This is a genomic window from Streptomyces sp. WZ.A104, from assembly GCF_002382885.1.
Lineage (GTDB): Bacteria > Actinomycetota > Actinomycetes > Streptomycetales > Streptomycetaceae > Streptomyces.
Window position 1 is genome coordinate 1 of sequence record NZ_NWVL01000060.1, and the last position, 50,537, is coordinate 50,537.

The window sequence follows — 50,537 nt, forward strand, 5'->3', positions numbered from 1 at the left end:
CCGCCCGCGCCGAGCCGGGCGGCGAGACGGTAACCGGCCACCGAGGGCGGATCGTCCGCCTGTAGCGGCTTGAACACCTCAGTCGCCTGATCCATCGCCCCGTACCCCCCCGGTGTTCCGGTCCCCTGGTCCCCAGGTCAACCGCTGGTTGACCTGGGGACCAGCCTAAGCGGCCGGTGGCGGCAGCGTCCGCGCGCGGGTGCTCAACCGGCGGTGCCGCAGCCCGTGCTCGCCTCGCCCGCCGTGCCCGCCTCAGCCTCCTTGATCTGCTTCACGACCGGCGCGAGCGACTGGAGAACGGCAGCGGTGCCGACGTCCTTACCGGCGAACCGGACCTGGACGGTCGTATCGCGGCCCCAGGTGGCGAACATCTCGGCCGTACCGTCGTCGGCGGGCTTCTGGCCGACCCAGTCGACCCCGCCCACGGTGCGGCAGTCACCGGCGGCAGCGGGCTCGGGCATCCCGCAGTACAGGATGATGTCGCCCTCTCCCCAGGCGGCTGCGCCGTCGACGCCCGGCTTCTCCAGACGGTGTCCGCCCAGTTCCTCGGGGAGCCTGTCGGTGAGCGCGGTGCAGGCCGGACCACCCGAGAAGGGCGGCTTGACGAGGCTGTAGCCCCGATCTCCGCCGCCCAGCCCGCACCCGGCGAGAAGGGCCGTGCAGGCGGTCAACGCTGCGGCGACGCACAGCGTCCCGCGAAGGAGCTTGGTCAACTCGGTCCCCCGTGTGGGTTGCTTATCGGTCAATACGAGAACGTATCGCGCAGACGCGCACCGACCGCGAACCGGTGGCCCCGACGGGCTGTGAGCTGCGCTGCACGGGTGTCCGCGGCGATCGTCGGTCGCCCACCTGATGCCGGGTGCGACGCGCCTCCCGTGCCTGCCTGGTGTCATCCTTGATGCCTCGGACTTCGGAGGGACTCGTCACCTGACGGCGGTGGCCCGACCCGATCCAACTCCGGAGTGGGACGTACCGTTCCGGACCGTTCCGGACCCACTCCGCCCCTCCCCCGGAACGACTGCTACCGCAGCGCGCTCTTCTCCTGCCACTTTGCCCACGAGAGGTTCCACGCGCCGAAGCCGTTCCCGGGCTCGACCGCGCCCTTGGTGTCCTTGCCGGTGATCTCGAACGGGTCGCCCGGCCGCACCTGTCCGTAGAACCAGGCCGCGTCCGCGTCGCTCATCCCGATGCACCCGGAGCTCTGGTTGGAGTTGCCGAACCAGCGGGCGTTCCACGGGGCGGCGTGCGCGTACATGCCCGACCAGGTCAGCCGCATCGAGTGGTCGACCATCTTGTCGTAGGCGTTGCCGAGGCCCACCGTCTCGGAGTTCATGTTGATCGTGCCCTCCTTGGCCATGAGCACGGCGGTTCCGCGCCAGGACCGCTTGTCGCCGCCGGGCGTACCACCGGAGACCGGTATGTTCCGAATCGTCCGGCCGTCGCGTATGAGTGTGAGCTGATGGCGGTCGAGGTCGACCTTGACGATCCGCTGGTCACCGACGGTGAAGGTGGTCGAGTAGTCGCGGACGAACCAGCCGCCGTCCGGGCCCGATTCGGTGCCGTTCAGGTCGGCGTCGAGTGTGACCTCGGTTCCGGGCTTCCAGTACTCCTTCGGCCGCCAGTCCACCCGGTCCCGGCCCGACCAGTCGCGTATCCAGCCCCAGGAGCCCTCGGTGTTGTTCGAGGTGGTGATCCTGAGCTGCTTCTCGACCTCGGCCCGGTTCCTGACCGGATGGTCGAAGACCAGGGAGACCGGCTGGGCGACGCCGACGGTGGTGCCGGTGCCCGGTCGCCAGTCGACCTTGTTGACCTTGTCCGCCGGGGCGGTGGTGAAGCGGGCCCTGGTGCTCCTGGCGATTCCGCCGGCGCTCCGGGTCGCCGTCGTCACCGTGTACGCCGCGCCGGGTACGGCCTTGCGGTCGGAGACCCACGACCGGCCGTCGGCGGCGACCGCGCCGGACAGCCGGTGGCCCTCGGCGTCGGTGACGGTCACCGAGGTGAGTCTGCCTCCCACGGCCGTGACCCGGACGGGCTCGCCGGCCGGAACCTTCTGTCCTGCGGGCGTGACGGTGACCGTGACAGGCCGGTCGTCGGCCTCCGGTGTCCCCTTGGAGTCCGCCGTGGTGCTGGGGGAGGCGCTCGCCGAGCAGGCGGCGAGCGGTACCAGCAGGGCGGCCACGACGGCGGCCCGGGCGCGGGCGTGGGTGAGTGCGCGTGTACGGAACAACAGGACCTCCGGGAGCACGGGAAACGAGAGGGCGGGAGCACGGGAGCACGGGAGCGCGAGAGCCGTGCGGGTCGGCGATGTCGTGACTGTAGAGCCGGAAACCCCGAGGTCAGCTGCCATGGAGCGATGTGACGGCGACTGGTGAGGAACGGTCATGGTCCGGTCACATTCGCCGCGCGGAGCGGTCATGGACGGCTGTGAGCATCCTCTGCATCCCCGCGACAGGCCAGGGGAGTTGCCCGGGATCAGTCCGGGGAGTTGCCCCGGAACAGCCCGGGAGAAGGAGAGGCTCACACCGTGTCAGCGCTGCTCGTGCCGTCGTCGTCCAGCCCCGTCCGCCGAGCACGGAACCGGGGCGAGGGCGTGGCCCTGCGAACCATCACCGCGGAGACCTACCGCACCTTCCTCGCGTCCCCACGCGGCGCGGCCCTCGGTGCCGGCTTCTTGCAGTGCCCCTCCTGGGCCGAGGTCAAGGAGGGCTGGCGCGCCCAGCTGCTCGGCTGGGGGCCGGACCCGGACGGGGGCGAGCTGACGGGCGTGGCCCTGGTGCTGCTGCGCCAGTTCCCCGGCACCCGCAAGCACTTCGCGTACCTTCCCGAAGGGCCCGTCGCCGACTGGGGCGACCCCGGCATCGACGGCTGGCTCGATCCGCTCCTGGAGCATCTGCGCCGCGCGGGCGCCTTCGCCGTACGCATCGGCCCGTCGCCCGCCTACCGGCGCTGGGACGCCGCCCTGCTCAAGCCGCTCACCGGCCCGGGCCGACGACTGGATGACGTCCTCGCCAGCGAGGTCGACCCGCTCGGCACCGCCGTCGCCGAGCGGCTGCGGGCCCGGGGCTGGCAGCGCTGCGGCGGTGGCGGGGCCGGGGAGGAGGGGGGCGGGGACGCCCAGCCCCGGCACGTCTTCCAGGTGCCGCTCGCCGGGCGGACGGCGGAGGACCTGTGGTCCGGGCTCAACCAGGAGTGGCGGCGCAATGTGCGCCGGGCCCGGAAGGAGGGCGTGGAGGTGGTGGTGGGCAGTGCGGCGGAACTCCCCGAGTTCTGCCGGCTGCTCGACATCACCGAGCGACGCGACGGCTTCCGCCTCGGCCGCTCGCTCGCCTACTACGAGCGTCAGTACGCGGCGCTCAACGCCGAGGAGCCGGGCCGGATGAAGCTGTACCTGGCCCGTCACCGAGGAGAGATCCTGGCCGCCCACACGATGATCACCGTAGGCCGCCGGGTCTGGTACCAGACCGGTGCGTCGGCCGACCACCGTCGGGAGGTCCGGCCCTCCAACGCTCTTCAGTGGCGGATGCTGCTGGACGCCCACGCCCTCGGGGCCGACGTCTACGACATGCGCGGGGTACCCTCCACTCTTGATCCGGCGGAGCGTGCGTTCGGATTGTCACGGTGGAAGCTCGGCACCGGGGGGCAGGTCGTCGAGACGTTGGGGGAATGGGAGAGACCATTGGGCGGCAGCGCCAACAACGCGCTTCACCACGCCTTCCAGGCGTACCTGAAGCGCCGATGAAGCAGACGATGCCAACCAGCACGAACAGCACGAACAGCACGAAAGTGGTAGGCACGGTAGCGGAAGCGACGACCGCGGCGACGAAGACGGAGTCCTCCGCCGCACGCGGCAGCGCCGTCATGGCCGCCGGATCCGTCGTCGCCCGGGCCACCGGTTTCGCCCGCTCCGCCGTGGTCGCGGCAGCGCTGGGGACCATCGGGCCGACCGCCGACGCCTACGCGGTCGGCAACGCCCTGCCCACCATCGTCTACATGCTGCTCCTGGGCGGCGCGCTGAACGCCGTCTTCGTGCCCGAGCTGGTCAAGGCCGCCAAGCAGCACGCCGACGGGGGCGCCGCGTACACCGACCGGCTCATCACCGTCTGCGTCCTCGCCCTGCTGGCCCTCACCGCGACCGCGGTATGGGCGGCCCCCGCGATCATCGACGCGTACACCGGCTACACCGGCCAGCAGGCCGCCATGACGACCGCGCTCGCCCGCTACTGCCTGCCCCAGATCTTCTTCCTCGGACTGTTCACGCTGCTCGGACAGGTCCTGAACGCACGCGGCCGCTTCGGCGCGATGATGTGGGCGCCGGTGCTGAACAACATCGTCGTCATGACCGTCTTCGGGCTGTACCTGGCCCTGGCCATGGGGGGCGGGGACACGCTCACCGCGACCGAGACCGCCGTGCTCGGCTGGGGTACGACGGCCGGTATCGCCGTCCAGGCGCTCGCCCTCGTCCCCGCTCTGCGCGCGGCCCGCTTCCGCTGGCGGCCCCGCTTCGACTGGCGTGGCAGCGGACTGACCCGTCCCCTGCGGTCGGCCGGCTGGCTGGTGCTGCTGGTCCTGGCCAACCAGGCCGCGTACTGGGTCACCACCCGGCTGGCCACGGCCGCGGGGAGCGAGGGCGCCCCCGGCTTCGGCGCGTACAACAACGCGTACGTCCTGTGGGTCGTCCCGCACGGCATCGTCACCGTCTCCGTGGTGACCGCCTTGATGCCCCGGATGAGCGCGGCCGCCGCCGACGGGGACACCGCCGCCCTACGGCGCGACGTCTCCCACGCCCTGCGGGTCTGCGCCTCCGCCGTCGTACCCGCCGCCTGCGCGCTGCTCGCCCTCGCCCACCCGGTGATGGCTCTCGTCTACGGGTACGGCAGGACCAGCGCCCACGACACGGCCGCGATGGCGGGAATCCTGATGGCCTTCGCGCCGGGGCTCGTCGCCCTGTCGGGCCAGTACGTGCTGTCCCGCGCCTTCTACGCGCTCTCCGACACCCGTACGCCGTTCCTGCTCAACCTCGTGATCGTGGTGCTCAACGCGGGACTGTCCCTGGCCGCCGCCCACCTGCTGCCCGCTCGCTGGGCGGTTACGGGGATGGCGGCGGCGTACTCCCTGGCGCTGTGCGCGGGCTGGGCGGTGACCGCCCGGGTCCTGAGCCGCAGGCTCACCGCCGCGGCCCCGCCGGGACCGTCGGGACCGTCGGCCGTTCCACGTCCGCCGGGGCCGCCCGCCGCCGCACGCCCGCGGCTTCTGCGTTCCGCCGCCGTCGGCACCCACGCTCGGTTGCTGCTCGCCGCCGTCCCCGCCACCGTGCTGGGCCACTTCGCGGCCCTGGGCGCGGCGCGGGCGGGAGCCCTGGCCGCCGCGGCCGCCGGTGCGGCCGCCGTCGCCCTCACCTTCGCCCTGCTCGCCCGTCCGCTGCGACTCGCCGAACTGGACGCGCTGCTCCGGCGCGTACGCCGACGACGCAGCCGGACCCGGGCCTGACCACCGCCGAGGGAGAACTGCCGATGCCCCGTGTGCTCCTCATCGAGGACGACCCTTCCGTGCGCGAGGGGGTCGAACTCGGTCTGCGTCGCCGCGGCCACGACGTGCGGGCGGTCGCGACCGGCGAGGCCGGTCTCGCCGCACTGGCCGAGTTCCGCCCCGATCTGCTGCTGCTGGACCTGATGCTGCCCGGTATGAACGGCGTACAGGTCTGTCGGCGGCTCCGCGAGTACAGCCAGCTGCCGATCATCATGCTCACCGCGCGCGGTGACGACTTCGACGTGGTCATCGGGCTGGAGGCCGGTGCCGACGACTACATCGTCAAGCCCGCCCGTACCGAGGTGATCGAGGCCCGCATCCGTGCCGTACTGCGCCGCATGGACGACGGCGGACCGGACCGCCAGGCCATCGAGGTGTACGGCGAACTCACCATCGACCGGGTCGGACTGACGGTCACCAAAGCAGGCCGCCCGCTCACCCTCGCCCCGTCGGAGCTCAGGCTCCTGATGCACCTGTCCGCCGCCCCGGAGCAGGTGTTCAGCAGGCAGCAACTGCTGGAGAACGTCTGGGAGCACAACTACCACGCCGACGCCCGCCTGGTCGACGCGTGCGTCGCACGCCTGCGCGGCAAGATCGAGGACGAGGTCGGCACCCCGCGCTACGTCCAGACGCTGCGGGGCTTCGGCTACCGCTTCGGCCCGCTGTGAACAACACCGCTGGGCCGGGCGACGGCAGGGAACGCGGCGAGCGGCGGCCCCGGGTGCGGGCGTTCGGCCTGCGTACCCGACTGCTGGCCGCCTTCCTCCTGGTCGCCGCGGTCAGCGCCGGGACGACGGCCACGCTGACCTACCGCGAGGCCCGCAACGCGCTGTTGCAGACCGCCCAGGACACGGCGGTCTCGACGTTCCGCGAGCACGTCCAGCAGACGGGATTCGGGCTGCCCGTACAGGGGGAGGGCGTCGAGGAGGTCCTGCAGGACCTCGCCCGCAGGGGCAAGCCGCGCCCGTGGGTGGTGTTCGCCGAGTACGGCTCGGTCCGCGTGTCCTCGGGCGAGAACCCCGTCTCCACCGTGATCACCCCCGAACTGCGCCGGGCCGCGCTGAACAACCCGTACGGCAGCTTCCAGCGGGTCGTGAAGGACGGCGTCCCCTACCTGACCATCGCCATGCCCACGGTCTTCAAGACCGGCCCGTACAGCGTGCTGCCCAGCGGACTCGTCCTGTACGCCGTCATGCGGCTGACCGACGAGCAGCTCAACGTCGACGCCCTCCTCGTAGCGGCCCGGGACGGAGCTCTGCCCGGCCTCGCCGTCGCGCTGATACCCGGCCTGATCGCCGCGCGCAGTGTGCTGCGCCCGGTACGGGAGCTGAGCCAGGCGGCCAGGAGCATGGGCAGCGGCAAGCTCGACACGCGGATTCCGGTGCGCGGGAGTGACGAACTGGCTGACATGGCACGCACCTTCAACAAGTCTGCGGGCCAACTGGAGGATTCTGTACACGAGTTGCGCGAGGCCGAAGCGCGAGCCCGCCGGTTCGCCTCCGACGTCTCGCACGAACTGCGCACGCCTCTCGCCGGAATGCTCGCCGTCACCGAGGTGCTCGACGAGGGCGCGGACCACCTCGACGCCGACACCGCCCGGGCGGTCCGGCTGGTCAGCGCGGAGACCGGAAAGCTCGCCGTGCTCGTCGAGGACCTGATGGAGATCTCCCGCTTCGACGCCCGCGCGGCCGAGCTGAACGCCGACGAGGTCGACGTCGCCGAGGCCATCCGCAAGACCCTCCAGACCCGGCACTGGGACGACGACGACCGGGTCCGCACCGATCTTCCCGTCGGCATCCGGGCCCGGCTCGACCCGCGCCGTTTCGACATCGTGATCGCCAACCTGGTCGGCAACGCCCTGCGGCACGGCGGCGCGCCGGTCACCGTACGCCTGCACACCGGGGAACGCCCCTCGGGAACGCCCGTGCTGATCGCCGAGGTGGCGGACCGGGGCCCCGGTATCCGCCCCGAATCGTTCCCGTACATCTTCGACCGCTTCTACAAGGCCGACGCGGCCCGTACCCGCTCGGCGGGCAGCGGCCTGGGACTGGCGATCACCCAGGAGAACGTACGGCTGCACGGGGGAACGATCCGCGCGGGGAACGCCCCCGGCGGCGGCGCCGTCTTCACCGTCGAGATCCCGCTGCACGCGGAGACCGCGCTCCGAGCCGAGGAGAGGGCCCGATGAGCGGCGCACGGCCGTTTCGACGCATGCGTCCCCGACGCACGGCCGCCGTTGCCGTCGCGGTAGCGGTGCCGCTGCTGCTGGGCGGGTGCGGCATCCAGGGGACCGGCGTCGTCGAGGCGGGCGGCCCCGCGACGGTCGAGGCGTTCTTCATCCGCGAAACCGAGATGCTGCTCTTCTTCCGCGCCCCCCACGGAGGGGTGAACCCCGTGATCCGGACGACGGGGCCCGCGAGGGGCTTCGGCGGCGAGTACTTCGGGGCGGGCACCGACGCTCCGGGCTCCGAGGACGAACCCGGCCCGGTACCGACGGAGAAGGTCGTCCGGACCCTCCTCGCCGGACCGGCGAAGCAGGACCGGGCCGCGGGCCTGACGACGTCCCTGCCCACCCTCCGCCCCGGCGCGAAGGTCCGAGTGGAGCCCTCGTCGGACGGCAGGATCACCATCCGTCTCCCCTTCCCCCTGAAACCCCTGGACACCACCGCTGTACGCCAGCTGACCTGCACGATCGCCTACAGCCAGGCCGCCGACGGCCGGATCGTCGTGGAGCTGAAGGGCCAGGACGGGGCGTCGAGCTCCACCACCTGCGACCGCACCCCGGGAAGCACGGCAAGCACGGGAAGCGCGCCCACGGTTTCCCCGTGACGTTAGCCCGTGAGGCCCGTGAGGCCCGTGAGGCCTGTGAGACCCCTGCGACCGGCCCGGTCCACGAACCGGTCCCACACGGTGCTCTTGCCTCCGAGGCCGTGCAGCAGCAGCACCCGCACGGGCGTGTCCGATCGGGCCGGCCTGCGTAAGCGCGGCGGGATCTCGCTCACGTCGCGTCCGCTGCGTGCCCAGTGCGGCCCGAGCGCCCCGTGCCGGCCTCGTACCGGCCTCGTACCGGCCGAGGATCAGCACCGCGTTGTTGCCCGCGAAGGCGAGCGCGTTGTTCTGAACGATGCGCACATCGGCGGGCCGCGCCTCGTTGGGGACCGGGTCCAGACCGCAGTCCGGGTCGGTCTCCTGATGGTTGATGGTCGGCGGGATGAATTTCTCCGTGATGGCCAGGGCGCAGGCGGCCGAGGCCAGGGCGCTGGCGGCGCCCATGGTGTGGCCGAGCATCGACTTGATGGAGATGGTCGGCGGCGGCTGTGCGAACACCTGGCGGATGGCTCCCGCCTCCGTCACGTCGTTGGCCTTGGTGCCGGTGCCGTGCGCCGAGATGAAGTCGATGTCCTCGGGCTTGGGCCCGGCGTTGCGGTGCGCCGCCTCGATGCAGGCGGCGAGGCTGTCCTGGTCCGGGGCCACCGGATGGTGGGCGTCGCAGTTCAGCCCGTAGCCGAGCACCTCGGCGTAGATCCGGGCGCCCCGCTCCAGGGCCGAGTCCAGGCTCTCCATGAAGAGGATGCCCGCGCCCTCCCCGGTGAGGATGCCCTTGCGGCCAGCTCCGGCAGCAGTCCGGAGTGCCGCCCCATGCTCAGCTCGACGTCGATGCGCCGCTCCAGGATGCCGAGCCTGCTCTCCTCCAGCCGTACCCGCTCCATTTCCAGGAACGTCCCGGCCCGGACGTCGGCCGCGGGCCCCTGCCAGAGGTCGAGCGCCCGGCGGAACGCCGCCACCGCCCGCTCGTCGTCACCCGCGTCGAACGCCGCCTGCCCCCGGGCCGCGATCCGGTCGTACTCCTGGGCATCGACCGTCCCCGGCAGCATCCTGAGCTGGTACCCGCCGTGCTGGTACACGAGGATCTCCTTGGCGACGATGCCGCTGCGGTCCCCGAGCGAGGAGCTGATGAGTCTGCGCAGCTGGAGGATGTACGTCCGGAGCGTGGTGGACGCGCTGCGCGGCGGATCGTCCTCCCGTATCTCCTCCATGAGCATCGACACCGGCACACCCCGGTTGGCGTGCAGGGCGAGGAGGGCCAGCAACTGCCGCTGCTTGGCCGCGGTGGGCAGGATCCGAGCCCCTGCCGATTCGGCGTCGAGCGGTCCCAGCAGGCTGATTTCCATGGTGTCTCCAGATCGGAAGTCGACGGTGGACCCGATGTCCAGACCGTTTCACTCCGCCCGCCCGGGGGAACAGTGCCGCTCTCCTCGATGGCCCATGACCCGCTCACGACCTGGATCATGAAGAGTTCACCGTCACCCGCCGGAAGCCGCGCAGGACAACCGGTGCCCCGGCGCAGTCGTGGTTCACCGTGTGCGGGGTCGCTGCTTCTGCCCGGCCGTGGCCCGGCAGGTCAGGTCCTCGGCGGGGAGCCTGCCCGTGGTCAGGTAGACCGTGGCGGCCCTGTCCGCGCAGGCACTGCCGTCCTGCGCGTAGAGGACGCTGTGTCCCTCGCCGCCGGCGACGGTGAGCATCCGGGAGCCGCGCAGGGCCCGGTGCATGGCCTGAGCGGCGAAGAGAGGCGTCTGGGAGTCCCACTCGTTCTGCGTGATCAGCGCACCGACCTTGTTGTCGATCCTGGTCTGCGGCTCACTGCCCTGCTCCCAGAAGGCGCAGGGCCTGATGGCGGCGGCGAAGTCGCCGTACAGCGGATACCGGGCCTTGTCGCGGATCGCCTCGCGGCGGTACTCCTCGGGGTCGTGCGACCAGGTGCGGGTGTCAGCGCACATGAAGGACCAGGCGATCGAGGCGTAGTTGTCGTCGGACTCCTGGACCTGGCCGGCCGTGCCGGAAGCACCCGGGTTCCTGCCTTCGGCCGCCTCTTTCAGTCCGGCGATCCGTTCGGCGGCCTTCCGGACGTGGAAGAACGTGCGGTTGTCGGCACGGATGCCGTCGCCGGTGAGGGTCCGTCCTTCGAAAAGGACGGGCTCGCGGTTGGCCCGCGCGATCAGGTCCCAGTAGGACTTGCGGACCTCGGCCGGAGTGCCGCCCAGCCCGTAGGCCGTGTGCCGGCGGGCGGTCCATGCGGCCCACCGCGTGAACGCCTGCTCGGCCGCCTTCGCCATGTCCTGGAACATTCCCCGGTAGATCCGGGTGGGGTCGGTCGCGCTGTCCAGCACGATCCGGTCGGCCCGCTGGGGGAACAACTGCATGTAGACAGCGCCGAGGTAGGTGCCGTAGGAGATCCCCAGGTAGGAGATTCTCCTCTCGCCCAGCGCGGCGCGGATGACGTCCATGTCACGGGCGCTGTTGCGGGTGGTGAGGTGTGCCAGCTCGTCACCGGCCCTGGCCCGGCACTTCCCGGCGATGGTACGGGCCCGGTCCACGTCCTTCGCGAAGGTCTCCGCCTTGTACGGCTGGTCGGCCTGTTCCCCTGCGGTCAGCCCGCAGGCGACGGGAGAGCTCTGCCCGGCGCCCCTCAGATCGAAGCCGACGAGGTCGTACCGCCGTTTCACTTCCGCGGGGAACTTCATGAGCGGGTCGACAGGGAGCCGCAGCCCCGGTACGCCGGGGCCTCCCGGGTTGAGCAGCAGAACGCCGTGACGTGACGTCGCGCTGCCCGCCTTCAGCCGGGATATCGCGAGGCCGATCGTCCGGCCGCCGGGGTCGCTGTAGTCCAGCGGCACCCTGAGCGTCGCGCACTGGAAGTTGTCCGGGCCCTTCGCGTCGCAGCGTTTCCACTGGAGCTTCTGCTGCGTGTACCGCCGCAGAGGGTCCTTGGCGGGGGAGGCGTCGAATGCCGTGGACGCGGTGAAGGTCGTCGCGGGTGCCGACGCCGAAAGCACGACCGCCGCGAGGCCGGCGGCGAGTAGGGGGGCCTTACGGTTTGATCTGCTTCGCACGGTGATGTTCGTCCTTGTAGAGGAGAGTGGGCAGCCGACCGGTGAGGGAAGGGGAAGGCCGTTCAGTCCCCGTTCAGGTGCGCGCGGACGCACTGCGTGTACTGCTGGAAGCTGTCGGGCTGGTAGCACTCCTGCGTCTTGTTCGCGTACCAGACCATGAAGACGGCGACCAGCCCGGACACCACGATCGCGAGGGACGACGTCACCACGGCGGTGACGGCCTTGCCCCGGCCCGCACCAGTCCGCTCGGCCGCTGTCAGCGCGGCGATGCCCAGGATCAGGCCGATCACCGAGAGCAGGCCCCCGATGAAGACGACCGAGGTGCACAGGCTGATGACGCCCAGCGTCAGGGCGGCCGTGGCCAGGCTGTTCCTCGGTGCCGTCGGGCCCGGTGCCATTCCGTTCGGTGCCATTCGGTTCGGTGCCGTCCGATTCCGTACGGCCTGATCCTGAGCGGACACCGCGTGGTTCGGCGGCGTCTCGATTCCCTGAGCGTCCATCAGCCCGTCCTTCCGTCCTGCCAGCCGGTGAGGGTTCGATTCTGGTTTCGGGGGCCCACGGGCACATCGCGGGAAGGCGGGAGAATGCGCTCCCCCGATCGGGGGAGGCCGCCGGTGGGACGTCCGGTCATACTTGCCTGACCATGCTCAGAGGAATCCGGTCGCTGCTGCGCGGCTCCACGTACGCGGGTGCCCTGTTCGCCTATTGCGGCGCGTTGGCGAGCCTTCCCCTGCTGCCTGTCGCGGCGCTGCCGGCGATGGCGTGGTCATCGGCTTCAGCGGGAGTGCGGTTCGCTCTGACCGTGCTGGTTTGGTCCGTACTGATCGCGGTGATCGGGCTGGCCCGTACCACGCGGCGGGTGCTGATCGCCTGCGCCCGGCGGATGCTGGGGGTGCCGTTGCCTGATCCTGTGGTCGAGCGTCGGCGCACGGGCTCGCCTGGTGACGGCTCTTCCATGGCGTCGGGCGCCGACCGCCTGCGGACCCCGCTCTGGCTGCTGTCGCAGGTGGCGCTGGGGTGGGCGGGGGCGCAGCTGAGCGTCCTGCTGTTCGTCGCGGGCCTGCTGCTTCCCGGCGGTTGGGCGGGCGCCGAGGCCGGGTTGAGTGTGAACGGCTGGACGCTGCGGGCGGATAGCGGCTGGCAGAGCTGGGCGGCGGCGCTTTTCTGTCTGCTGCTGGCGGCGGCTCTGTGCCTGGCGGTGACGCACGCCCTGCGGTGGCTGGCCCCCAGGCTGCTGGGCCCGTCGTCGGCCGAGCGGCTCGCGCTGGCCGCCGAGCGGGAGCGGGCACTGGCCGAACGCAACAGGCTGGCCCACGAGTTGCACGACTCGATCGGGCACACGCTGACGTCCGCCACGATCCAGGCGGCGGTGGCGGGCGAGGTGCTCGGCGCCGACCCGGTGGCGGCCCGGGCCGCCCTGCGCAGCATCGAGGAGTCGACCCGGGCCGCCCTTGAGGATCTGGACTACGTGCTGGGCATGCTCCGCGAGGAGAAGGCGGGAACGGCCCCGGCCCGGGCCCTGTGCGACCTGCCCGAGCTGTTCGACCGCATGCGGCACGCGGGCGCGGAGGTGGAGCCTGAGATGTCGGGCGACTGTGCGCAGGTGCGGGGGACGCTGTCCCGGGCGGCGTACCGCATTCTCCAGGAAGGCCTGACGAACGCGCTGCGGCACGGAGCGGGCGGCCCGATCCGGGTCAGGGTGGCGACCGCACCGGACTCGCTGGAGCTCCACGTGGTCAACCGGACCGGAGCCGGGAGCGCCGTGACCCGGGGCGCCTTCCCGACGTCCGGGCACGGCCTGCCCGGCCTCTTTGAGCGCGTGCGGCTGCTGAACGGCGAAATGGAGGCCGGTCCGGAAGGCCCGGAGCACTGGCGGCTCACGGTCCGGCTGCCGGTGCGCTTGCCTGTGTGATCGCCTTACCGGCGAGCGCGGAGGTCGCGACAGGCCTCGACGCGAGGGCGGCCGTCACCACTGACACCGTCGGCGATTTCCGGCGCACCACCCTGCCGATCGCGTACGACGACGAGGTGACCCGCAGCGGTCTGCGCACGCTGTTCGGCATGCACACAGCCCGGAATCGCCGTCGTCGGGGAGGCCGTCGACGGAATCGAAGCAGTCGAGCGGGCGCGGCTGCCGCTGCCTCATCCGCTGTGCCGGAAGCCCCTGCCGGTGCGGTCGAGGGGGTCGGGCGAGAGGCCGAGGAAGCGGTCGCGGAGGGTGTCCCAGGTGGTGAGCCGGGTGAAGTCGGGGGTGTCGAGGATCTCCTGGCGGTCGGTGAGGAAGGGGTTCGGCAGCAGCACGGTCATCATCTGCTCGTCGCGGCCGTTGAACAGGCGGGCTCCCCAGCTGACGGGGGCTCCGTCGGAGCCGAGGCTGCGGTAGAGCTCGGCGCGGGAGCAGCGTCGGATGCGGCCGAGTTCGGGCCCGGAGGCGGTGTGCTCGCCGATGCACAGGTGGAAGTGCCAGGCGCCGAAGTCGACGGTGGCGTACCCGTCGTTCATGGTGATGGCGGTGGGCGCGCAGGGGGCGCCGACCTCCCAGGCGGCACCTTCGATGATGGGCCCGAAGTGGATGTGCTGCCAGTGGTCGGTGAAGACGGTGGTGACGAGGTCGAGGAGGGTGGCCTCGTCTGCCGGGAGGGGCCAGACATGCTGGGTGCCGCCGCCGGGGGTCTCGATGACGGTCGGGTCGGTGGTGGTCATGAGGCCGTCTCCTTGGGGTTGAGGACGCAGTCGCCGCAGATGCCCGCTCCCGGCACGCGGTAGTACAGGCAGCAGTTGCGGCGGCGGAAGGCGAGCGGCCCGGCCGGGGTGGGGCGGCAGGTTCCGGCCCCCGCCAGCGGAGGCCGGTCCAGCAGCGCGTGGACGAGGGGGATGACAGGGTAAGGGGCGTGCGGCTCCCTGGCGATCAGGACGCGGTGGGCTCCGACCAGCGCGGAGGCGGCGTTGCCGCGCAGGGTGTGCGGGGAGACGCCGGACACGCGCCGTACGGCGTCGGCCCAGGCGGTCAGGTTCCGCACGGCGACGGTGTGGCGCAGAGCCGGGAGCGGCTCCTGGTCCACCTCCCGCGGGTCGGGCAGCCACAGGTCGGGAGGACCGGATGCGGGCAGGCGCCACCACAGCCGGTCCGGCCCCAGATCGGGGACGCGGCCGGTGAGCGCGGCGCCTGCCAGGGCGATCGACCAGAGCCGGGAGGCGGTGCCCAGGTGCAGGGTGGAGGCGGCCACCCTGGGCTGGTCGGTGCCCAGCCGACCGGCGACGACCCGCAGGCACTCCGCCAGCGCGTCCGAGTCGCCGTACAGCTCCGTCATCGGCCGGAAACGGCCGCCCGGGGGGCAGGCCCCGGTGGCCACGGCGAAGTACGGTCCGATGCCGGAGATCCGCGCCAGGACGCTGGGGGTGATGGCCGCGGTCACCATGTCCGTACCGTCCGCGTCAGCTCGTGGAAGCTGCGGGTGTGGACGACCTGCCCGTCCGGTCCGGTGAGGGTGAGCCGTTCCCCTCCGTCGCAGCTCACCCGCGTGAGCGCGCCCGGAGCGCCCGGTTCCGCGACGGCCAGTCCTTCCCGGGCCAGGGCCCGTTCGAGGAGCGGGAGCACATCGGGTGCCGCATCCACCGCTACGGCGGCCCGCGCGGTGCGGCGCAGTCCGAAGCTGCCGGAGACCGGGTCGAAGGCGAGGTGGTCGGCGTCGAAGGCGGCGGCGACGGCTCCGCCGCGGATCAGGTCCTCGGGCGCCCCCGCGTGGACGCGGGAGTCGCGGTCGACGAGCCATACGGCGTCGGCCACGCGCAGCGCCAGCTCCAGGTCGTGCGTACTGACCACGACGGTGAGGCCCTTGTCCCGGGCGAGGTCGCGCAGCAGCACGGTGAGCGCCACGCGTGAGGGCACGTCGAGGAAGGCGGTCGGCTCGTCGAGGAGGACGACCTCGGGTTCCTGGGCCAGCGCCCGCGCGGTCAGGACGCGCTGGCGTTCGCCGTCGGAGAGTTCGGCGGCGGCACGGTCCGCCAGGTGCTCCGCGCCCACCGCCTTCAGCGCCCACTCGACGGCCGCGTGGTCCGCGGCGGTCAGGCGGCCGGTGAACCCGGTGTGCGGGTGGCGGCCGAGCCCGGCCAGTTCGCGTACGGACAGCAGCCCGGGGTCCACCCGGTCGGTCAGGACGACGGCAAGCCGTCGCGCGAGAGAAGCCGGCTGCCGGTGCGTCAGGTCCGCCCCGCCGATGCGTATCCGACCGCCGAGCGGCGGCAGGAGTCCGCACAGGGTCCGCAGCAGCGTGGACTTGCCCGCGCCGTTGGGCCCGAGCAGTACGGTCAGTTCGCCGGCCCGCGCCTCCAGTTCGAGCCCCGACAGTACGGCCCGGCCCGCTCCCCGTCGGCGCGGTGACCGGGTGCGGTAGCCGACGGCGAGCCCCTGGGTGGCCAGGCCGCCGGGGCGGTCCGGTCCGTCGGCCGTTTCCGTGACGGGTTCGGTCAGCGTGTCGGTCACGAGGCCACTCCTTGTACGCCGCGGCGGCTGCGGATCAGGAACGCGATGACGACGGGTGCGCCGAACAGTGAGGTGATGGCGTTGAGCGGCAGCACGGAGTCCGTACCGGGCGGCTGGCTCAGCAGGGCGCACGCCAGGGCGAGGAAGGCGCCGGCGAGCATCGACGCCGGGATGAGCACCCGGTGGTCCGAGGTCCCCAGCGCCACCCGCGTCAGATGCGGGACGGCCAGGCCCAGGAAGGCGACGGGTCCGCAGAACGCGGTCGCCGCGCCCGCCAGCAGGGAGGTGCCGAGCAGTGCCAGATCGCGGCTCCGTCGTACGTTCAGCCCCATGGTGCGGGCGTAGTCCTCGCCGAGCAGCAGGGCGTTCAGCCGCTTGGCGGTGAGCAGAGCGGTCAGCAGTCCCGCGCCGACGACGGGCAGCATGACCTGGAGGTCGGGCCAGGTCGTGGCGCTGAAGCTGCCCAGGCCCCACATGACGAACTGCTGGGCGCGTTCGGGCCGGGCGTAGACGAGCATCACGCCGACCACCGCGGTGGCTGCCGAGCCGATCATGACGCCGATGACGAGCAGGGTGACGGCCGACTGCACCCACCGGGAGAGGAGCAGGACGAGGGCCAGCACGGCGGCGGCGCCGAGCGAGGCGGCCAGTACGACACCCACGCGCCCCAGCCCGGCCAGGTTCCCGGTGAAGCTCCCGGCGACCCCGCCGGTGCCGACGACCACGGCGGCGACACCCATGCTGGCGCCCGAACTCACCCCGAGGGAAAACGGGTCGGCCAGCGCGTTGCGGAACAGGGTCTGCATCTGCACCCCCGCCACCGCGAGGGCGGCACCGACGGCGGTGGCGGTCAGCGCGCGCGGCAGCCGGACCTGCTCGACGATCACCGTCCACCGCGGGTCCTCGGCGGTGCCGCCGAACAGGACCCGCACCACCTCCGCCACCGGCACCGGGTGGGAGCCGGTCGCGATGGTGAGGACGAACAGCGCGGCGGTACCCGCCCCGAGGGCCAGGACGACGGCGAGGCGCCGGCGTCCTGGCCGTACCGCCGGTCGGGCTTCCGGAGCGGTTGCCGTGCAGGTCGTCATGGCTTGGGCACCCGCGTGTAGAAGGTGAAGGTGTGGTCTTTCGCCCGGTCCGGGTGGATCAGCGCGAAGAGGTCGGCGAGGACCAGGTCCGGGCGCAGCACACCGCGCTCGAAGTAGTCGTTGCCGCCGCTCGGGCCCAGCGCCTTCGTGTTCGTCCAGACCGCACCACCGGAGAGTGCCTTCAGCTGCCCGTAACGGCTGTCGGCCTTGACCGCGTCGGCGGTGGACTTCCACTTCTGGTCGGCGATCCAGACCGGCGCCTCGCCGCCCTTGGCGTACACCGCCTCGAAGTTCAGCTGCACGTTGCCGGTTCCCGCCTCACCGGCCCAGGGGTAGGTGCCGCCCGCGTCCCTGATCAGCCGGGCGGCGTAACTGCCGCCGGCGGGCATGTGCCAGGTTCCCTGGTGCATCGTGCCCGGCAGCACCTCGACGGGCTTGCCCGCCGCGACTGCCCGCGCGCCCTTCTCGGCGACCTTCCGGTAGTCGCCCTCGATGGTGTCGAACACCTCGTCGGCGCGCTTCTCCGCCCCGGTGAGCGCGGCCATCGCCTTGACCCACTCGGCGCGGCCGAGCGGACTGGACTCCAGCCACTCGGCGTTGGCGACCACGGCGATACCGGCCTGACGCAGCTTGGGATACTGCGGGTCGTCGGTGCCCTGGGTCATCAGCACGTCGGGCTTCGCGCCGATGACCGTCTCGGCGTTGAGGGTGCGGTCCTTGGCGTACTCGGTGACCTTGCCCGCTTTCACCCGCTCGATCACCTGGGCGGAGGAGATGTTCGCGGCGCTCGCGACGCCCGTCAGGGCGTCCAGGGTGCCGGTCTCGGTGAGCAGCGGCAGGTGGGTGGTGGAGGCGGAGTACAGGCTCTTGACCGGAACGGTGACCTGCTGCGCGGATGCCAGCTCACCGGTCAGCTCCGGTTTCGGAGCACCGCACTTCACCAGCACGTACGACTCCGGCTTGCCCTTGGGATAGGGCTCGTTGACGGTGAGGACCTGGTAGCTCCTCTCGTACCGGAGCGTGAAGTTCTTGGCGTGCTTCACCGTCGACTTGACCGGGAAGTAGTCCTTGCCCGGGTCGAAGTCCTTGATACAGCCCTCACCACCGGACCGGGCCTTGGCGTCGGCGGGCGGGCCGGTGTCGCCGCCGCACGCGGTGAGCGTGAGGGCGACAGCGAGAAAGGCAGCCGCGGCGGCCTGACGGCGGCCGGGCATGGCGGATCGTACGGACAAGGTGACTCCTGGTGGCATGTGTGGGCAGCGCGCACCGGCACTCCGGGGCACGTGGTACGGCGTACGGGAAGGGACCCGCTGAGGAAGGAGCCGTCAGAACCTGAGGAAACGGGCCCGCGGGTGAAGCCGGGCAGCTCGGCCCCACAGGGCCACGGGCAGCACAGAGCTGCCGCCTTGGGTACGCAGGCACACGGGTGCCACCGCCTCTCCTGGGGAAATCCGCCCCGTACATCGAGGTGCGACGGCGTGAGTCTCCTGACTCGGGATCAAAGCTCCTCCGGCCTTCCCACCCCGGATGGGGCGGTGGCCATGGCGGATTCGCTCCCCCTACACAGTGGCGGTACCGTGCCGGAATCTCACCGGCTTCCTCGTTCCGCCGTCGCTTGTCGGACGGAAGCATCGCAGAACCGGCCACGACCACGCCAGACCCACATCTGTGCGACCAGCCACAGAGGGCGTCGCCCTGAGGTGACCCGTGGCAGCGGGACGGGGCGCGCGAAACCCGGTCCGCTGACCTGAGCCTTGGCCGTGGAGCGCGTGATCAGTTGGGGAACTCCCGTTTCAGGCAAGGGAATCGGCGGTACCCGGTCTGCTCGTACACTGTCTGAACTGGACGTATGCGATGCTGTGAGTCATTCAGTCCGGTTCTCCCCGAACCCTGACTGTCCCGGAGCTCTGCCGTGCCGTCCTCGTTGCCAGTCGCCGGGGTTGCTGTCTCGGCCGACGAGCCTGTGCCGGCCGATGCTCGGTTCGGCGGCGAGCGTGCCCATCGCGTTCCGGGCCGCCGCCGACAGCATCTGGCCAGACGTCAGGGTTCAGGACAGCCGAAGTAGGCTGCGACGAAACGACGTCGAGAGACGCGGACCGGGGGATGCGATGAGCGGCGCAGGCGAACAGCCACGACTTCGAGTGAAGACGGACCGGCTGACGGACCTTGCCGATGACCTCGACGGTATGCAGGACTACCTGGACAAACAGGTCAAGCGAATGGATGTGGTCGTCGACCGGATCGAGGCGGGCTGGCGGGGCCCAGCCGCGCAGGCCTATCGGGACCTCCACCGCGGTGCGGCCGAGGACGCCGTACGTATCCGCCTGGTCATCCAGGCACTTGAACAGGCCGTGCGGTTCAGCCGGGACGGGTTCTCGGAGCAGGAGCTGGACGTGATGGCACAGCTACGGAAGATCCAGGTCGAGACGGATGTGAAGCGGGAGGTGGACGCGCTGTCGACGCCGAACACCGACGTACCCGCCGTGCCGCGCAGCCGACTCTCCGAACTCTGAGAACGCATATGTCAACTGACGACTTCTGAACGGGGGGAGCATGGCGGGCGACGACGACATAGCCGTCGACTTCGCGGCGCTGCAGGACCTTGCCGGGGATCTTGAGGACATCCTCAAGGGACTCAACAAGCAGCTGGACCTGCTCTACCGGCGCGTCGAGAAGGTGGTCCTGACCTGGGAGGGCGAAGCCCGGGAGGTGTTCATCGACAAGCTGGACGAGTGGGACCGCTCTGCGGCGGACCTTCAGGCTGCCCATGCGTGGCTGCAGGACGTCGTGGTCAACGGGGAGATCAACTACGCAGCGGCGCACCGGGCGGTGCTGCGGGGCTGGGGTGCGGCCTGATGGCAGACCTGCCCTCTGGCAAGCAGCGGCAGCGGGAACAGGACCAGGCCAGGACCGCTCCGCCCAACCGGGGCGTGGGCCGCTTCGATGTGCAGCCTCAGCACCTCTATTTCACTTCGCTCGTTGTTCGCGATGCTCAGTTCGCCTATGACAAGAAGGCGAAGCAACTGATGGACACGCTGGACAAATACAGTCAGTCCGCGGGGACGGGCTGGGGAGCGGACTCCTTCGCCGACCGGTACGGCATCGTCGCCGGGAAGTTCCTGGAGTTGTGGGCGAAGAGCGTGGTGTCGGTGGGTGGTGTGGCCGTGGGCTTCACGCAGACGGCGAACAACTACGCGTTGGCCGACTGGGCGGCGCGGAAGGGTAAAGGGGATCCGCCGGACGAGAAGCAGCCGCCGGCGGTCATCGCCACCGCGCCCAAGTACGGTCCGCCGAACGACCTCACATGGCGCGGGGAGGGTGAGTACCACGACTCATGGGCGATCTCCGGAATCCTCGGAGAGGTCCCGGACTTCCTCATGTACATCATGAAGCCCGTAGTCGACGAGGGGCTGAGACTCGGCCGCATCCACGAGAAGACGCCGGGTGTCAAGGAGGAGGAGTTCCGCGACATCGCCAAGGCCTGGCGGGAAGCCTCGAAGAACGCGGAGAAGGCCGCTGACGACTTCACGGACGCGATCTCTTACATCACCGATCCCACGGGCGACGGGGAATGGCAGTCCGCGATGAGGGCTTTCTGCCAGACGATCTGGGGGACCACGGCCTGGGGGAAGGCCCGCGACCAGCGGGCCGAGGTGACGGCCAAGAAGGGCACCCGGAACTGGAAGACCCATGGGAAGGTGGACCCCGCCACCAGGCGCCCCGTCATCGAGGTCCTCGGCAAGAGCGCGAACGTGATCCAGAAGCTCTTCGATGACCTGGCCGACATGGGTCAGAAGACCACGGAGACCACTACGCGTCTGGCGAAGGAGGCCACGGACAAGACGGTGAGGAGCCTCACCGTGGATCTCGATCTCTCCAAACTCACCAGGCTCGCGGCCGGTCTCGTGTTCGCGGAAGTCGTTCTGACCTTCCGGTCCCATATGGACAAGGCTTCCATGGACGCGGCGGTCGAGGCCTATCACGAGGCGTTCAGCGATGCCGCGGGCAAGCTGGCCATGCTTGAGTTCGAGCTCGACGAGGCGCTTCTGAGCGTTCCCACGTTCCAGGCGGAACGGGCTCGGGCACAGGGGTTCGGTGCGCGCTCGCTGAACGAGTTCAAGAAGGAGCACAGCTGGCAGCTGCCGGAGAGCCAGTTCCCCTACAAGTATTCGGTGGACCTCGCGGCAGCGGAAGGCATGGGGAATGCCCATACCCTTGACAAGCATGTGGGGAAGACCGACGAGCAGTTGCTGCAACGGATGAGAGACGAAAGCAGAGCGAGCGGTGAGCCGAAGATTCCGGCGGCCTCGACCTACGCCGACGTTGAGTCAGCACAACGGTTCACGCAGTATTGCCTACGCGACAACAGCAACGAGATCGATCGGTGGCTGGCAGGGGACCCGCCGGACAAGTTCATCACCATCGAGACCGGCTCCGTTCCGCTGCAAGGTCCTCTCACCGGTGACGCCGTGACCGGTAAGGGCGTCACCTATGACGGCACCAAGATTTCGGAGGTGCACGACACCAAGGGCGTTTCCATGCGGCTCATGCGTGACCCGAGCCTCTCGCCGCCCTACATGGTGTTCACCTCGATGCCTGTATGAGCGACCTCTGGATGGATTGTGGAGCTGTGTCGGTATGAGTTGTCCTTCGATGCCCCTGGACGCCGATTCCTGGCGGTCTGCCGTGGAGATGTACGACCGTCGGTACACCTTCGTCTCGGTCGGGCCCCGTACGGGCGACGACTGGCTGCACGACGTTGCCTCGGTCATGCGGGGAGAGTCGGTGGAGCCCCGGTCGTGGCGGACCATCGATCCCGACGAAGGGGAGGAGGAGCGGGAGGACGACCCGGCTTTCCCCTTCGTGACCCCGCCCGCGGACGAGGAGGGCTCGACGGAGTGGCAGAGTCGGCTCAGGGAAGTCCCGCGTTCCTCAGTGGTGCGGCTGCTCGTACTGCTGGCCACCCTCGATCTCGATGTCTCCCGGGACCCCCGCCTCCCCGAGCGACTGGCTGAAATGGAGGAGCACGCTCGGGTGATTCTCTCGCGCTGCCCCGACCGGACTCAGTTCTTCACGAACACCTGGGGAGGCGGCGCGGCCTTCGACTTCTATCAGCGGATTTCGAGCTGCTCACCGCTCAGTCGGTACCCCTGGGACCTGGGACTCCTGTGGGTGTCCGACGAGGAGGTCGGGCTGATCTGGTCCTTCGACCCACGTTGAGAGGTAACAGCCGTTGTTGACCCGTTCGGCTACATATCCGGACCGAGAAACCGCCCAGTGGGCCACCCAGCAGGTGGTGACCTGCAACGAGCAGAGGATTCACCGCTGGCTGGCCCAGGGCACGCGCTCCCGCCTGACCATCGAGGCCGCCTGGCCTTCCCGTGAGGCGCCCGTCGGCCGGGTCCTGCTCCAGGCGATGCTGCTCGCCGGGCGCGACCCCGTCGACGTACGAGCCGCACGTGTGGTGCTCAAGCGTGATCCGGACAGCCCGCACGGCTTCGTCGTTCTGACCACCGTCCCGATCTATCTGTAGAGGTCAAGTGCCGTGTCCATGAAGCCGCTTGAGTTCGATCGCCGCTACGGCGAGCTGGACCAGGTGATCAGCGCGTACATCGGTATGCCTGCTGACGACGAGCCGAGCGGGCCGAGCGAGGCCCTCCAGGCCTACCTCCGCCACACCTGGCACACCCGTCCCTGGGCCCTGGCGACGGCCGAACAGCAGATCCGCGAGTACGCGCGTAACCCACCGGGCCGACTGCGTCTGAGCCTGGGTGAGTTCTACCCCGTGCCGGATGTCGGCCTGCCCGAATCGGCGATCCAGGACTGGCTGTTCGTGATCGCGGACCACCTGAAGCGGTCCATTGAGCACGGCGAGGTCCCGCCCACGTCCACCCCTCGTACCCACTGGGAGTGGCGCGCCCGCTTCCCCGAGCTCGGCCAGCTCCTCGGGGGCTGGTTCTCGCAGGACATGCCGGACGAGTTCCCGGACCACGACGCGGCCGTGGACGACTACACCGCCGCCACGGACGCGCAGCTGGTCGCGCGCCTCATGGGGGAGCTGCACGAACTGCTCGCCCTCTCCCTCGAAGAATCCGACTATGCCCTCGCGGTGGCGGAGCTGGGCATGGAGGTCGACCCGCCCCGGCCGTACTCCCCGAGCGGCTGGCTGGCCCACCTCGCGGACGGTCTGGGCGGATCCAAGGCGGACTACGGCCCCGGACCGGCCGCAGGCTGAACCGTTCCGGGTTCGGTCGAGACGCGGTTCCGTGAAGGGGTTGAGTCGTGGCAGGTCCCTCCGCCTATCCCCTTGAGCTGTGCAAACGAGCGGTCCGGATGGCAGCGGAGGTTCGCGGTGACTGTCCGAACGAGTCGGCCGCGCTGAGGGCGGTCGCCCAGCAGCCGGGCATCGGCTCGGCCGAGACACTGCGGAACCGGGTGAAGCGGGGCGAGACCGACTCCGGGCAGGGTCCGGGGACGGACTCGGAGGAGTCCGCGCAGGTCTAGGCGGTGAAGAAGGAAGTCGCTGAGCTGCGGCGGGCGAACGACATCCTCAGAGCTGAGGCGTCCTTCTTCGCGGCCGGGCTCGAACGGCCATATACACGCTCGTGGCGTTCATCGACGAGCGCCGGACCTCCCAGAGCGGCCCTGGAGGAATCGCTCCCAGGCCGAGCTGGCCACCCCGGAGTGGGATTGCTGGTACTGCCACCGTCGGCTCCACGGTGGCGGTGGGCGACGACAGCAAGCCCTTGGAGGCAGGAGGCGCCCAGTGGGCCGCCTGGCAGGTAGTGGGCCGTCTGGCAGGTGGTGACTTGCAATGAGCAGAGGAGTCACCGCTGGCTCGCCCAGGGCGCGCGCTCCCGCCTGACCATCGAGGCCGCCTGGCCTTCCCGTGAGGCGCCTGGCGGCCGCGTCCTGCTCCAGGCGATGCTGCTCGCCGGGCGCGAACAGTCGACGTCCGCGCCGCACGTGTGATCACCGCGCCCGGTCCACCATCGCCGGCCAGTTCGAGAACGCCGAAGAGCCGGACCCTGTCCGAGCGGCAGGCCCGGCTCGGACACCGCTCCCCGCGATCCACCCAGCACTACGTGACGATCACGCCCGGCACCCTGTCCAATGCCTACTCCGATGCTGGCGACTTCGAGCGCAACATGCGCACCATCGAGGTCGTGGTCGACCGTGACGCGGTGGTCACCGGCGTCGCTGCAGCCGGTGAGCCCGACAGCGAACCTCCCCGCTCTCGTCCTGCCCGAATCGGACTCGTTCGAGGCCACTGTGCTCCGCGAGGAACTGATCACCGCCCTGGACACCGCAGGCTGTGAGCATCACGTCAACGACACCCTCGCCTTCGGCCAGTCGTCCAGCATCCTCACTCGGCCCGCCGACGTCTACACGGTCTTCAGCCTCCCGGGCCGGGACGACCATGTGCCTCACCGGGACGCGGACGCGCTACCTGTTCGTGGTCCGGCGTCGTAGGGAGACGCAGCAGGGCCGACCGTGTCCGTCACACAGTCGGCCCTTGTGCGTATGGGGGGTGGGCGGTCAGTTGCCGGAGGCCTGGCGGCGTATCCGGGCGGCGAGCAGCAAGCCCGCGCCGGCAACGAGCGCGGTGCCCGCGCCTCCCGCGATCAGGGGCGTGTCGCCCGCGCCGGTGGAGGCCAGCTGAGCGCCGCTGCCGCTCTGCGGGGTCACGGCTGTGTTGCCGGTGCTTCCCGTGTCTTTCTTGTCGTCGTTCCCGGTGTCGGCGCCGGAGCCGTCCTGGTCCTTCTGACCGTCGTTCTTGTCGTCCTTCTTGTCGTCGTTCTCGTCCTTCTCCTGCTGGGCCTTTTCGTCCTTCTTCCGGGCCTCGTGCTGACCGGTGAGCAGGAATGCGGCACGGTCGGCGGGGGTGCCCGCCAGAGCGGCGCGGCCGGCCTTGACGAGCTCGGGGCCGCCCCCGTCGATGATCTGGGCGATCTCTACGCGGTTGTCCTGGTCCCGCAGCTCGTGCTGGGTCACCTCCAGGAAGTGGCGCAGCTCGGCCGGGGTCGGGGAGCCGTTCAGGAGCTTGCTGATCGCTTCGCTGAGGATGGGGCCGTCCCAGCCCTCGTCGATCCTGGCGAGCTCGACCCGGTCGTCCTCGGCCTGCGCGAGGTGGCGGCCCTTCTCCAGGAAGGCGATGCGGTCCGCCGGAGTGCCCAGCAGGGCCTTCTTGGCGGCTTCCTTCAGCGCGGGACCGGCGGTGTTGACCAGGCGGGCGATCTCGATCCTGTTGTCGGTGTCGCGAAGCTCGTGCTGGGTGACCTCGTAGAAGTGGCGGAGGTCTGCCAAGGTCCGCCCGTCGGTCTTCAGGAAGGCCTTGATTCCTTCCTTCAGGTGGGGGCCCGCAGAGTGCAGGAGCTTCCCGATGGCGACCCGGTAGTCGTCGAGACGGATGCTGTGCTGGTCGGTCTCGATGAACGTGCGCATGGCCGCGGGGCCGTCGGCGATGGCCTTGTGGCCGGCTTCCTTCATGTACTCGCTGGCCATCGGGTCGGCGATGATCGCGAGGATGGTCTTGCGGTCCTGCTCCGCCTGGTCCTCGCCGGACGCGTCCGCGGCCTCGCGGTCGGGGGCGGTCGGAGCCGGCGGGTTGGTGGTGGACGCGGCAGCCTGGTTCGAGTCGGCGAACGCCGGCGACGCGAGGAGGACGGCCGGAGCCAGGGCAGCGGTGGTCACAGCTGCGGCGATCCGGGACAACTTCACGGAAAATACCCCCTGAAGGAATAGTCTTTGCGTCGCAAAGACTATTCACCGCCGCAAAAGGTTGTAGAGGCCGGATACTTTCGTTCGTATCGGGTTGATTCGTTCCGCCGTCGTGTACTCCGGCCTTTGTATGACAGATACCCGCCTGATCCGTATCGGCCGGGACGGGACCGTACTTGCGACGGGGCCGGCCGGTCGGCATCCCTTTCGTGCCCGGGGGCGAGGCGGGGCGGCAGTCATGGGGGAGAGCGGTGATCAGCCGTCCCGGGACCAGGTGCAGGGTGCCGGCGGCGCCGCTGAGAACAACCGGCAGGCCGACGATGCACGGAGAGGGAGCCAGGCAGGGGATAGGCGCTCACCGCCTTGCCTTTGCCGTTCGCTTTCGGCAGGCACCAGAGGGACCGGACCGGCACGGGCCCGAGGCCGAAGGGGAAGCGCACCGCTTCGCTCCTGGACAGGCTGCGCGAAGAGCTCGGAGATAGTGCGGAGTTGCTGGAGGCGTACGCTCTCGACCGAGCCCGCGCGCCCGACCAGGAGCCCGTTCTCCGGAGCCTCATGCCGGAGTTGGCGATGATTCCGATCCCCGAGGTCGGCCCGGCACGGATCACCGCGCCCACGAGCGTGATCTGCGGGCGGCACGACCTCCAGTTGCGGCCGAGGGTCGCCGAACCGCGAGCGCCCGTTACGGATGGCCGCTGTACGTGATCGAGCGCCGCGGGCGATCCCGCCTTCGAGCAGCTGGAAGCGTTCCCGGAAGCGCTGCGGACGGAGATCGGCAAGCCTCTTCCGCCACGCGCCGTATGACTCCTCGGGGAATGGAAGACCGACCAAGAGGAGGCAGCGATGACGATTGCCATGATGGTGGACAATCCACACGGATCGCAGGAGATCTACGACAAGGTTCGGGAGCAGCTGGGTATGCAGGAGAAGCCCGCGGGCGGCATCTTCCACGCCGGCGGGCCGAGCCCGAACGGTGGCTGGCGCGTCATCGAGGTCTGGGAGTCGGAGGACGACGCGAAGCGTTTCATCGCCGAGCGCCTCGCCCCCGCCCTCCAGGCCGCAGGCGTGCAGGGCCCGCCCCCGACGCCGCAGTTCTGGCCGATCTACAACTACATGGCCTAGGAGTATTCGCCCACCCATAGCAAAGCCTCAGGTTTCTGACCTGGGCTCTGCTATGGGTGGGTGAATGACGGAAATCGAAATCTCGCCGCGGGCTCGGGCACTCGGTAGCCGCGTTAGCCTGGTCATCGGCTGTGATTCGTGAATCGCAGCGCGGCGGTGGGGCTCGCCGTATCCGAACCGCGGCGTCGATGCCGCCGACAGTCCCTACTTGCGATCGTGTGTGCCCGCGTGCGCGTGGGGCTGGCGAGTAGGAGACGTGTACCCATGACCACCCCGCATTCCGAGGCGAGGGACGAGCCCGCCGACCCCGACGTGGGCCTGCGCACCGCGGTCCGAAGGCGTACTTCCTGGCGGGAGCAGGCGCCGGTCGTGGCGGTCGTGGCGGTGGGCGGTGGCATCGGGGCGGCGGCTCGCTACGGGGCCGTGCTCGTGTGGCCGACCGCGGCGGGGGCGTTTCCGTGGACGACGCTGTGGGTCAACGTGGCCGGCTGTGCGGTGATCGGCGTGTTCATGGTGGTCATCACCGATGTGTGGGCGGCGCACCGGCTGGTGCGGCCCTTCTTCGGCACCGGGGTGCTGGGTGGGTTCACGACGTTCTCGACGTACGCCGTGGATGTCCAGCAGCTCGTGGACGGCGGACACCCCGGGACCGGCTTGGCGTATCTGGCCGCGGCTCTGTGCGCGGCGTTGGCGGCGGTATGGCTCGCGGCGACGGCGACGCGCCGTGTGTTGGCATGGAGGCAGCGGTGACGAGGCTGACGGGCAGGGCTCTACGGGTGACGGTCTTCGTCGGTGAGAACGACACCTGGCGGCACAGACCGCTCTACACGGAGATCGTGCACCGGGCGCACCAGGCCGGCCTGGCCGGTGCTTCGGTGTTCCGCGGGATCGAGGGCTTCGGAGCCTCCTCGCTGATCCACACCTCGCGGCTGTTGTCCCTGAGCGAGGACCTGCCGGTGGCGATTGTCATGGTGGACACCGAGGAGCGGGTGCGGGCGTTCCTGCCGCAACTGGACGAACTGGTCCGGGAGGGGCTGGTGATCCTCGACGACTGCGAGGTCATCCGCTATGCGGGCAGGGGGCCGGACGCGTGAACTGGCTGCTGGTGGTCGTGGGCGGCATGATCGGCGCCCCGTTGCGGTACTTGACCGACCGTGCGGTTCAGCAGCGGCACGACACCGTCTTCCCCTGGGGCACTTTCACCGTGAATGTGGTGGGCTGCCTGATATTGGGCCTGCTCACCGGGGCCGCCCTGGCGGGTGCGGCTTCGTCGCAGGTGCAGTTGCTGCTGGGCACGGGGCTGTGCGGGGCGCTGACGACGTACTCGACGTTCTCGTTCGAGACGCTGCGGCTGGCCGAGGACGGGGCGAGGTTCTTCGCCACCGCCAACGCTGTCGCCAGTCTGGTGGCGGGACTGGGGGCGGCGTTCGTCGGAGCCGCGCTCGCCGGGGAACTCTGGGTATGAGGATGCGCGGGGACCGAGGTCGCTCGGGAAGCCGACCGGCCGCCGGCCCGTGCGCGGGTCGTGCCCGATGGCGATGGAAGACCACTCAAGGGTTCCAGCCCGCATCACAGGTTTGTGCACGCAGGCAGAGCCGAAGCCCCGCCACCAGCGGTGGCGGGGCTTCTGGGCTACGGAGCTGCGCCTCGTCCGCGTGAGGCCGCCGTCACTCGCCCTTGGGTTCGACGTAGGTGCTGTCGAACCAGTCGATGAACTCGCGCACCGTGCCGATCTTCGAGATTCGGGCGTGCAGGGCCTTCTGGTCGTGGCCGATCACGAACCAGCCGCCGGCCACCGGCTCACCACAGCCGCAGTAGCAGGTGCGGGCGCCGTGCGGGGAGTCGAAGTAGGTGATCGGGTTGCGGGTCGTCTCGACGGGAGTGGGCTTGCCGACATAGGCGTCGTAGACCTCGTCGCCCGGCGTGAGGTACCTGCCCTCCATCGCCTTGCGCCCTCCGGCCACCGGGACGAGCTTGTCGATCTCGATGGCCATGCGGACCTTCCCCTCGTGGGAGAGCAGGGCGTAGCGCTCCTTCTCGGCACGCTCGCCGAGAACCCAGCAGCCGCGGTTGGCATGGAAGAGGGCCTCGTCGTCCATAAGGGGGTCGAAGCCGACGATGTTGCGGCCGAGCTGGTCCTCCTGCGGGTTGACGTAACGCCTTTCACCGAGAGTGATATGGATCATCATCTGCCCCCAATAGGTGAATACCCAGGGCTCCCCGCCCTGTGGACTATCAGGAGCGTGGCACGGTCGATGAATACCTTCAACCCCCGGGGTCCTAGGTCTTCAAGTAGGTCGATGAACAAGGCTTCCGCCGCACCCTGCGCTACCGCATCGCATCGCACCGCACCCCAGGACGGCGTTCCCTGAGCTTCCCGCACCGTTCAGCGAATCCAGGTTGTAGGGCAGTTTGAGGGACTTGCCGGGCCGCCTCGTGCCGGGTGTCTCGGGAGAGGGCCTCGGCCTGGTGGAGGTAGAGGTGCGAGGCCGCCGTCGCCGCCGAGTGCCGAGGCGAACGCCTCTGGTGCTGCTGCCCAGTGCGCCTGATCGCCCGCCCCCACCTCGGTGACGTGCCCGAGCGCCTTCGGTGACGTCCAGCCCGTTCAATCCCTCGGGAGCGCACGCCGAGGATGGTGAACTCCAGGGGGCCGGGCAACAGCGCTGGGAAATGTTCGCAGGTCAGCTCACAGTTCGCCGGAGGCAAAGTGTTATGCACCCTCGGCTTTCCCGTGTCCTCGCTCGGCTACGTTCCTCAGCAACAGAGTCAACCATCACCAGGGGGCCCCTCATGCGCCGTACCCGTGCGCTCATCGTCGGCACGGTGGGTGTCGCCCTACTGGCGGCGTCCGGTACGGCCTGCGGTCCCGAAACCGGTACGCAGGGCAAGGCGGCGGCCTCCACAACCTCGGCCCCGTCACCGTCACCGACGGCCACGGCCACCGCCACCGCCACGGCCACCGCCACGGCCTCCGCCACGTCAGCGACCCGTTCGCCCTCGGGGAGCCCGGCTCCCACGCCCGCAGCCAGTACCACCACCCGCCCCGCGCCGCGTACCCCGGCGCCGCCCTCGAAGTCGCCGACCCGGCCGCCTGTGCCCACGTACCTGGCGATGCATGCGGCCGCGCCAGGGGGCAGGATCGCGCTTGAACCCGGTGGGAACCCAAGGGAGTTCACCGTCACCCTCCACAACGGCAACACCCGGGCCTACCGGCACCTGGTGCTCGCCTTCCAGATGGAGGGCATGCCGGGAACGACTGTCAACCCGGCGTACACCCTGGAGCGCTGGGACGCTGCGGCCGGGACCTGGCGCGCGGCCACTCTGCGCATCGCCAACGACGTCTTCCCGTACACGCTCTACACGGGCGGCACCCCGCTGGCAAAGGACGCGGCGTCCACCCACCGCTACCGCGTCCGCGCCCTCACCGGCGCACCGGCCGGGCCGAACCCCATCCTGATCAGCCTGATCGACACGGACGCGGACACCCGCGTGTATTCGACCTCACTGTCCCATACCACCCTCGACTAGCCCGGGCACGCCGGGGAGCGTGGGCTGGCCCGGGCACGCTGGGGAGCGCGGGCTGTGCCTCGCGATGGCGTCGTGATGGCCGTACTAGTAACGGGTGGTGCGGCTCAGGGGGGGGCGGTGGGGGTGCCGCAGTTGGCTGTCGCCGCCCCGGGCCCACGACTCGGCGGCGCCGTCAGGCGCGGTACGGGGCTGGGGCTGATCGTCCAGAACGGCTGGATCGTGCAGAGCCCCCTCGTTCTTCGGTTACGCCGCTCTGGGCGTTCGCGCTGAGGCTGGGTCGGGCGGGGGCTGGCGGATTCGGTCGGGGTCAGGCGGATTCGGTCGGGAGGCCGGCCTCGACCCAGTCCTGGATGCCCTCGCGGTATTTGCGGACGTTGGTGTAGCCGAGGGCGGTAAGCCGGTCGGCGACCTGCCCGCTGTTGGGGCACGTCGGGTTGGAGCAGTACGTGACGATCGCGGCGTCGCGGTCGGGGAGCAGAGCGGGCGCCTGGGCGTCGACGTCGGCCGGGGGCAGCGCCAGCGCGCCGGGCAGGTGCTGCTGGGCGTAGTACGCGCCACCGAGCGCGTCGACGACGGTCACGGATTCGGCCTTGATCGCTGCTGCCAGCTCGTCGCGGGTGATGAGTGCGGTCATGCTGCTGCCTCCAAGGAAATCGGACTACAGTCCTGTTATGGCTCACGACAGTAACGGACTGCGGTCCGTTTCGGCAATGCCCCTGGAACTGCTGCGGACGCCGCCGCCCAAGGAGCGCGCGGACGCGGCCCGCAACCGGGCCGCAGTGCTGGAGGCGGCCGCCAGGCTGTTCGCCGAGAAGGGCGTCGAGGCGGTTTCCATGGATCAGGTGGCCGCGGCCGCCGGCGTCGGCAAGGGCACCCTGTTCCGCCGCTTCGGCGACAAGTCGGGCCTGGCCGTCGCGCTACTGGACGCCCGCGAGCGTGTGCTGCAGGAAGCGATCCTGCACGGGCCACCCCCATTGGGCCCGGGGGCTCCCGCCGGCGAGCGCCTGGCCGCGTTCCTCAACGCCTACTTCGACTACCTGCTGGAGCATCTGGCGCTGGTCCGGATGTCCGAGACCGCTACCCCCGGCGCCCGGTACCGGATCGGGGCCTACCGGTTCTGGCACCGCCATGTGGCGATCCTCCTCGCCACCGCACCCGACCCCGACCCCGACCCCGACCAGGCTGCCCACGCCCTGCTCGCCGCGCTGGCAGCCGACCACGTCGCCGCGCTCCTGCCGGAACTCGGCGAACAGCGGATGCGTACCGGCCTGCTCCACCTCGCCCACTCGGCAATGTGAACGGCCCTGCCCCGGCGGCCAGGGCTTACGCGCCTTGGCCGCCCCGGTGCCGCCGCTCCTCGGGTGAACCTCAAGATCTCTTCATGATCGCGCATCGCCGCAGGCTGAAGACGTACGCGAAGACGCACTGAAGGTCAGCCTCTGGCCAAGTCGAGCTCGTTGTCTGCCGCGAGGTCGAGATCGCTGTCTGATGCGAGGTTCCGCCGCATATTCCGCCAGGGCCCGGTGGAACTGAGGTTCGTGGGAATCAACGGTGCTTGCCGGGCTGCGGACGCCGGTCACCCCTACGGCTTGATGTTCTGGTTCACGTGGAACAGGTTGCCGGGGTCGTAAGCCCTCTTGACCTCTACGAGGCGCTCGTAGTTGCCCCGGTAGTTGGCCCTGATCCGGTCCTGGTCGTCCTCGGCCATGAAGTTGATGTACCCGCCTTCCTCCGAGTGCGGAGCGGTGGCCTGGTAGTAGTCACGCACCCAGGCGATATTGGCCTCGTTGTCGGCAGGGTCCGGCCACATTCCGGCGATGACGGTGGCGAACGTGGCATTCCGGTAGGCGAAGGCCGTGTCCTCCGGCGCCACGCGGTGGCAGGCACCGTTGATCGGGTAGATGTGCATCGTCGAGTTCATGGCGGGTAGCCGAGGACCGTGATCGAGGTGTGCTGTGATCGCCGCATCACTGAGCTCTGTCACGAAGTTGGCCTTCCAGTAGTGCTGCAGGCCAGGCGGCACCAGCGCGTCGAACGCGCTGTTGAGCGCGGGGTACGGCATCGGGCCCACGTGCTCGGCAACCACCGGTGCGATATCGCGGAACCGCTGGACGGCGCGCTCTCCCTCATCCATGGGGCCGGCCCAGCACGCGACGATCAGGATGAAGGTGTCGCCGTGCCGGTCCTCAGGGATGAACGGCAGTGGTGGGGCGATCTGGAAGGCGGGGAAGCCGCCGAGTTCCTCCGGGGCGTCAGCGATGAGTTCGCGGAACGCACGCAGAACCGTGCCGGCATCCTCCAACTCGTACAGGATGGGCCCGCCATAGATGTCCTTGACCGGGCTGAGCTGGAACTCGAACGATGTCACCGCGCCGAAGTTGCCGCCGCCGCCGCGGATGGCCCAGAACAGGTCGTCGTGTTCTTGCTCGCTCGCGACGAGTAGCCTGCCCTCCGCAGTCACCACATCGGCCGAGATCAGGCTGTCGCAGCTCAGGCCCAGGCTGCGGGCGAGGTGTCCGATGCCGCCACCGAGGGTGAGCCCCGCGACGCCGGTGGTGGAGACGATTCCGCCCGTGGTCGCCAGACCGAACGCGTGCGTCGCCGCGTCGAAGTCACCCCAGGTCGCGCCGCCGTCCACACGCGCGGTTCGTTGCTCGGGATCGACGCGGACGCCTCGCATACCGGACAGGTCGGCCACCACGCCGTCGTCGCAGGTCCCGAAGCCGGGCACACTGTGCCCGCCACCACGTACCGCGAGGTCCAGCTCGTTGTCACGTGCGAAATCGACCGCAGCCATGACATCGCCCGCATTGGCACACTGCACGACGGCAGCTGGTCGCCTGTCGAACATGGCGTTGTAGACCTTGCGCGCCTCGTCATAGCCATCGCTGTCAGGAGTGACTACCGGTCCCCGTGCGCGTTCCCGCAACCGTTCGATCGATGAGTTGTTCACCAACCTCACTCCTTACGCGTCATTGCCGCGAGTTCCGGAGATACCCAGCCCACAGCCCTCAGCGCCCGTCGCCCCATGCTCCCCCGGCCACTCTGCGCCCCGGCTGCGTCTGTCCTGAGCCCTTTCCACGCTACGCCGATGAGTCGGATGCTCAACTCGACAGCCTCGGGAACATCCACGCGGCACCAACGGTACGGACCAGGTCGGCGGCATGGGCGAGTCGAGGGTCTCTCCGCCCGGCATCCCCGGTGGTCGGTCTCGTATGTCCAGGATCAGAGGTCAGGGAGCGATCCGCCCTCCTGCGGCGGCGCCCGTGGCCGGTGTCGCGCGTGATCGCTGAGGGCCGTTCGACACCTGCCTCGACGCGACGCCGAGCGTGCGGAAGAGGGTCCGGACAACAAGAAGACCCAGGTCGATGGCCGGGGCCCTGGTCGTGGAGAGGGCGACGAGATTCGAACTCGCGCTCTGGGCTTGGAAAATCAGCGGTGCTTGGGCCGCAAGAGGCCCTGAACGGGGGTTCTGCAGCGGGCAGGTGGATAGGCCCCTGTCTCTGAGAGCCGTATCTGACCGTTGTTGTCCGCTCTGTTGGGCACGGATGGGGCACGAGCGGAGGCGGCGGTCCGGGCGCCGCAGCGGCCACTCAGAGGTGAACGTCCAGGAACTTCCGTACCTCGTCGCTGGTCATGGGTCCCGTGCTGTGCGCCACTGCCGCTCCCTCCTTCAGCAGGAGGCAGGACGGGGCTCCGGTGATCCCGTATCGCTCGGTTGTCGCCGGGCAACGCGTGATGTCGGTGCGGACGACCGTCAGGCGGCCCGTGTAGACGGCGGCGATGTCGCCCACGACGACATCCATCACCCGACAGGGCTCGATCGCCTTGAGCCATGCCCCGGTGAAGTATGCGAGAACCGGAACCTTGCTTCTCCCGAGGATGAAATCGAACTCCGCGTCCTCACGAGGTCGGTGAACCAGTTTTGTCATGGGAGCTCCTGACCTCACGTTACGTACTCCCTCCCATCATCCCTCGCGCGGTGTGCCAGGTCGGCCCTGGCCGGTCGTCCGGCCGGCTGCCGGGAGGGAGGTACGGGCCGCCGCAGGACGGCGGTGGCCCCTGGGACGAGCGGCCCGGCCCCTTGTCACGACGACAGGAAAGCCGTTTCCCGGGTCGTAGCGGCTTGGCACCGGGAACGAGCACGATCTCCGGACGCTCACGGACGCGGCGGTGGACGGGTGACGCGTCAGCGGACCCCGAGACCGACCGCCAGCGTCAGTTCAAGGACCCGGTGTGGTGATGCGAGATCGGGAAACAGCTCCCGCAACTGCGACATCCGGTATCGGACCGTCTGGGGATGGACGAACAACGCCGCCGCGACCTCGTCCCGCCTGCCCTGGTGCAGCAGCCACGCCCGCAACGTCTCCTCCAGCCGTCGTGCGGTTGCGGCAGGCAGGGTCTGCAACGGTGCGAGGGCTCGGGCGCGCAGGTCTGCGAACGCGTCCGCGTCGGCGCTGAGCACCAGGTCGGGCAGGTGGTCCTCGGTGTCGCGAATGTCAGAGGAAAGGGAGCGCGCGCGTAGGGCTCGTGCGTACGAGGCGGACGCGTGGGTCCATGGCCGGGCCGGGCCGACCACGGCGGCGCGGTCGGTCAGCTGCCGTAGGAGACGTGATCGGTCGGCATCGGGGACGAGGAGCACACCGGTGGTATCCGGCAGATCGTCGAGGACGAGGGTGCTCGGGTCCAGCGTCCGGTAGGCAGGCCGGGCCTGGGCAGCGGGCAGCAGGACGGCGGTCAGCGAAACCGGAGGCTGCCACCTGGCCCGTTGGCCGGAGGCCAGCAGCACGTCCGGGCTCGCGCCGGCGAGGAGGTCGCGGGCCAGGTGTTCCAGGTGGCGCTCGTGGGCTCTGCCCCGGGCGGCCAGTTCGTCGGCGTGGCCCGCGGCGCTCGCGGCGGAGAGCTCGTCGATGTAGGCGAAGGTCAGCTCGGCGAACTTTGCGACCTCGGCGGCGGGCAGACCCGCGGGCACGGCACCCGCTGCCAGACAGCGCCAGGCGACCCGGGCGCCGACGCGGTAGGCGCTGAGCAGGGCGTCCATCGAACGGCCGTCGCGCACCTCGCCGCGGCCCAGCTCGTATGCGGCGTCACCGGCGTCGCCGCCTGTGGCGTTCCCGCTCGCAAGGTCCAGGTAGTGCCCCAGGGCGGTGCGGACGGATCTGCGGATGGTGGCGCCCATGCGGCCCGACAAGGCATGGGCGTAGGGAGGAACCTCGTCGATGATCGCCTGGACGACTTCGTCGGCGGTGGTCTTCAGTGCGGCCCGAAGGACGGTGACCGTCGTCTCATCCAGGGTCAGTTCGCTGGCCCTCCGGATTGCATAGCTCATTTTTTGTTCCCTGCGAACAATTCAGCCAACCAGATTTACGTCCTGTGGTCAGGACTTTACGCCCAGAGGCGCAGCAAGCTGGAGTCATGACGAGTGGAGCCCTCCGCAGCAGGGCGTGGAAACTGCTGGAGATGGTCACGACGCCGCTGCTGCCGTCGGACTACCTTGACCTGGTCAGCCCGCTGCGTGCGGGCGCTGACCTGTGTGGGCGCATCGAGGCCGTGCACTCCGAGACCGATGACTCCGCGACTGTCGTGATCAGGCCGGGGCGGGGCTGGCGCGGCCACACAGCAGGCCAGTACGTGAGGATCGGGGTCGACGTCGACGGAGTGCGCCTGTGGCGTGCCTACTCCATCACCTCGCCGACAAACCGCCGGGACGGCCGTGTCACGATCACCGTGAAGGCGATCCCGGACGGCAAGGTCAGCAACCACCTGGTCCGCAGGGCGAGACCGGGCACGCTGATCCAGCTCGACCAGCCGACAGGTGACTTCGTACTGCCGCGGGTCAAGCCCGCCAAGGTGCTCTACCTGACGGCCGGCAGCGGCATCACGCCCGTGATGGGCATGCTGCGCGACATCGAGCTCGACGACGTCGTCATGGTCCACTGCGCGCCACAGCCTCAGGACGTGATCTTCCGCAAGGAACTGCACGGCCTGGTCGCGGACAAGAAGCTGCGGCTCACCGAGGTGCACACCGACACGGACGGCAAGCTCGACATCGCCCGTCTCGACGAACTCGTGCCCGACTGGGCCGAGCGCGAGACCTGGGCCTGCGGGCCCGCAGGCCTGCTCGACGCCGCCGAAGAGCACTGGACCGAACAGGGCGTCCAAGAACGCCTGCACACCGAACGCTTCCGCCCCAGCATCGTCGTCGCCGGCGACGGCGGCGAGGTCACGTTCAGCGCCACCGGCAAGACCATCGTCGCGGACGGCGCCACGCCGTTGCTCGACATCGGCGAGGAGGACGGTGTGCTCATGCCCTCCGGGTGCCGTATGGGCATCTGCTTCGGCTGCGTCACGCCGCTCAAGGCCGGCGCTGTCCGGGACCTGCGTACCGGCGAGATCACCGAGGCCGGGCCGGGCGTCCTCATTCAGACCTGTGTGTCCGCCGCGGCGGGCCCCTGCGACATCGAACGGTAGGAGCACCTTGACCGCCATCGACCCCACCGCACACCTGACCGCGGAGCAGATCGAGGAACTGGGCCGCGAACTGGACGCGATCCGCGACGAGGTGATCGCCGACCGCGGCGAGAAGGACGCCGCCTACATCCGCCGGGTCATCTCGGCGCAGCGCAAGCTGGAGCTGGTCAGCAGGGGTGTGCTGCTGTTCTCGATCTTCCCGCCCGCGTGGCTGATCGGCACCGCCGGGCTGTCCGTGGCGAAGATCATGGACAACATGGAGATCGGCCACAACGTCCTGCACGGTCAGTGGGACTGGATGCGCGACCCGAAGATCCACTCCACCACCTGGGAGTGGGATCACGTCTCGCCGTCCGATCAGTGGAAGCACTCGCACAACGAGCTGCACCACACGTACACCAACGTGATCGGCAAGGACAACGACCTCGGCTACGGCATCATGCGCGTCGACGAGGACCAGAAGTGGCAACCCTTCCACCTCGGCCAGCCGCTGTGGAACTTCCTCAACGCCTGCTTCTTCGAGTACGGCATCGCAGCGTACGACCTGGAGCTCGGCAAGAACCTCGGCAAGCGCCGCCGCAAGAACCCGGAGTTCCGCGCGCGGGCCAGGGCCGTGGGCCGCAAGATCCGCAAGCAGGTGCTCAAGGACTACGTGATCCACCCGCTGCTGTCGGGCCCCTCATTCCTCACCACACTCGCCGCCACGTTCACCGCGAACCTGGTCCGCAACGTCTGGACCCACTCGGTGATCATGTGTGGGCACTTCCCCGAGGGCGTACAGGTCTTCGAGCGCCGGTCGATCGAGGGCGAGACCCGCGGCCAGTGGTACCTGCGTCAGATGATGGGCTCGGCGAACATCAGCGGCGGCAAGGCCATGCACTTCATGACCGGCAACCTGTCGCACCAGATCGAGCACCACCTGTTCCCGGACCTGCCGAGCAACCGGTACGCCGAGGTCGCGGTGAAGGTGCGCGCGCTGTTCGAGAAGTACGAGCTGGAGTACGTCACCGGCCCGCTGCCCAAGCAGGTGTTCTCCGCGTGGCACAAGGTCTTCCGGCTCGCACTGCCGAACAGGCAGCCCGAGGTCAGAACGCCTGACCGTGAGCAGGACCTCATCGCCGCCTGACTCCCGGCACGGGTTCAGACCCTTCGACCGTACCGGGCTTGCTGGAAGAAGACCGCGCCCGGCGGCAAGGCTCGGCACCGTCTCACACACCGATCAGTGAGTCGTGGACACGCATCGATAACTGGCTGGCCGAGCACGCGCGGCAACCTGCGCAGCGCCGGCGCCACCCGCCGATCCGGCACACATCGCCGCGACCGAACGCGTCATCGGCCGGCCGCTCCTCAAGCCCTTGGTGACGTCACTGCTGCGCGTCTCCGTGGCCCCCAGGCGATGAGGTCGAGCCCGTCGCCTCCCGCGACTGCCAGCCCACCGAGTGAGCGGAACGGGCACGCCGCGAGTTGGTCCACGTTCGTACCGCGGAGCTGCTGGGGCCGGCCGGCGGGTAGCCCGTGTGCTGCTCATACACGTCCAGGGCGAGACCACGCCAGGGACGCCCGGCCGTGCCCCGTCGGCGATGGGAGGTGGTCATCATGCCGGACCGGACGGCTGCTGTGGTGGCGCGGGTTCGCTCCTGGATTGCTCCGCAGACGGCACGGAGAAGCGAAGCACAGCGGTGAGCGCTCTGATTACACCGTCCTTGCCGTATTGAATGATGGGTGTCCCCGGTCGGCGAAGGGCCGGCCGGGCGTTCTCGACGCCATGACGCGCGCTGAATCCGGCCTGTGAGGAGGAAAAAGTCGAATGCCGCACACGACGACGCCTGACGGGGTCCGGATCGCCTACCAGGTCCAGGGCGAGGGGGCGCCGCTGGTCCTTCTGGCGGGTCAGGCGAACAACCACCATTGGTGGGACGGGGTACGCGACGACTTCCACGCGGCCCGCAGCACCCTCACCCTCGACTACCGCGGCACGGGGGAGAGCGAGAAGCCCGACAAGCCCTACAGCACCGAGCTCTTCGCCCAGGATGTGATCGCGGTGCTTGACGACCTCGGTGTCGACCGGGCCGACGTGTACGGCACGTCCATGGGCGGACGCGTGGCCCAGCAACTCGCGGCCCGCCACCCGCACCGGGTGCGCGCCCTGGTTCTCGGCTGCACGTCACCCGGCGGACCGCACGGCATCGAACGCGACAGTGTCGTGGGCAGGTCGCTGGTACAAGCACGGCCGGGGGCGGCGCGGCAGTCCCTTCTTGAGCTGATGTACACCCCGGCCTGGCTGGCGACCCACACGGGCCCCTACCGGACACTCGGCGACCCGAAGATGCCCGCCCATGCCCGGCGCCGCCACTTGGTGGCCAGCAATCAGCACGACGCCTGGCAGCTCCTGCCCGGGGTCAGAGCACCCACTCTCGTCGTGCACGGCGGCGACGACCTGCTCAATCCCGCCGCCAACGCCCCCCTGCTCGCGAACCGCGTCCCGGGCGCCCGGCTGCACATGATTCCCGGAGCGCGGCACGCCTATTTCGAAGAGTTTCGCACCGTCGCAAGCCCACTCGTCCTGGACTTTGTCACCGCGGTGCCGCAGCGGTGAGAAGGCAGCGGACGGCGGACGGCCTGCGTGGGAAAGCCGGTCGGCGACATCCGCATTCCGCTCCGGGCCGACAAGAAGGCCCCGGGCGGCTGGCCTGGGGCTCTTTCGTGGAGCGGGTGACGAGAATCGAACTCGCGCTCTGAGCTTGGGAATCCCATGATCTGGGGATGGATTCGCGCAGGTCAGATGCGTGGAGCAGGCAACGGGGGTGTGATTGCTGGTGCTGGGATCACACTCCTGCTGACCGTTCCCACCGGTGCGGTAGTAGTGCGAGCGGGTGGAGGCCCGCGCCCGCGAGGGGGTCCGCGCCCGCCCACCTGTCCCGCTCGTTCGAGCTGGCCGCACCACACCGCAGGGCGCGACCAGAGCCTCGATGCACACCGTATGGCCTCCGGGGTCTCCGGCGCTTCCAGTGCCTCGCGCGAGTGGACGCACTGGGACACCCCGGCCGCCAGCCGGTTGAGTTCGAGGTCGTCGAGGCTGCCCGAGCCACCGCCGATGTACCGCCGACGCAGGGCGGGCGTTGACGGAGCTGACCTCGTCCCGCGCCTGGAGCTGGGCGCGGGCCACCGCAGCGATCACCGCGTCCTCGCCCCCCAGCAGTTCGACGACGGAAACGCCCCACCGGGGGCGTCCGGACCGGCGCGAGGCTGGCCCGCCGGCTCCTCGACGTCCGACCACATCCGGGCGAGCTCACCGCGCTGATGCTCGATCAGTGGCGCCGGGACGCCGAGAAGCTCGCCCAGTTCCTTCGTCGTCGCCCGGTTCAGATCGAGCAGGGCGAGGTACGCGTCGTTCTCGGCAGGGCCGAAACCGATCGGTTCTCACAGGAACATGTGTACCTTCTGGCGCCGACGGGACCGCCGGGCGCGCCCGGACGCCGGGTTGGCACTCCAGCCACCGTCAAGAGTGTGTTTCAGCCTTCCGCGCCGGTCGGATGGCGTGGGAATCGGACATTGTCCGGGATCGCAGGCACCGGCGCATTCACAGATCCGACAGCTCTGGCTAATCATGTCCATGACTACAGTCGCAGCACCACCTCGTCATACGGCGGTAACCGACCGCTACCCCCACTGAATGAGGTTCACGTGCGTAGAAAAAAGACCTTCTGGCTGGTCGCGGCCGCCACGACGGCCGCGCTGGTGGTCGGCACCGGCTACGGTGCCGCTGCCCCGCCACCCGACAACCCCGCATCGACGCAGGACGAACGCCCCTACGTCTACCGCGTCCACGACGGAGCACACGCGGCGGACAGCAAGCTCGCCGGCTTCGACCTGATCGAAGACCGCGAGGGCGACGACCTGTTCGTCCTCGGCGACGCCGGCACCGCCGAGGACCTCAGGGCCGCCGGACTGGAGGCCACCGTCGAGCAGCGGCTGAGCCCAGCCCCCTGGGGGCCGCCCAAGCGCAGTGGCCAGGCCCCGCGGCTGACCGCCGAGGTCGCCGAGGAGACCTACTACGGCGGCTACCGCACGGTGAATGCCCAGTACGCCCACCTGGACCAGGTCGCCTCCGACCACTCCGGCCTGGCCACCGTCTTCGATGTCGGCGACTCCTGGCGCAAGGCCACCGGCCGGCCGAACGGCTACGACCTCAAAGCCATCTGCATCACCAAGAAGCAGTCCGGCGACTGCCGGCTGAGCCCGGACTCCTCCAAACCGCGGCTCCTCGTCCAGGCCCAGGTCCACGCCCGGGAGTTGAGCACCGGCGAGATGGCCTACCGCTGGATCGACTACCTCACCGACGGCTACGGCACCGACCCGACGGCCACCGAGATCCTGGACAACCGGGAGATCTGGGTCGTGCCGATCGGCAACCCCGACGGCGTCGACATGGTCCAGCAGGGCTTCACGGGCGGGCCCAGCGGGCAGCAGTGGCACCGCAAGAACGCCAACCACAGCCACAGCAGCGGCTGCTCCGAGGGCTCCTACGGCGGTGAGGGCATCGACCTCAACCGCAACAACGGCAGCCACTGGGGCGGCGCCGGTACCAGCTCCAACCCGTGCTCCAAGGTCTACAAGGGCCCCTCCGCGGACTCCGAGACCGAGACCCAGGCCCTCCACGCCCTCTACCGCGACCTGTTCCCGGACACCCGCCCCGCCGGTGACAACGCCCCTGCCGACTCCGACACCCAGGGCATGTTCGTCACCCTGCACAGCTACTCCAACATGGTGCTGTTCCCCTGGGGATTCAACTCCTCCATCGACACCGGCAACGACGCCGCGCTGCGCACCATGGCCAAGGACATGGCGAACCTGGCGGGCGGCTGGCAGTACGGCCAGCCCGGCGAGATCCTCTACAACGCCAGCGGCAGCCACGACGACTGGGCCTACGACGACCTCGGTGTGCCCAGCTTCACCTGGGAGGTCGGCCCCTCCGGCGGCACCTGTGGAGGCTTCCACCCCAGCTACTCCTGCCAGGACACGTTCTGGAACCAGGTCAAGCCCATGCTGGTCTACGCGGCGGAGCACGCCGAGAACCCCTACGGGGGCGGCACCACACCCCCGCCCTCGGAGTGCAGCGCCACCAACGGGACGAACGTCGCCATCCCCGACAACGGCCCAGCCGTCACCAGCAGCATCGAGATCTCGGGCTGCACCGGCAACGCGTCGGACGCCAGCACCGTCGAGGTCCACGTCGAGCACACCTGGCGCGGTGACCTCGTCGTCGACCTGATCGCCCCCGACGGCACCGTCTATGCGCTGAAGAGCGCCAGCGGCGGGGACAGCGCCGACGACATCCACGAGACCTACACGGCCGACCTGTCCGGCGAAGCGCCCAACGGCACGTGGTCGCTCCGCGTCCAGGACACCGCCCGGTACGACACGGGCACCCTCGACACCTGGACTCTCTCCCTCTGACTCGGCCACCCGCCCGGGTCCGGCACGCCATGCCGGACCCGGGCGGCACGCGACGCCAGAGCACAGGTGCGGGCTCCGCCGAAGCGGTGGGCGCCATGGAGCGTTTCGCGTTTGAGGGTCGTGTTGAAGGACTCGGCGAGTGCGTTGTCCGCGCTCGTACCAAAATTGCATCCCTCGCAACACTCTTCACCGCGAAAGCCCGGTGTGCGCACCTGGCGGGCCGAGCGGCTGGAGGCAACCGGCACGACGACCGTCGCCAAGCCGTACCGCCTCCTCAAGGCCATCATGGAGACGGCCGCCGACGACGAGTTGATCCGCCGCAACCCCTGCCGGATCAGGGGCGTCGGCAGCGAGAGGGCCAAGGAACGACCTACCGCCACCGTCGAACAGGTCGACGCGCTCGCGGACGCCATGGGCCCCAGGTGGCGGCTGATGGTGTACTTCGGCGCCTACGGGCCGATGCGTCCGGAGGAGCAGGCGGCGCTGCGGCGGCCCGACGTCACGCTCGAACCGCTCGCGGCCAGGATCAGCGACGCCGCGCCGGAGCTGACCACCGGCCGTCGGGTCGAGGGCGACACGAAGTCGACCGCCGGACGCCGAACCGTCTTCCTCCCGGCCTTCCTGTACATCGAGGTGAAACGCCACCTGGACTGGTACGCGGAGAAGGAGCCCAACGGCCTCCTGTTCGTCGGCGAGCGGGGAGCGCCATTCCGGCGGTCCACCTTCGGCCACAAGTGGCGCAGGGCCCGCGCCAAGGTGGGCCTGCCGGAGGACTTCCGCTTCTACGACCTCCGCCACACCGGCCACACCTTGTCCACCCAGTCGGGGGCCACGCTCAAGGACACGATGGTCCGTGCTGGCCAGTCTTCGGAGAAGGCGGCGCTGATCTACCAGCACTCCGACGGGGAGCGGCAGCGGGAGGTGGCGGAGGGCATCGACGTACGGGTGCGGGAAGGACGCCAAAGGGCCAAGGAGGCGAGCCGCCTGGCCGAGCGGTAGAAATAGCTGGGCGGGGCGGCAGCCTTCTCCTCGCCCAGCTCGCGTGTCCCACATGTGTGGCCTGCCGATCGGCAGGCCACACATTCAGCTGAGCAGCACCTGGATCGCGCTTCGAAGCGAGTCGGCGAGCGAGTTCAAGGACGCGGCAGAGCCAAGCGCGAGGCTAAGCATCTCCAAGGTTTCGGTAAGGCGGCGGCCGTCCGGCGTCGGCTCGCGAAGCTCCTCGTCGATTCTGGCCACGGCCTGTCGGCAGCTGTCGATGCTGTGGACTTCGCCAGCGTGCGAGTCCAGGGCGGCTGCCAACTCGGCGAGTTTGGCCTGCGCGGCCAAAAGCCTGGGATCGTCTGCTTCACGTCCCGAAACTTGGACTTGGCGCATGTCGCCGCCGACCCTGCCGGTGTTGACTTGATTGCCGCTGCCGGTGACGTGGGTGCCGCCACTTGTGTTCGCTCGTCCAAAACGCATGGTCATCCCGCCTTCTCGGTTCTGCCAGGCGCGGAGCCTTGCTGCATACCGCCGCCCAGATTTCCGGTGTTCACCTGGTTGTTGTCGCCGCTGATGAAGTTCTGTGTGATGGCAATGGCCTGGCGTTTGAAGTCTCCGGTGGCCAGACCGTGGTCAGCGAGAAAGGCGCTCACAGTGCTGAACATCCTCGACTGGAGGATCGAAACGTAGCGCTGCACGTCCTCGGTCTGGTGCATATCCTCGGTCGTCGCCCGGCCACAGTGCTCTCGAAGGCTTACGGGCTTGCCGTCGTCCCTTGGGCGAACAGCGGCTGCGGCTGTGGTTGCCGCGCTCAGCAGTCCGAGGCCACGGCCGACTGCTGTGTAGGCCCAGGCAGCTAGTGCGACGGTGTCTCCGACCGCGTGAAGCGGCGCTTCCGCCAGCTTCCTGGCGAGGTCCCAACCCTTCGCGGGAGTAACGTTCGCCGAAGGGGTCAATGGGGCGTGGACATGCGGACGGGTAACGAAGTGAAGGGTGTTGCCTTCCAACGCAGCGTGCGCGAAGACTGTCACCACAATCTGCCCGTCCCATGCGATGACCTGCGCAGCCAGGTATCTACGAGAGAAGTGGCCGGTTGGCGCGTCACGGGCCTCGGTGCACATTTCAGTAGCTTCCGGCCACTCTGACTTGCTGACACCGCCCCTACTCTGCCTCAAGGTTTTCCATCGACTCTCTGGAACCCCTAGGAATTCGGCCACATCGCAGTTGGGTAGGGCGTGGGTCTCAACCAGAGCTCCGCGAAGTTCCTCTAGCTCGTCACGCACCTTGTCCAGGAGTTCGTCCGCCTCAAACTTTTGGCTCGCATCGAGATCGAACGCACCAGTGGCCGAAAGATTGTCTTCTTCCTCATCGCTTGTGCGAGCTGACGTTAGCTGGATGCGGGTAGCACCCCTCATCCACGAATCGAGGCCGGCTCCCACGAAGCGGTCTACATTGCCTTCCCTGCGGTAGGCAATGCTTTGCCACTGCTCTGAGACTTCGTGCGAAGCAATCTTCTTAGCAGCGTAAGGGGCGAGGAAGGGACGTTTGGCCAGTTGTGTGCGGCTAGGCCGTAGTGACTGCATATAGGCGTGACACACCAAACGGTCAAGAAGATGAATGCTTGTGGTACCGATGAGAAGGTGAGGAGCGACGATAAGAGCTTCCACCACGGCGTCGCGCAGCATCGGCTGATGAGGCTTGACGAAGGTCCAGAGGGCAAGCAGGGCTGCAGCAAGCAGGACAGTCGGAACCAGTGCGCTGAAACCCCAGCGGATGACTGCTCGACCGGCCCGCCCGGTGAGGAACTGCCAGACCAGCATGGCCAGGATGAGCGCCGCAAGTCCCAGTGGGTGAGTGCTTGCCATATAGAGGGACGTGGCCAGCAACAGGGTGAAGCGGAGGCGACGTTGTCGTCGTGCCGCCACGCTGTGGGTGAGTACCGGAGCCAACGCGAATCCAAAGGACGGCACCGGCCGCTTTCGCGCGTACAGCACATTTGCCAGAGCCCACTGCGCGAGAGGCTCCCCGGTGAACTCGTCTAGACCCCGAATGGGGCGCTGGGGCCTTCCCTGGATCTTGTCCTGCCATCGCCCGACCCAGTCCCGTGCCTGCATGATCCTGTTGACTCGCTCGTGCACGGAGCCAGCCAACCCCCGAATGACGGAGTTGCTGCTTGGCGCTGGATCTCGCTGAGCGTACTCCGACCGCACGGGGCGCTGGCCGGGTACGTAGGCCAGCGGCCGCCCAGTCTTGCCGTTCACTGGTATTTGGGGAACGGGCTCCGACTTCTGTCCGGCATCAGAGTCCGGTGTGCGTCCGCGGGGCACTCCCGCCTTCCAAGACAGCAGCGGCACCTGCCACCTCCCCCGAGGGCCGTCCAATGAAGGCCCCACCTTCGACCACGGCGGAACTCCTCCGCTGGCGAATGGCTATCTCTGTCTCAGAAGCGCCCCAGCCTCGGCCGACACACAGCAGATCGGCAACGTCTTGAAAGCCGACGCCGGCCGTGCTGAGCGGATACTTCAACCGTCCGCTGGTCCCGTCGGCGGTCTGGGCGCAAGCCCTTCGGGCCCCATAGATGGGGCCCGAAGGGCACGCCGCACCGCAAGAGGTCTAGACAACAAAGAAGCCCCGGCCGCTGGCCTGGGGCTTTTTCGTGGAGCGGGTGACGAGAATCGAACTCGCGCTCTGAGCTTGGGAAGCTCATGTTCTACCATTAAACTACACCCGCGAAGCATGCCGATGATCACCGGCGCTGCACCGCTCAACACTCTACCCCATGTCAGGCCCCCGGCGGATGAGCCGTGGGGTCTCCTTCTCGTGTGCGCGGGGTGAGGAGTGGGGTGGACGGGGGTGTGGTTGGCGGGAGTTGGGGGCGTAGCGTGGGGAGTCGGAGTGCCGCGTGGGGCGGCGTCCTGTTCATCCCCTAATGTGGCTTTCTCGTCCATATGTGGTTGGGGAAGGGACTTGATGCAGTCGATGGAGCGCACCCTCGTCCGCTGTGCCGAAGGGCACGTTTTCGCTACCTCGTCGTTCCCGATGCAGCAGCTCGGGGCCGACCGGATCGGGCCGGGGCGGTTGATCCGGTGTCCTCGGTGTGCCCGGTTGCGGCAGGCGGTGCCGGTGGCCGTCGAGCGGCGGTAGGGGCGAGGGCAGGAAGAGGCGCGGAGCAGTGCGCGCGGGTGGTCCGGTTGGGGCGGGCTCGCGCGTTCTGCGTATCCTCGGGACGTGCTTCTCTCAGACAAGGACATCCGGGCCGAGATCGACGCCGGCCGAGTCCGTATTGATCCGTACGACCCTTCGATGGTGCAGCCGTCGAGCATCGACGTGCGGCTGGACCGCTACTTCCGGGTGTTCGAGAACCACCGGTACCCGCACATCGACCCGGCGGTGGAACAGCCCGATCTGACCCGCACCGTCGAGCCGGAGGGCGATGAGGCTTTCATCCTGCACCCGGGTGAGTTCGTTCTGGCGTCCACGTACGAGGTGATCTCGCTCCCCGACGATCTGGCCTCGCGGCTGGAGGGCAAGAGCTCGCTCGGGCGGCTCGGGCTGGTGACGCACTCGACGGCCGGGTTCATCGACCCCGGGTTCTCCGGTCACGTGACGCTGGAGCTGTCGAACCTCGCCACGCTGCCGATCAAGCTGTGGCCGGGTATGAAGATCGGGCAGCTGTGCATGTTCCGGCTGACCTCGCCCTCGGAGTTCCCGTACGGCTCCGAGCGGTACGAGTCGCGGTACCAGGGGCAGCGGGGGCCGACGGCCTCGCGGTCGTTCCAGAACTTCCATCGGACCCAGGTGTGATCAACCATGGCTAGTGACGTGCGGGAGAACCTTACTTACGAGGGCTTCGGGCGGGCCGTGCGCGAGCTGGCGCAGGCCGTCGCCGACGACGGCTACGAGCCCGACGTCGTGCTCAGCATCGCGCGCGGCGGGGTCTTCGTCGCGGGCGGGCTCGCCTACGCGCTGGACTGCAAGAACATCCACCTGGTGAACGTGGAGTTCTACACCGGGGTGGGGACCACCTTGGAGATGCCCGTCATGCTGGCGCCCGTGCCCAATGCGATCGACTTCTCCCGGAAGAAGGTTCTGATCGCGGACGACGTCGCCGACACGGGCAAGACGCTCAAGCTCGTCCACGACTTCTGCGTCGAGCACGTCGCCGAGGTGCGCAGCGCCGTCATCTACGAGAAGTCCCACTCCCTCGTGAAGTGCGAGTACGTGTGGAAGAAGACCGATGAGTGGATCAACTTCCCGTGGAGTGTGGAGAAGCCCGTCGTTCGGCGGGACGGACAGGTCCTCGACGCCTAGCGCCTAGGTGTTCTGTCCCTGGGTCTGTCCCGCGCACGCGGCACGAAGAGGCCCCCGGAGCGCTCGCGCTTCGGGGGCCTTCTCGCGTCGTTGCTCAGATCGTGCCCAGCTTGATGATCGACAGCAGCGCGATCAGCTGGATGGCCGACGCCCCCAGCGCCTTCGGCCACGGCAGGTCGTGCGACTTGCTCACCATCGACGTGAACAGTGCCCCGGCCGCCAGCCAGGTCAGCCAGCCCAGGATCTGGACCAGGGCGTTCTCGCCGCCCAGGAAGACGGCGAAGAGCAGGCGCGGCGCGTCGGTGATCGACATGATCAGCATCGACAGGCCCACGGTCGGCTGCCACGCGCCCGTGCCACCCAGCTGGCGGGCCAGGGTGTGGGTCACCGCGCCGAGGACCAGGCCGCCGATGACGAAGCCGACGCCGGTGAAGATGACGTACGGGACGGCCGTCGAGATCGTCGCGTTGATCGCCTCGTCGCGCGCCTGGTCGAAGCCGAACAGCGCGAGCAGGCCGTAGAGGAACGTGACGACCAGCGCCGGGCCCCAGACCGGGTAGTCCCGCATCTGCCAGAACGTCGGGCCGGGGCGCGTCACGATGCCGGTCAGCAGTTCCTTCCAGCGCAGGCGCGGGCCCGCGGGCTGGGCGGGGGCGTGACCGGCGCGGTAGGTGTTGCCGTCGCCGTACGGGTCCTCGTCGACGCGGAACGCCTGTGTGTGGCCCGGGTTGTTGGCGTACGGGTCGTGGGGGGCGGGGTCCGCGTACGGGTCGCCGAAGTACTCCGGCTCGCCGTGGCCGCCGTGCCCCTGTCCGCGGTGCCCGTGCCCCTGTCCGTATCCGGCCCGGCCCTGCGGGGCGTAGCCGCCGTTGTCATACGGGGCGCCCTGCGGGGCTCCGTGCGGCGGTGGCGCCGAGCCGCTGCCAGGGCCTCCTGCCGTCGGCCACGGCTGAGCCCCGTACGGCGGCTGCGGTGCCTGCCCTCCGTACGGCTGCTGCCGCTGCTGCGGTTGTTGCGGGGTGCGGTTGTCCCGGCCGCGTCCGATCCTGAATCCAGCCACCCGTCGAACGTACCTGGTCGTCGGGGACGGGGAGTGGGGGCCCGGGGAACCCGTCCGCCATTGCGGCCTAGCTGTGACATCCCCTAGGGGCCGCCGGGAGGCTGGGGGGAGAGGCGGTCAGGGGGAGTTCAGGGGAGAAACAGCGCAGTGGAGAAGGTGACCACGGGGTCCTTCGTGCTACCCGCCGGGTAGAGGGCGATCAGGTCCTGCCGCTCGCCCCGGTACGTCTGCACCACCGTGTCCGTCTTCCTGTCGCCGTCGTAGTCGCCGTGCGCCAGGAGCGTGGTGCGGGTGGTGCCTGTGGTGTGCAGGGGGGCCTTGGGGAGTTCCTCCGTCGCGAACGCGTACGCGCCGCCCGGGCGCACCGGGCCCTTCGCCGAGCCGAGGAGCAGGGTGCCCCGGCCCGCCTGGCCGGGGGCGTGCGGGCGGGTGGTGGCGACGAGGTCGTCGTAGCCGTCCCCGTCTGTGTCCCGCCTGGGCTCGGGGGCGTAGAGGTACGGGCCGCCGTCCGGCAGCAGTTCCGCGCTGCGCGGGGCCCCGGTGCGGGTGAAGGGGCCGTGCAGGAAGGTCACCTGGCCCGCGCCGGCGGTGACCGCGAGGTCGGTCCGGCCGTCGCCGTCGAAGTCGCCGCACACCGGCAGCTCGGGCCACTCGTTGCCGAACCTCGTCTGTTGCGGGATGCGCAGGGTGACCGCCTTGCCGGTGAGGCCCTCGGGCGATCCGAAGAGGAGCTGGAGGGGTACGGGCGGGGCGCCGATGCCGTTGTACGGGGGGTCGGTGGAGACGATCAGGTCCGTGAAGCCGTCCCGGTCCAGGTCGCAGGCCGCCTCGGAGTCGAACGCGGCGGGCAGGGTGTCGCCGTACTTCGCCGCGTTCGCGCGGGCGCTCAGCAGCTGGCGGGCGGCCGGGTCCAGGGGGCGGTCGTCGGTGCCGTAGACGATGCCGATGCCCGCGTCGTCGCCGTGGCTGTCCTCGGGAGCCTTCACCAGGCCGTCGATGACCAGGTCGCGGTGGCCGTCGCCGTTGAAGTCGTACGGGACGCGGCTGCCGGTGCCGCGGGGGACGGGGATGCGGGGGATGCCCGCCCGCGCTTGCGCGTGCGCCTGGGTTTTCGGCGGGGTGTCGCCGTTCTTGTCGCCGGACGGGGTGTCGGCCGTGGACGCGCCTGCGCAGGCCGTGAGCGTCAGCAGCAGGGCCGTGCAGCCCGCGGCGAGGGTGGCGGCGGTGGTCCTGGCCGTGGTCTTCGCCTTCGGGGGCGTGAGGTGCGTGATGCGTCTGCGCACGGGAGGCCTCGTCCGTCGTCGTCCGGTGGTGCGGGTGCTTCCGGCGCGGGCCCGAGGGTTCTGGGGGTGCGGCGGATCGTCCGGGGCACATGATGCTCCAGATACGTCGTCGCGTACATGTCCGGACTCACATGCGGCGGTCGTCACGTCCCGGGCGCCCCCGGTACGTGCGGGCTCCGGGCACGGAAAAACGGCCGGTCCTGCCCCCGAGGCAGGTCCGGCCGCTCATCACGCCGATGCGTTACGTCACTTTGCCGGTTCGGGCTCCGGTGCGTCCACCTGGTCCGGGTCGCCGGTCGGGTCGGTGGGGGTCTTCACGGACTCCAGGAGGAGCTGGGAGACGTCCACGACCTGGATGGACTCCTTGGCCTGGCCGTCGTTCTTCTTGCCGTTGACGGAGTCGGTGAGCATGACGAGGCAGAAGGGGCAGGCGGTGGAGACGATGTCCGGGTTGAGGGCGAGGGCTTCGTCGACGCGTTCGGTGTTGATGCGCTTGCCGATGCGTTCTTCCATCCACATCCGGGCGCCGCCGGCGCCGCAGCAGAAGCCGCGTTCCTTGTGGCGGTGCATTTCCTCGTTGCGGAGGCCGGGGACCTTCGCGATGATCTCGCG

At 69.7% G+C, this 50,537-nt stretch carries 48 protein-coding genes, 1 tRNA gene, 3 pseudogenes and 1 riboswitch; of the genes and pseudogenes, 29 read left to right on the top strand and 23 right to left on the bottom strand.

Features of this window, described 5'->3' with window-relative positions; genetic code table 11:
- Positions 1–203 precede the first annotated feature (203 nt).
- Both CIB93_RS27095 and CIB93_RS27100 read right to left on the bottom strand, forming a co-directional pair.
- Complete coding sequence (locus tag CIB93_RS27095) at positions 204–713, bottom strand: DUF3515 family protein (RefSeq protein WP_096630615.1); 510 nt, start codon at positions 711–713, stop codon at positions 204–206.
- A 308-nt stretch (positions 714–1,021) separates the two neighbouring features.
- Positions 1,022–2,227 (bottom strand): Ig-like domain-containing protein, encoded by a 1,206-nt coding sequence (locus CIB93_RS27100; protein WP_257002400.1) that lies wholly within the window; start codon positions 2,225–2,227, stop codon positions 1,022–1,024.
- A gap of 297 nt (positions 2,228–2,524) precedes the next feature.
- Between CIB93_RS27100 and CIB93_RS27105 the strand changes: the two genes are divergently transcribed.
- From CIB93_RS27105 to CIB93_RS27125, 5 genes are read left to right on the top strand one after another with little or no spacing between them, the layout of a single operon-like run.
- Positions 2,525–3,739, top strand: a complete 1,215-nt coding sequence (locus CIB93_RS27105; protein WP_096630618.1) for a peptidoglycan bridge formation glycyltransferase FemA/FemB family protein — start codon at positions 2,525–2,527, stop codon at positions 3,737–3,739.
- Positions 3,740–3,747: 8 nt separating this feature from the next.
- Positions 3,748–5,487 carry a murein biosynthesis integral membrane protein MurJ gene (gene murJ, locus CIB93_RS27110; protein ID WP_096630682.1) on the top strand — a complete coding sequence of 580 codons (1,740 nt, stop codon included), beginning with the start codon at positions 3,748–3,750 and terminating at the stop codon, positions 5,485–5,487.
- A 23-nt stretch (positions 5,488–5,510) separates the two neighbouring features.
- Positions 5,511–6,194 carry a response regulator transcription factor gene (locus CIB93_RS27115; RefSeq protein WP_096630620.1) on the top strand — a complete coding sequence of 228 codons (684 nt, stop codon included), beginning with the start codon at positions 5,511–5,513 and terminating at the stop codon, positions 6,192–6,194.
- On the top strand, positions 6,191–7,714 hold the full coding sequence (locus tag CIB93_RS27120; protein WP_257002401.1) for a HAMP domain-containing sensor histidine kinase: 1,524 nt from the start codon (positions 6,191–6,193) through the stop codon (positions 7,712–7,714). The genes CIB93_RS27115 and CIB93_RS27120 overlap by 4 nt, the downstream gene beginning before the upstream one ends.
- A 23-nt stretch (positions 7,715–7,737) precedes the next feature.
- Positions 7,738–8,355: a hypothetical protein gene (locus tag CIB93_RS27125; protein WP_096630623.1), complete on the top strand. Its 618-nt coding sequence runs from the start codon at positions 7,738–7,740 to the stop codon at positions 8,353–8,355.
- A 231-nt stretch (positions 8,356–8,586) separates the two neighbouring features.
- Here CIB93_RS27125 and CIB93_RS27130 read toward each other — a convergent pair.
- From CIB93_RS27130 to CIB93_RS27145, 4 genes and pseudogenes are all read right to left on the bottom strand, one after another.
- Positions 8,587–9,138 (bottom strand): annotated as a pseudogene (locus tag CIB93_RS27130) (beta-ketoacyl synthase); the annotation flags it as partial.
- Positions 9,021–9,698 carry a BTAD domain-containing putative transcriptional regulator gene (locus CIB93_RS27135; RefSeq protein WP_096630625.1) on the bottom strand — a complete coding sequence of 226 codons (678 nt, stop codon included), beginning with the start codon at positions 9,696–9,698 and terminating at the stop codon, positions 9,021–9,023. The gene CIB93_RS27135 and the pseudogene CIB93_RS27130, both read right to left, overlap by 118 nt.
- Positions 9,699–9,881: 183 nt before the next feature.
- Complete coding sequence (locus CIB93_RS27140) at positions 9,882–11,417, bottom strand: alpha/beta hydrolase (RefSeq protein WP_096630627.1); 1,536 nt, start codon at positions 11,415–11,417, stop codon at positions 9,882–9,884.
- A gap of 62 nt (positions 11,418–11,479) precedes the next feature.
- Positions 11,480–11,917 carry a DUF4190 domain-containing protein gene (locus CIB93_RS27145; protein ID WP_257002402.1) on the bottom strand — a complete coding sequence of 146 codons (438 nt, stop codon included), beginning with the start codon at positions 11,915–11,917 and terminating at the stop codon, positions 11,480–11,482.
- A gap of 143 nt (positions 11,918–12,060) precedes the next feature.
- On the opposite strand from CIB93_RS27145, the gene CIB93_RS27150 reads away from it, so the two are divergent.
- Positions 12,061–13,329, top strand: coding sequence for a sensor histidine kinase (locus tag CIB93_RS27150; protein ID WP_096630629.1), 1,269 nt, complete (start codon positions 12,061–12,063; stop codon positions 13,327–13,329).
- A gap of 230 nt (positions 13,330–13,559) precedes the next feature.
- Here the strand turns inward: CIB93_RS27150 and CIB93_RS27155 are convergent, their stop codons facing one another.
- Genes CIB93_RS27155 through CIB93_RS27175 form a run of 5 tightly spaced genes read right to left on the bottom strand, consistent with a single transcriptional unit; the run spans position 13,560 to position 18,220 of the window.
- On the bottom strand, positions 13,560–14,120 hold the full coding sequence (locus tag CIB93_RS27155) for a hypothetical protein (RefSeq protein WP_096630630.1): 561 nt from the start codon (positions 14,118–14,120) through the stop codon (positions 13,560–13,562).
- Positions 14,117–14,836: a (2Fe-2S)-binding protein gene (locus tag CIB93_RS27160; protein WP_096630632.1), complete on the bottom strand. Its 720-nt coding sequence runs from the start codon at positions 14,834–14,836 to the stop codon at positions 14,117–14,119. Before CIB93_RS27160 ends, CIB93_RS27155 begins: the two co-directional genes overlap by 4 nt.
- The gene (locus CIB93_RS27165; RefSeq protein WP_096630634.1) at positions 14,830–15,900 is read right to left on the bottom strand and encodes an ABC transporter ATP-binding protein; all 1,071 of its coding nucleotides are present in this window, start codon (positions 15,898–15,900) and stop codon (positions 14,830–14,832) included. The genes CIB93_RS27160 and CIB93_RS27165 overlap by 7 nt, the downstream gene beginning before the upstream one ends.
- Positions 15,897–16,988 (bottom strand): iron ABC transporter permease, encoded by a 1,092-nt coding sequence (locus tag CIB93_RS27170; RefSeq protein ID WP_096630635.1) that lies wholly within the window; start codon positions 16,986–16,988, stop codon positions 15,897–15,899. The genes CIB93_RS27165 and CIB93_RS27170 overlap by 4 nt, the downstream gene beginning before the upstream one ends.
- Entirely contained in the window at positions 16,985–18,220 is a 1,236-nt protein-coding gene (locus CIB93_RS27175) for an ABC transporter substrate-binding protein (RefSeq protein WP_257002403.1), read from the bottom strand. The genes CIB93_RS27170 and CIB93_RS27175 overlap by 4 nt, the downstream gene beginning before the upstream one ends.
- Before the next feature lie 227 nt (positions 18,221–18,447).
- Positions 18,448–18,640: riboswitch (cobalamin riboswitch) on the bottom strand.
- A 456-nt stretch (positions 18,641–19,096) separates the two neighbouring features.
- On the opposite strand from CIB93_RS27175, the gene CIB93_RS27180 reads away from it, so the two are divergent.
- The 9 genes and pseudogenes from CIB93_RS27180 (at position 19,097) to CIB93_RS27215 (ending at position 24,461) form a co-directional block, all read left to right on the top strand.
- Complete coding sequence (locus CIB93_RS27180; protein ID WP_096630639.1) at positions 19,097–19,501, top strand: WXG100 family type VII secretion target; 405 nt, start codon at positions 19,097–19,099, stop codon at positions 19,499–19,501.
- Positions 19,502–19,541: 40 nt separating this feature from the next.
- Positions 19,542–19,844, top strand: a complete 303-nt coding sequence (locus CIB93_RS27185) for a WXG100 family type VII secretion target (protein ID WP_179500262.1) — start codon at positions 19,542–19,544, stop codon at positions 19,842–19,844.
- Positions 19,844–21,592: an RNase A-like domain-containing protein gene (locus tag CIB93_RS27190; protein WP_096630643.1), complete on the top strand. Its 1,749-nt coding sequence runs from the start codon at positions 19,844–19,846 to the stop codon at positions 21,590–21,592. The genes CIB93_RS27185 and CIB93_RS27190 overlap by 1 nt, the downstream gene beginning before the upstream one ends.
- A 34-nt stretch (positions 21,593–21,626) precedes the next feature.
- Positions 21,627–22,208 (top strand): hypothetical protein, encoded by a 582-nt coding sequence (locus CIB93_RS27195; protein WP_096630645.1) that lies wholly within the window; start codon positions 21,627–21,629, stop codon positions 22,206–22,208.
- A 13-nt stretch (positions 22,209–22,221) separates the two neighbouring features.
- On the top strand, positions 22,222–22,521 hold the full coding sequence (locus CIB93_RS27200; RefSeq protein WP_096630646.1) for an RNase A-like domain-containing protein: 300 nt from the start codon (positions 22,222–22,224) through the stop codon (positions 22,519–22,521).
- Positions 22,522–22,533: 12 nt separating this feature from the next.
- Positions 22,534–23,223 carry a contact-dependent growth inhibition system immunity protein gene (locus CIB93_RS27205; RefSeq protein WP_096630648.1) on the top strand — a complete coding sequence of 230 codons (690 nt, stop codon included), beginning with the start codon at positions 22,534–22,536 and terminating at the stop codon, positions 23,221–23,223.
- Positions 23,224–23,270: 47 nt separating this feature from the next.
- Complete coding sequence (locus tag CIB93_RS37530; protein WP_143660093.1) at positions 23,271–23,492, top strand: hypothetical protein; 222 nt, start codon at positions 23,271–23,273, stop codon at positions 23,490–23,492.
- Between the two features lie 297 nt (positions 23,493–23,789).
- Positions 23,790–23,983: pseudogene (locus CIB93_RS38140) on the top strand (hypothetical protein); the annotation flags it as partial.
- 214 nt (positions 23,984–24,197) lie between these two features.
- Positions 24,198–24,461 (top strand): hypothetical protein, encoded by a 264-nt coding sequence (locus tag CIB93_RS27215; RefSeq protein ID WP_257002407.1) that lies wholly within the window; start codon positions 24,198–24,200, stop codon positions 24,459–24,461.
- Positions 24,462–24,527: 66 nt separating this feature from the next.
- On the opposite strand, the gene CIB93_RS27220 is transcribed toward CIB93_RS27215, so the two are convergent.
- Positions 24,528–25,709 (bottom strand): ALF repeat-containing protein, encoded by a 1,182-nt coding sequence (locus CIB93_RS27220; protein ID WP_143660094.1) that lies wholly within the window; start codon positions 25,707–25,709, stop codon positions 24,528–24,530.
- Between the two features lie 843 nt (positions 25,710–26,552).
- Here CIB93_RS27220 and CIB93_RS27230 point away from each other — a divergent pair.
- The 4 genes from CIB93_RS27230 (at position 26,553) to crcB (CIB93_RS27245) (ending at position 28,296) form a co-directional block, all read left to right on the top strand.
- Positions 26,553–26,831: a hypothetical protein gene (locus CIB93_RS27230; protein ID WP_096630653.1), complete on the top strand. Its 279-nt coding sequence runs from the start codon at positions 26,553–26,555 to the stop codon at positions 26,829–26,831.
- Between the two features lie 264 nt (positions 26,832–27,095).
- A complete protein-coding gene (crcB, locus tag CIB93_RS27235; RefSeq protein ID WP_096630655.1) occupies positions 27,096–27,581 on the top strand; it encodes a fluoride efflux transporter CrcB in 486 nt (161 codons plus the stop codon).
- Complete coding sequence (locus CIB93_RS27240) at positions 27,578–27,925, top strand: DUF190 domain-containing protein (protein WP_096630656.1); 348 nt, start codon at positions 27,578–27,580, stop codon at positions 27,923–27,925. Before crcB (CIB93_RS27235) ends, CIB93_RS27240 begins: the two co-directional genes overlap by 4 nt.
- Positions 27,922–28,296: a fluoride efflux transporter CrcB gene (gene crcB, locus CIB93_RS27245; RefSeq protein WP_096630658.1), complete on the top strand. Its 375-nt coding sequence runs from the start codon at positions 27,922–27,924 to the stop codon at positions 28,294–28,296. The genes CIB93_RS27240 and crcB (CIB93_RS27245) overlap by 4 nt, the downstream gene beginning before the upstream one ends.
- Positions 28,297–28,498: 202 nt before the next feature.
- Here the strand turns inward: crcB (CIB93_RS27245) and CIB93_RS27250 are convergent, their stop codons facing one another.
- The gene (locus CIB93_RS27250) at positions 28,499–29,017 is read right to left on the bottom strand and encodes a hypothetical protein (protein WP_257002404.1); all 519 of its coding nucleotides are present in this window, start codon (positions 29,015–29,017) and stop codon (positions 28,499–28,501) included.
- Between the two features lie 604 nt (positions 29,018–29,621).
- Between CIB93_RS27250 and CIB93_RS38145 the strand changes: the two genes are divergently transcribed.
- Positions 29,622–30,359, top strand: coding sequence for a hypothetical protein (locus CIB93_RS38145; RefSeq protein ID WP_096630661.1), 738 nt, complete (start codon positions 29,622–29,624; stop codon positions 30,357–30,359).
- Between the two features lie 307 nt (positions 30,360–30,666).
- Here the strand turns inward: CIB93_RS38145 and CIB93_RS27260 are convergent, their stop codons facing one another.
- Positions 30,667–30,993 carry a rhodanese-like domain-containing protein gene (locus CIB93_RS27260; protein WP_096630663.1) on the bottom strand — a complete coding sequence of 109 codons (327 nt, stop codon included), beginning with the start codon at positions 30,991–30,993 and terminating at the stop codon, positions 30,667–30,669.
- A 37-nt stretch (positions 30,994–31,030) separates the two neighbouring features.
- Here CIB93_RS27260 and CIB93_RS27265 point away from each other — a divergent pair, with 37 nt between their 5' ends.
- A complete protein-coding gene (locus CIB93_RS27265; RefSeq protein WP_179500263.1) occupies positions 31,031–31,657 on the top strand; it encodes a TetR/AcrR family transcriptional regulator in 627 nt (208 codons plus the stop codon).
- Positions 31,658–31,941: 284 nt separating this feature from the next.
- Here the strand turns inward: CIB93_RS27265 and CIB93_RS27270 are convergent, their stop codons facing one another.
- The 3 genes from CIB93_RS27270 to CIB93_RS27280 all read right to left on the bottom strand — a co-directional run bounded on the left by CIB93_RS27270 (position 31,942) and on the right by CIB93_RS27280 (position 35,688).
- On the bottom strand, positions 31,942–33,321 hold the full coding sequence (locus CIB93_RS27270; protein ID WP_218839805.1) for an FAD-binding oxidoreductase: 1,380 nt from the start codon (positions 33,319–33,321) through the stop codon (positions 31,942–31,944).
- A 631-nt stretch (positions 33,322–33,952) separates the two neighbouring features.
- Positions 33,953–34,291, bottom strand: coding sequence for a co-chaperone YbbN (locus tag CIB93_RS27275; protein WP_096630666.1), 339 nt, complete (start codon positions 34,289–34,291; stop codon positions 33,953–33,955).
- Between the two features lie 257 nt (positions 34,292–34,548).
- A complete protein-coding gene (locus tag CIB93_RS27280) occupies positions 34,549–35,688 on the bottom strand; it encodes a CdaR family transcriptional regulator (protein WP_096630668.1) in 1,140 nt (379 codons plus the stop codon).
- 86 nt (positions 35,689–35,774) lie between these two features.
- Between CIB93_RS27280 and CIB93_RS27285 the strand changes: the two genes are divergently transcribed.
- The 6 genes and pseudogenes from CIB93_RS27285 to CIB93_RS27310 all read left to right on the top strand — a co-directional run.
- Positions 35,775–36,830 (top strand): ferredoxin reductase, encoded by a 1,056-nt coding sequence (locus CIB93_RS27285; protein ID WP_096630670.1) that lies wholly within the window; start codon positions 35,775–35,777, stop codon positions 36,828–36,830.
- 7 nt (positions 36,831–36,837) lie between these two features.
- Positions 36,838–37,956 carry an acyl-CoA desaturase gene (locus tag CIB93_RS27290; RefSeq protein WP_096630671.1) on the top strand — a complete coding sequence of 373 codons (1,119 nt, stop codon included), beginning with the start codon at positions 36,838–36,840 and terminating at the stop codon, positions 37,954–37,956.
- A 681-nt stretch (positions 37,957–38,637) separates the two neighbouring features.
- Positions 38,638–39,426, top strand: a complete 789-nt coding sequence (locus CIB93_RS27300; RefSeq protein ID WP_096630673.1) for an alpha/beta fold hydrolase — start codon at positions 38,638–38,640, stop codon at positions 39,424–39,426.
- A 384-nt stretch (positions 39,427–39,810) separates the two neighbouring features.
- A complete protein-coding gene (locus CIB93_RS37535) occupies positions 39,811–40,131 on the top strand; it encodes a hypothetical protein (protein ID WP_143660095.1) in 321 nt (106 codons plus the stop codon).
- Positions 40,132–40,514: 383 nt separating this feature from the next.
- A complete protein-coding gene (locus tag CIB93_RS27305) occupies positions 40,515–42,287 on the top strand; it encodes a M14 family zinc carboxypeptidase (protein ID WP_218839806.1) in 1,773 nt (590 codons plus the stop codon).
- Positions 42,288–42,485: 198 nt separating this feature from the next.
- Positions 42,486–43,286: pseudogene (locus CIB93_RS27310) on the top strand (tyrosine-type recombinase/integrase); the annotation flags it as partial.
- A gap of 84 nt (positions 43,287–43,370) precedes the next feature.
- Here the strand turns inward: CIB93_RS27310 and CIB93_RS27315 are convergent.
- The 3 genes from CIB93_RS27315 to CIB93_RS27325 form a co-directional block, all read right to left on the bottom strand.
- The gene (locus tag CIB93_RS27315) at positions 43,371–43,757 is read right to left on the bottom strand and encodes a hypothetical protein (RefSeq protein ID WP_179500264.1); all 387 of its coding nucleotides are present in this window, start codon (positions 43,755–43,757) and stop codon (positions 43,371–43,373) included.
- Positions 43,754–45,196, bottom strand: coding sequence for a hypothetical protein (locus CIB93_RS27320; RefSeq protein ID WP_257002405.1), 1,443 nt, complete (start codon positions 45,194–45,196; stop codon positions 43,754–43,756). Before CIB93_RS27320 ends, CIB93_RS27315 begins: the two co-directional genes overlap by 4 nt.
- A 732-nt stretch (positions 45,197–45,928) precedes the next feature.
- Positions 45,929–46,002 (bottom strand) — tRNA-Gly (locus tag CIB93_RS27325).
- A gap of 497 nt (positions 46,003–46,499) precedes the next feature.
- Between CIB93_RS27325 and dcd the strand changes: the two genes are divergently transcribed.
- Entirely contained in the window at positions 46,500–47,075 is a 576-nt protein-coding gene (dcd, locus tag CIB93_RS27330; RefSeq protein WP_096630676.1) for a dCTP deaminase, read from the top strand.
- 6 nt (positions 47,076–47,081) lie between these two features.
- Positions 47,082–47,582 carry a phosphoribosyltransferase gene (locus CIB93_RS27335; protein WP_096630678.1) on the top strand — a complete coding sequence of 167 codons (501 nt, stop codon included), beginning with the start codon at positions 47,082–47,084 and terminating at the stop codon, positions 47,580–47,582.
- A 94-nt stretch (positions 47,583–47,676) separates the two neighbouring features.
- On the opposite strand, the gene CIB93_RS27340 is transcribed toward CIB93_RS27335, so the two are convergent.
- From CIB93_RS27340 to CIB93_RS27350, 3 genes are all read right to left on the bottom strand, one after another.
- Entirely contained in the window at positions 47,677–48,642 is a 966-nt protein-coding gene (locus CIB93_RS27340; RefSeq protein ID WP_096630679.1) for a Yip1 family protein, read from the bottom strand.
- A 128-nt stretch (positions 48,643–48,770) separates the two neighbouring features.
- Positions 48,771–49,925, bottom strand: a complete 1,155-nt coding sequence (locus CIB93_RS27345; RefSeq protein WP_096630681.1) for a VCBS repeat-containing protein — start codon at positions 49,923–49,925, stop codon at positions 48,771–48,773.
- Between the two features lie 246 nt (positions 49,926–50,171).
- The coding region (locus CIB93_RS27350; protein ID WP_257002406.1) for a heterodisulfide reductase-related iron-sulfur binding cluster at positions 50,172–50,537 on the bottom strand (366 nt) is incomplete at its 5' end.

Coding starts and splice junctions, on each gene's coding strand:
- CIB93_RS37535 (WP_143660095.1), top strand. CDS start 39,811: ATGGCCTCCGGGGTCTCCGGCGCTTCCAGTGCCTCGCGCGAGTGGACG.
- CIB93_RS27115 (WP_096630620.1), top strand. CDS start 5,511: ATGCCCCGTGTGCTCCTCATCGAGGACGACCCTTCCGTGCGCGAGGGG.
- murJ (WP_096630682.1), top strand. CDS start 3,748: ATGCCAACCAGCACGAACAGCACGAACAGCACGAAAGTGGTAGGCACG.
- CIB93_RS27285 (WP_096630670.1), top strand. CDS start 35,775: ATGACGAGTGGAGCCCTCCGCAGCAGGGCGTGGAAACTGCTGGAGATG.
- CIB93_RS27185 (WP_179500262.1), top strand. CDS start 19,542: ATGGCGGGCGACGACGACATAGCCGTCGACTTCGCGGCGCTGCAGGAC.
- CIB93_RS27160 (WP_096630632.1), bottom strand. CDS start 14,836: ATGGTGACCGCGGCCATCACCCCCAGCGTCCTGGCGCGGATCTCCGGC.
- CIB93_RS27135 (WP_096630625.1), bottom strand. CDS start 9,698: ATGGAAATCAGCCTGCTGGGACCGCTCGACGCCGAATCGGCAGGGGCT.
- CIB93_RS27195 (WP_096630645.1), top strand. CDS start 21,627: ATGAGTTGTCCTTCGATGCCCCTGGACGCCGATTCCTGGCGGTCTGCC.
- CIB93_RS27300 (WP_096630673.1), top strand. CDS start 38,638: ATGCCGCACACGACGACGCCTGACGGGGTCCGGATCGCCTACCAGGTC.
- CIB93_RS27150 (WP_096630629.1), top strand. CDS start 12,061: ATGCTCAGAGGAATCCGGTCGCTGCTGCGCGGCTCCACGTACGCGGGT.
- CIB93_RS27170 (WP_096630635.1), bottom strand. CDS start 16,988: ATGACGACCTGCACGGCAACCGCTCCGGAAGCCCGACCGGCGGTACGG.
- CIB93_RS27315 (WP_179500264.1), bottom strand. CDS start 43,757: ATGACCATGCGTTTTGGACGAGCGAACACAAGTGGCGGCACCCACGTC.
- CIB93_RS27155 (WP_096630630.1), bottom strand. CDS start 14,120: ATGACCACCACCGACCCGACCGTCATCGAGACCCCCGGCGGCGGCACC.
- CIB93_RS27265 (WP_179500263.1), top strand. CDS start 31,031: ATGGCTCACGACAGTAACGGACTGCGGTCCGTTTCGGCAATGCCCCTG.
- CIB93_RS27125 (WP_096630623.1), top strand. CDS start 7,738: ATGCGTCCCCGACGCACGGCCGCCGTTGCCGTCGCGGTAGCGGTGCCG.
- CIB93_RS27250 (WP_257002404.1), bottom strand. CDS start 29,017: ATGATCCATATCACTCTCGGTGAAAGGCGTTACGTCAACCCGCAGGAG.
- CIB93_RS38145 (WP_096630661.1), top strand. CDS start 29,622: ATGCGCCGTACCCGTGCGCTCATCGTCGGCACGGTGGGTGTCGCCCTA.
- CIB93_RS27335 (WP_096630678.1), top strand. CDS start 47,082: ATGGCTAGTGACGTGCGGGAGAACCTTACTTACGAGGGCTTCGGGCGG.
- CIB93_RS27230 (WP_096630653.1), top strand. CDS start 26,553: ATGACGATTGCCATGATGGTGGACAATCCACACGGATCGCAGGAGATC.
- crcB (WP_096630655.1), top strand. CDS start 27,096: ATGACCACCCCGCATTCCGAGGCGAGGGACGAGCCCGCCGACCCCGAC.
- CIB93_RS27145 (WP_257002402.1), bottom strand. CDS start 11,917: ATGGACGCTCAGGGAATCGAGACGCCGCCGAACCACGCGGTGTCCGCT.
- CIB93_RS27275 (WP_096630666.1), bottom strand. CDS start 34,291: ATGACAAAACTGGTTCACCGACCTCGTGAGGACGCGGAGTTCGATTTC.
- CIB93_RS27260 (WP_096630663.1), bottom strand. CDS start 30,993: ATGACCGCACTCATCACCCGCGACGAGCTGGCAGCAGCGATCAAGGCC.
- CIB93_RS27180 (WP_096630639.1), top strand. CDS start 19,097: ATGAGCGGCGCAGGCGAACAGCCACGACTTCGAGTGAAGACGGACCGG.
- CIB93_RS27280 (WP_096630668.1), bottom strand. CDS start 35,688: ATGAGCTATGCAATCCGGAGGGCCAGCGAACTGACCCTGGATGAGACG.
- CIB93_RS27190 (WP_096630643.1), top strand. CDS start 19,844: ATGGCAGACCTGCCCTCTGGCAAGCAGCGGCAGCGGGAACAGGACCAG.